Genomic DNA, 57,348 nt, shown 5'->3' with positions numbered 1-57,348 from the left:
AAAGCAGACCATGGATCGCTTCGGGCGCATCGATATCCTGGTCAATAACGCCGGCGGTTTTCCGCCCAAACCCATGCTGCAAACCAGCGCCAGGGAATTCGAGGCGGCACTGCGCTTCAACGTAACCACCGCGTTTGAACTGTCCCGGCTGTGTGCGCCGCACCTGGCAGCACACGGGGAGGGCTGTATTCTCAACATCTCGTCCGTCGCGGGCCATAAACCTACCCCCTGTTTCTCTGCCTATGGCACCGCCAAGGGGGCGCTCTCTCTGCTCACCCGGGAGTTGGCGCAAGAATTTGCACCGCGGGTGCGGGTGAACGCCATTGCAGTGGGTTCGACCCGGACCGACGCCCTGAACACTGTGTTGACCCCCGAGGTAGAGCAGACCATGGTGGACCTGACCCCCATGGGACGCCTTGGCGAGGTGGAGGATATTGCCCTGGGAGCCCTGTACCTGTGCTCCCCGGCAGCGTCCTATGTCACTGGCGATATTCTTGGCATTAATGGCGGACTGGAGCGTCTCAATATGCAAATGCCCCGGGCCTGGGGGGGCATGGGTTAGCACGCCGCGCCGGCAGGCGGCTCAGGGGTTTGAGCAGCGGGCTGTCCTGGTCACTATCGGCCCCCGTATTGGGTTAAATTGTTGACCTGCGCAGGGGTTTGGGGTTCAGTGAGAGGCACCATTGACAGCCACAGGACAGGCGCAGCCCTGCTACGATTTGACGATCATAAGCGCTGAGTTCGCGCTGGTACCGATAGCCTTTTTTACCTCTGCGCTGGCGGGGGTGATGGGCATGGGGGGCGGCGTGCTGTTAATCGCCGCCATGCCGGGGCTGGTGCCAGTGCAGGCTATTTTTCCCCTGCACGCTGCTACCCAGCTCGCCAGTAACCTCAGCCGCGCCGGCTTTGGCTGGCAACACATCCAGTGGGACATACTGCCGGCCATAGCGCTGGGCGCCTTGCTGGGTGCACTGCTGGGCGGGGAAATATACGCCAGTTTGGACCTGCAGTGGCTGCCGCTGGTGATTGGCCTGTTAATCCTGTTGTTGACCTGGCTGCCGCTACCCCAGGTCCGGGGCGGGGGGCAGCTGGCCCTGCTGGGGCTGGGCTTTTACCAGACCAGCCTGGGCATGCTGGCCGGCGCCACCGGCCCGCTGGGAGCGGCGGTGCTACTCCGGCGCAATGCCCAACGAGACTGGCTGGTGGTGAACACGGCGATGTATATGAGTCTCAGTCATGTCATGCGCCTTGCCGCTTTCGTGGTGCTCGGCTTCAGTTTCGGCCCCTGGTGGCCCCTCCTGCTGTCGATGATAGCCGCCGTGACCGCTGGCTCCTGGGCGGGAACCCGACTGCGGCGAAGAGTCCCCGAGATGGACTTCCAGCGCTGGTTCAAGTGGCTGGTAACACTGCTTGCGATGCGTATGATTGTCCTGCCTTTCTACGGAAGCTGACGATGCCATTGCTCTGGGGAGCTTCAAGCCCACAACAGCGCGGTACCCTGCTGGGCGTGACCGCCTACCTCATCTGGGGGTTTGCAGCGCTGTATTGGGTGCGAGCCGAGCCAGTGCCGCCAGAGGACGTACTAGCGCATCGGGCGTTCTGGTCACTGCCCTTTGTCTGCCTGGTGTTGCTGTTCAGCGGTCGCCTGCGCGGCGCGCTGTTGTTGCTGAAACAGCCTCGAACGGTGGCGGTTATGGCGCTGGCGGCCGGCTTCGGTGCGGTGAACTGGTTGATCTTCCTTTGGGCTATCAGCAATGACCAGGCCACTGAAGCGTCGCTGGGCTATTTTTTACTGCCGCTGGTCAATGTGCTTATCGGCCTGACGCTGTTCGGTGAAACCGTGGGCACCGCGCAAAAAATCGCGATTGGCTGCGCCCTGGTGGCGGTATTGTTACAACTGGTGTATTACGGCGGCCTGCCCTGGGTGGCCCTGGCATTACCCCTTTCTTTTGGCCTCTACGGCGCGATTCGCAAAAAGGTCACGGTGGAGTCGCTGGAGGGCCTGTTTATCGAAACCCTGCTGATGTCACCGTTTTCACTGGCCTGGTTGATCTACCGTGATGGCGCCGGTTTGGGCCAGTACGGACTGGAGGTGGACCTGGTGTTGCTGGGCGCGGGTGCTATTACCGCCATTCCCCTGATAACCTATGTGGCGGCCAGCCGCTTGCTGCCGCTCACAGCTCTCGGGCTGGTGTTCTACATCGGTCCGACGGCGCAGCTGTTGGTGGCCGTGCTGGTCTTTGCAGAGCCGTTTTCACTGGCGCAGCTGCTCGCGTTCACGCTGGTGTGGACGGGCTTGATGATTGTAACCGTTGATAACCTGAGACAGGCGCGCAAGCAGCGCCGCCTTATCGAAAGGCCGGCGTTGGAGACCCCATGAACCTGAAACCCCAGATCACGCTGATTGCTTCCCTGTTGCTGACTGCCTGCGCCGGGCAGGCTGATGAAACCAAGCGGGCGGGCGATTTCCAGCCCGATAGCAGGCCGCTGGCAAGAACCCTGGTTTACGAATGCACGGGGACCGAATTTATTACCCGGCTCGGCCCGGGGGAAATGGCAATCTGGCTGGAGGATCGCTACCTCGTGCTGTCACAGGTTCGCTCCGCGTCCGGCACCCGTTATGAGGAGGGCGATGTGATGTTCTGGTCCAGGGGGGAGGAAGCGATGCTGGAGGTCGATGGCGTGCGCTATAGCGACTGTCAGCTCAATCCCCTTCGCGTGCCCTGGGAGGATGCCAGGCGCCGGGGGGTTGAGTTTCGCGCGGTCGGCAACGAGCCCGGTTGGCATCTCGAGGTGCGACGACAGGAGAACCTGTTGTTTGTCGGTGACTACGGTGCGACGAGGCTGTTGTTCAGTGAATTTACAATCGTCGAAGAGGGCGATGAACTGCACTACCGGGCCAGGGCCAATGGCGAGGCCATTGACGTCACCGTCAGCGAAACCCTTTGCCATGACACCATGAAAGGCGAGCCTTTCCCCTACACCGTGCACGTGCAACTGAACGAGCGCAGCCTCCATGGTTGCGGTCGTGCCCTGGACTATCCGTGGGAATGATTACTTACGGTAAAAGTACCAAGGTTGTTCCCTGGACCGCCCTGTTCTCTTGATTGACATCAATGCCCGGCAGACTGCCGAGCTCTAATATGAATCCATTGTATGCGGGTCTGCGGGCCTGAATTTTTGTCCATAGATAGGAGTAAACCATGAAAAATGTAATGACCCTGGCCGTTGCTGTCGCCCTTGCCGGTGGCGCAGCGATGACACAGGCCTACGAGGCCGGAGACTGGATTTTGCGGGCGGGTGCGGCAACCGTTGCCCCTGATGCCGACAGCGATAAAGTGCCAGGCCTGGGTGTAACCGTGGATGTGGACAACGACACCCAACTGTCCATTATTCCTGCCTACATGGTGACCGAGGATTGGGGTCTGGAACTGCTTGCCGCGACGCCCTTCAAGCATAACATCGACGTCAATGAGGCGCCGCTGGATGCCGGTTCAACCAAGCACCTGCCCCCGACCCTGACTCTGCACTGGTATCCCCGCGGCGGTAGCGCAGGCTGGCAGCCCTACGTGGGCGTGGGCATTAACTACACCTATTTCTTCGATGAGAAGGCCGCACGCGACCTCGAGGGAATTGTCGGCAAGGCCGATCTTGATCTTGACGATTCTTTCGGGCTTTCCGCCTCTGCCGGTGTGGATATTCCGTTTGGTGAAAACTGGAGCTTCAATGCAGGCGTCTGGTACATCGATATCGATACCACTGCGACTGTCACCCTGCGTGAGGCCGATAACGCCAAGGTCAAGTTCGATGTGGATATCGATCCCTGGGTATACAACATCGGTATCGCCTACAAGTTCTGAGCGAACTCCCTTCAGGTCGGCTCACCTACGGCCTGAAGGCTTCTGGCCCGCCCCTTGGGGTGGGCTTTTTTATGGTTCATCGCGATTGCAGTGGCCGCTGAAGCCAGAGAGTCTAGCTAACTACCCTTCCCCGTTAATGTGCGATGAACCTTTTTTATGGGTGACCCATATGTGAGTGATCCATCTCGCCCTGTTCTGCGCCGGGGGCGGCGTGCCGCAGGTGTGCGCCGTGTGACGCCACCAGGTAGATCGTCCAGATCCCCGAGCCGATCAGCATGACGGCAATAAAAAGCTTGAGACCGCGCCTGCGCAAAAATGCCTGCAGGCGATCTGCTCCCAGGCTGACCGCCATCATGGCGGGCAAGGTACCAAGGCCAAAAACGAACATGAGTGAAGCAGAATAAACCGCGTCATGGGCGGTGGCGGACCAGGCCAGGGCAGAATAGATTAAACCGCAGGGCATCAGTCCCCAGCACAGGCCGAGCGCCAGGCCCTGCAAAGGGTTGCGAATGGGTAGCAGCCTGGACGATAGTCGCTGCACCGGCTGCCACAGCCTGGCCCCGGCTTTTTCCAGCACCAGCATGCCCCGCCACCAATCCGCCACATAGAGCCCCATACCGATCAGCAACAGCCCGGCGAGATAGCGCAGGGCGATGGTCCAGGCCACAAGATCTATGCTGCCGGCGATCACTCCCAGCAGTCCGCCGAGCAGTGTATAACTGAGAATCCGACCACTGTGATAGGCGATGGTGACCGGCAGGGAACGTTCACCTCCGAGGTTCAGGGCGGCGGCAATCCCGCCACACATGCCCAGGCAGTGACCACCGCCAGCCAGGCCCAGTGCCAGGGCGCTGAGATAACCAATGTCAGTCATCGGTTTTGCTCTCTGCTTCGCTGTCGCTGCGCTCCGGGCTCTTGTCGTCCGAGAGGATACGCCAGGCTTCCTTGTCGAGGTCCTCATACTGGCCATTGTCTATGGCCCAGAGCAGCAACTTTATGCCCAGTGCGACCAGCAGCAGTGCAACCGGAATCAACAGGTACAAACTGTCCATCAGAGCCCTTTCTCCTTTGCCGGACTACGGTTCAATCGCAGCGAGTTTGCAACCACCAGCAGGGAACTGAGAGACATGCCGATCGCCGCCGCCCAGGGCGGCACGTGACCGGTGGCCGCCAGTGGGATCGCACTGAGATTGTAGCCCAGCGCCCAGGCAAAGTTTTGCAGAATAATGCGCCGGCAATCACGCGCTTTCTGCCAGGTATCAGTGACTCGGGTTAGGACATCATCGACGATAACAAAATCTGCCTGGGTGCGGGCCAGGTCAGTGGCACCCGCCACGGCAAAAGAACTGTCAGCGAGACTGAGCACGGGGGCATCGTTAAGCCCGTCACCGACCATACAGACGACCGCGCCGGTAGCCTGTAGCGACTGTACACGCTGCATTTTCTGCTGCGGTTCCATGCCGGTGCGGACATCGTCGATACCCAGTTCCCGCGCGAGCAGCTTCCCCTGGGGCGAACTGTCACCGGTCAGTAATCCCAACTCGAGACCACCAGTGAGCGCGCTGCGAACCACCGCTTTTGCTTCCGCTCGCAATGTGTCATCGAGGCCGATCCAGGCCAGCGGGCTCTGCGCATCACACAGGGCAATCCAGTAGCGTTGCTCGTCGGGGGGCGGTGGCAGGGCGGGGCAAAACTCGCGGCAGAACGATTCACTGCCCACGCGATATTGCCGGCCATCCAGCTTGCCCTGCAGTCCGGCACCCACTTTATAATTCACATCCTGGAATACCTCACCGGGCTGAATGTGCGAAAACGCTTTGCTCACAGGATGGTTGGACCAGTGTTGCAGACCCGCGGCCAGTTGCAGAGCCCGGGCTTCGGTCAGTTCACCGAGCAGTTCCACCCGGCTGATCGCCAGCTTTCCTTCGGTCAGTGTGCCGGTCTTGTCGAATATCAGGTGGGTGGTGCGAGAGAGGGATTCCAGAGCATTTTCCCCACGCACAATCACGCCTGTGGCGCGCAGGGCGCTCGCTGCCGAGGCCAGCGCTGCGGGTGTGGCAAGGGCCAGGGCACACGGGCAGGAGATTACCAGCACGGAGAGGGCCACCCACAGGGTTTGTTCCGGCGCAATATGCCACCAGGCGATGGCTGTTGCGGAAGTAACGAGCAGTACGCCGGCGACGAACCAGGACGCGATTCGATCCGCCATTTTTGCCAGTCGCGGTTTTTCTGTCTCCGCGACTTCTACCGAGCGCTGCAGGGCGGCCAGCCTGCTCTGGGCGTAACTGCCGAGTATTTCCGCTTCCAGCGCGGCTTCGACATTCACGGTTCCAGCGTAGATGGTATCGCCGATGCTGACCGTTCGCGGCAGATGTTCGCCATTGAAGGTGTCTTCCCGCACCGCACTGTTGCCGCTGAGCACGCGCGCGTCGGCGGGAATGGTCTGCCCAGCCTGCACCAGCATGACCTCACCCTGGTCCGCCTGGGAGCGGGGAACGGTTATCCACCGGCCATCGCGTCGCAGGCTGACCGCGTCCGGCAAGGCGCTCTCTGCATCGAACCAGTTATTGGCATGGCGCTGTCTGACTCTGGCCTCCAGAAAACGGCCGAGCAGCAGGAAAAAAGTGAACATCACTACCGAGTCAAAGTAGACCTGGCCACTGCCGCTAACGGTGGCATAGGCACTTGCCAGCCAGGCGAGTCCGATGGCCAGCGCCACCGGCAGGTCCATCACCAGCGCGCCCTGTTTGAGATGGCGCCAGGCGGTGCGGAAGAACGTGCCGGCGCTGTAGTAGACAATAAAACCAGAGACCAGCAAGCTGAAACTGCGCAGTAGGCCCTGGTACTGTTCCTGGATGCCCTGGATGTCGCCGGCGTGCAGTGCCACGGCGAACATGCCAACCTGCATCATGCCAAAGCCGGCCACACCCAGCCGGCGCAGGTCGGCCCGATACTCCGCTCGCATCTGCTCGCGGCGGGCGCTGGCCTGGAAGGGCCGGGGGCGGTAACCCAGCGCATCAACCCGGGTAAAAATCTCGCTCAGGGGCAGCACAAGGGGGTCAAAACGAATGTCCAGCCGGGATTGCTGCAGATTCACGGCAGCTTCCGTGACTCCCGGCACAGAGGCAAGGCTTTGCTCTATCAGCCAGGTGCAGGCGGCGCAGGTGATGCCGCCAAGTAACAGGCGCGCGCTGACACTGCCGTCCTCTTGCGTCTGGCAGAAGGCGTCAGTCAGTTCCGGCTGGTCGTAAATCAGATATTGCTCGCGGACCGGCGTCTCGCTTGCGGCGGGCCGCTCGCTGTAGGCCGTGCGTTGCCGATAGAAGTTGTCCAGGCCACTGCCGGCAATCATGGCCGCCACCGCCTGGCACCCCGGACAGCACATGCTGCGCGCCTGTCCCCCGATTTCAGTATAAAGGCAGACGCCTTCAGGCACTGGTTCCCCGCAGTGGTAACAGGGTTCGATCAGTGCATCGGAGGCCGCCCTTGAATCAGTCACCGCTCGCTTCACGAAGGTCCGCGGCGGTAATTGAACCATCAAGACGCCAGGCCAGCTCGCCGTCGTGGATCAGTGCCCAGTGCCAGCGGGGGGCGATTGCGGTCTGCAGGCGACCGCGATATTCACCTGGAACGCTCTGTACCACCACGACTTCGAAGTCGCGGTCTGATTCCAGCGGGTGTGACAGCAGCAGTTGCAACTTCTCTGAGTCCACCGGCCCCGCAGTTTTTACCAGGATTTCACTGCCGTACACCTCCAGTGTCGCGCCAATACCGAGTGCGTCGGCGCGTTCCTTTTTCTCCAGTTTGCGATTAATGGCCAGTCCGTCCTTGTAGTACTCGTCAACCACGAGGTCATCGGCACCGCGATTGGCAATCACTACCGTGGTAATACCGGCGACCACGACCGTAGCCGGCAGCAGGATCAGGAACCAGGGCCAGAACTGGCGATACCAGGGTTCGTTGTCCTCTTGGGGGAAGCGTTTGTTCATCGACAGTCCTAGAGTGGTTTGACGAAGCGTGATTCGTGGGATACATGCAGCGCTTCGTCGTCGCTGGCCCTGGCCTGGAACTCAAATTCCGTGCTGGGCCTGTCCAGTGAGTCAGGCTCGGCCCGCAGGCGCAGGCTGATTGAGCGCACCTCGCCACCGTTCAGGCGGTGCTCGGTCTCACCGATAATCTCGGCCTGCGGCAGCCCGGAAACGCTGATGTTGAATACGTGGCTCTCAGGGTCCATGTTTACCAGCTGCAACGTATAGATGTTGTCGACCGCCCCGGTGTCGGTGGTCACATACAACTGGTTGCGATCCCGGATAATGGTCAGTTCCAGAGGGATGCGTGAGAACATGTTGTAGGCAAACACCCCGATCATGATCGTCAGCACCACAACGTAACCGATGATGCGGGGGCGAATCCAGTGGGTGGTGCCGCCGGCGAGTTCGTGTTCGCTGGTGTACCTTACCAGGCCGCGGGGATAATCCATCTTGTCCATGACCGAATTACAGGCGTCAATACACAGAGCACAGCCAATACACTCGTATTGGAGGCCATCGCGTATGTCGATGCCGGTGGGACAAACCTGCACGCAGAGCTCGCAGTCTATGCAGTCGCCCAGCCCCTCGGCCTTGTGATCGGCGCTTTTCTTGCGACTGCCGCGAGGTTCTCCGCGGGTCTTGTCATAGGAAACAATCAAGGTGTCTTGATCGAACATCACCGCCTGGAAACGGGCATAGGGGCACATGTACTTACACACCTGCTCGCGCATGTAGGCCGCATTGACGTAAGTTGCGACGGTGAAGAACAGAGTCCAGAACAGCGCCCAGCCGGCGACCTGGGCGGTGGCAAAATCTACGGCCAGTTCCCTGATCCCGTAAAAATAACCGACAAATGTCAGCCCGGTCATGAAGGCGATAAAAAGCCAGGCGGCGTGTTTCATGAACTTCTTGCTGAACTTCTGCAGCGACATGGGCGCTTTGTCCAGTTTGATACGCTGGTTACGGCTGCCCTCGGTTTTTTGCTCCACCCACATGAACATGGTGGTCCATACCGTTTGCGGGCAGGTATAGCCGCACCAGATACGACCCGCGAACGTGGTTACCGCGAACAGCAAATAGGCCGCGATGATCAGCAGGAAAGCGAGCATTGGGAAGTCCTGCGGCCACAAGGTCAACCCGAGAATGTGGAACTTGCGCTCCGGAAGGTCAAACAGCACCGACTGTTGCCCGTTCAGGTTGATCCACGGCAGCAGGAAGTACCCCAGCAATAGTGGCCAGCCGGTATACAGGCGTACTTTCTGGAAATATCCCTCGACCTTGCGGGTGTAAATACGCTCGCGGCGCTGGTACAAGTCGACTTCGCCGACTTCCGCCGGAGCGACTTCCTGAAGATCGATCAGGTCCTTTTCCGATTTAGACATAGTGCTTGCACACCTGGGGTTGCTGAGTGAAGAGGAGCCTCAGGCGAGGCTCCTCGGTACCGCTGGAAGGGAAGTCCTTACTGATTCAGGCCATAAACATAGGCAGTAAGGATATGGATCTTGTCCTCGGTTAGCGTGTCCTTGAACGCTGGCATCACTCCATTGCGGCCGGCGCGCAGCGTGTGGGCAATCTGTTCGGCACTGCCGCCGTAAAGCCAGATGCCATTGGTCAGGTTGGGCGCGCCCAGTGCCTGGTTGCCGGTGCCATCCGCCTGGTGGCAGGCGGCACAGTAAGTCTGGAAATGCTTTTCACCGGCGGAGGCCAGGGAGTCGTCCACGTCACGGCCGCTCAGGGACATCACGTAGGCGGTGGTCTCGGCAATACCCTGGTCCCCGAGTATGGAGCCCCAGGCAGGCATGGCGGCCTGGCGACCATTGACCAGGGTAGCCTTGATGGCTTCCGGCGTGCCGCCGTAAATCCAGTCATCGTCGGTCAGGTTGGGGAAGCCGTAGGCACCCTTGCCGTCGGCCCCGTGGCACTGGGCGCAGTTGTTGCTGAACATACGCATGCCCATCTTGCGCACGGCAGGGTCACTGGCAATTTCCTCGATAGGCATGGCCAGGTAACGGTCGCGCATGTCCCGGTATTTTTCATCCGCTTTTGCGACCGCGCGGTCGTGTTGCTCTATCGAACTCCAGCCCAGCAGGCCCTGGTAATTTCCCAGGCCGGGATAGATTACCAGGTAGCCAACGCCGAAAACGATCGTTAGCAAAAACATCCCAAACCACCAGGAGGGCAGGGGATTGTCGTATTCCTCGATGCCGTCGTAGACGTGACCGGTGGTATTACCCTCGGTGTTCTGGTCACGTGTGCGGTTAGCGAACAGAATCCAGGTGATGAGGATAATGGTCAGGGATGTGAGTACGATGACCCACAAACTCCAGAAACTAGCCATTCTTGATCTCCTCCTGCATGGTGCGTTGGTTCATCTCTTCATCTGCGAACGGCAAGTTGGCGGCGTCATCAAATGATTTTTTGCGTTTTTTGTCATAGGCCCAGAAACACATGCCGATGAAGGTAATCATCAGGAACACGGTGCTGAGGCCTCTGAGGTCATTGATATCCATGGTCCTAGCGCCTCGATTGCAGGAGAGTGCCCAGCTGTTGCAGGTACGCAACCAGGGCATCAATTTCTTTCTTCCCTTCCACAGCGGCCTTGGCACCGGCGATGTCGTCATCGGTGTAGGGCACTCCAACAGCGCGCAGGGAAGCCATTTTCTTGCCGGTCAGGTCGCCGCTCAGTTCCTTGTCGAACAACCAGGGGAAGGCGGGCATATTGGACTCGGGAACCACGTCACGCGGGTTGTACATGTGAGCCCGGTGCCAGTCGTCGGAATAGCGCTTGCCAACCCTGGCAAGGTCCGGCCCTGTGCGCTTGGAACCCCAGAGGAAGGGATGCTCGTAAACATGTTCGCCCGCCACCGAGTAATGGCCGTAGCGCTCGGTCTCGGCGCGCAGGGGGCGAATCATTTGTGAGTGACAGGTATTGCAGCCCTCGCGGATGTATATGTCACGGCCTTCCAGCTCCAGTGCAGGCAGGGGCTTGAGGCCGGCGATGGGCTCGTTGGTTTCCTTGAGGAACATCAGGGGAACCAGTTCGACCAGAGTACCAAAACTGATGGCGATGATGACGCCGACGATCATCAGGCCTACGTTTGTTTCTACTGCTTCATGTTTCATAGTCTTGTCGCTCCTCAGGCCACGCTGGCGGCAGCAGGTGCCGGCTGGGCTTCAACATCCTTGCGGGCAGTCATGTACACGTTGTAGGCCATCACCAGCATGCCGGCGAAGAAAATGGCACCACCCAGTACCCGCACCACATAGCCGGGGTAGCTGGCCGCTACCGACTCGACGAAACTGTAGGTCAGCGTGCCGTCCTGGTTGTAGGCGCGCCACATCAGGCCCTGCATGATGCCGTTCACCCACATTGAGGCGATATACAGAACCGTGCCGATGGTGGACATCCAGAAGTGGGTGTTGATCAGGCTGATGCTGTACATGCGCTCCTTGCCAAACAGGATGGGGAACAGGTGATACAGGCAGCCGATGGAAATCATCGCGACCCAGCCAAGGGCCCCGGAGTGCACGTGGCCAATGGTCCAGTCAGTGTAATGAGACAGGGCGTTGACCGTCTTGATCGACATCATCGGGCCTTCAAAGGTGGACATTCCGTAGAACGACAGGCTGACGACGAGGAAGCGCAGGATGGGATCGGTCCGCAGTTTGTGCCAGGCGCCCGACAGGGTCATCATGCCGTTGATCATGCCGCCCCAGGAGGGTGCCAGCAGGATCAGCGACATCACCATACCCAGGCTCTGGGCCCAGTCAGGAAGAGCGGTGTAATGGAGGTGGTGAGGTCCTGCCCAGATATAGACCGCGACCAGCGCCCAGAAGTGGACGATGGACAGGCGATAGGAATATACCGGGCGCTCGGCCTGCTTGGGGACAAAGTAGTACATCATGCCGAGGAAGCCGGCGGTCAGGAAAAAGCCCACCGCGTTGTGGCCGTACCACCACTGAACCATGGCGTCGACGGTGCCGGCATAGACCGAGTAGGACTTGGTGGCAGCAACCGGGATGGCCATGCTGTTCATGATGTGTAGCACTGCCACGGTGATGATAAACGAGCCCAGGAACCAGTTTGCCACGTAGATGTGCTTGACCTTGCGCTTGATGATGGTGCCGAAGAAGACGATGGCGTAGAGCACCCAAACCACGGTAATCAGCAGGTCGATAGGCCACTCCAACTCGGCGTATTCCTTGCCGCTGGTCCATCCCATAGGCAGCGAAATCGCCGCGCACAGAATAACCAGTTGCCAGCCCCAGAAGGTCATCGCGGCCAGCCCGTCTGAGATCAGCCGTACCTGGCAGGTCCGCTGCACGATGTAGTAAGACGTTGCAAACAGGGCGCATCCGCCGAAGGCGAAAATCACGGCGTTGGTGTGCAGGGGGCGAAGTCGGCCGAAGTGAAGCCATTCAACCCCCATATTGAGGGCAGGCCAGGCCAGCTGGGCTGCGATCAACACGCCAACCAGCATGCCGACGATGCCCCAGACCACTGTCATTACGGCAAACTGGCGCACCACCTTGTAGTTGTAGGTCGGATGTTCCAGTGCGGAATTAAGCTCGCTCATGGTTTATGTCCATTAAGATTCAAGAAAAACTCGTTGTCGATGTGTGCCGGTGCCGGGTCAGTCGGTGAAGGCCGGAGCCGCACCAAAGTCCCAGAGAATGACCGCGCCCACCATCAGGCAGATCAGGATGACCAGCGCGACCCCCATGACGGCACTGGAAAACAGGAAGCCACGCTCCTCCGGTATATCCATGACGATGGGAATGCCCAGGTACATCAGGTAGACCGCCCAGGAAACCGCGACGATACCAATCAGCAGATCCAGCCAGAGGATCGGGTAAAAGCCGACGGCGCCAAACAGGAACATGGGGGTCGCCGACAGTGACGCGATAATGATCCCCTTGGTAATGGTGGATTCTGCGCCGTAGGTATCTGACATCCAGTGGATGAAGTAACCGATTGCAGACAGGCACACCACCTGGGTGATGTAGAACAGGACGCATATGGTCATTGCACTGTCCTTGGTTAACCTGATTGACTCGCCGTCGCCGACTGTCCAGCCAACGTTGGTTGTGCCGTAATACCAGGCCACTGCGGGAATGAGTGCCAGAATCCAGGGGTACAGCAGCAGGGTCCTGAACGAACTCTCGGATAGCTCGCTGATAGTCTTCCACTGGGAACTGGGCTTCACTAGCAAGCCAAAGGTGTGCTGAATCATTAGGATATGGTCTCCCCAAAGCTACTCTGATTGTTGTGTGCTCGCATTCTAGTTCCTTCGAGCCGGATCACCTTGATGTGAATCAAGGCCGCAGAATTCAGTGCCTGGCGACACTAACTCCTGCCCAAGAGGGGCAGGATCAGTTGCCCAGGTTTGCCATCTTCCGCAGGCCCTGCGGATCAAGAATTTCTATTTCCTTGTTGTCTACCCGCAGCAATTCCAGTTTCTGCATGCGACTGAACACCCGTGACACGGTCTCAACCGTCAGGCCCAGGTAGTTGCCGATATCAACTCGGGACATGGGCAGGCGGAACTGGGTGGGGCTGAGCTTGCGCCGGGCGTTGCGGGTGGAAATACTGAGCATCAGGGCGGCAACGCGCTCATCGGCTGAATTCTTGCTGAGCAGGGTAATCAGCTGCTGGTCTTCGGTGATTTCGTGGCTCATCAACTGGAAGAAGTGCCGCTGCAGGTTGGGCATCAGCGCGCTGAGTTTTTCCAGGGAAGTGAAGGGAATTTCGCAAATGGCAGCGGTCTCCAGCGCCTTGGCGGAGGAGGCATGGGTGTTGTTGCTGATGCCGTCCATGCCGAGGATTTCTCCGGGGAAGTAAAACCCGGTGACCTGTTCACGGCCGTCGTCGGTGGTTTTGTAGGCTTTCAGGGTGCCCGAGCGTACCGCGAATACCGACTGGAATTCGTCTCCCTCGCGGTACAGGTGCTGGTTTTTCTGTAGCGGCTTGCTGCGCTGGATGATGTCGTCCAGTTGCTGTACGTCGTCACTTTCCAGGGCCAGCGGCAGGCAGATGCTGTTCAGGCGACAGTTGCCACAATTGGCCTGGTAATCATGGTTGCAGGGCTTTTGAGCCTGGCTCTCGGATTGAGAGAGATGAATTGTCACATGCTTCCCCTGGCATTGCTCTGGGGAGATTATAGTCGAAATTCCCGCCGGCCTGTAATGGAAATTTTTGGGTCTGACTCAGACCGTGGCTGAGAATTTCGGAGCCGGTTCGTCGCCCTTGTGGGCCCCCAGGTAGGCGTCAAAAGGCATACAGATATTGCGCAGGAAGGGCCGGCCGCGCCCGGTAACGGCTATCTTGTCGGCAGTGATTTCCAGCAGCCCATCCTCTGCCATGGGGGCAAGTTGCGCCAGTTCGCCGGCAAACATTCGACTAAAGTCTATATCGAACTGACGATTACAGTCGCCGATGTCCAGGTGCAGCTCCGAGATCAGGCTCATGATGATGTGCCGGCGCAGCTTATCGTCGGCATTAACCTGGCAGCCCCGGGTAATGGGAAGCTGTCCCGCGTCCAGCATCTGGTAGTAGTTGTCCAGTTCGCGCTCATTCTGCAGGTAGTAATCGCCGAGCTGGCTGATGGCGGACACCCCCAGCCCCAGCAGATCGTCGGCCATGTGCAGGGAGTAGCCCTGGAAATTTCGTTGCAGCCTGCCTTCGCGCTGGGCGAGGGCCAGTTCGTCCTCCGGCAACACGTAGTGGTCCATGCCGATGTGGATATAACCGGCTGCCTGCAGTGTGTGGCTGATGATTTCATGCAACAGCAGTTTTTCATCGGGTTCGGGAAGGGTCAGCCGATCGATGGCCCGCTGGCTCGAAAAACGCTCGGGCAGGTGGGCGTAGTTGTAGCAGGCGACGCGATCCGGCCTCAGTTCGATAACCCGGCGCAGGGTCTCCGTCATCGTATGGCGATCCTGGTGGGGCAGGCCGTAAATCAGGTCGAAACTGAGGGAACGGAAACCGTGGGCGCGAATAGATTCCACCAGTGTCGCAACCTGCCGGTAGGGCTGGACGCGATTGACCGATTTCTGCACCAGCGGATCGAAGTCCTGGATGCCCAGGCTGATTCGGTTGAAACCCACGCCCTTGAGCAGGGCGATGGTCGCGGTGTCGACGGTGCGCGGATCGATTTCGATCGAGTACTCCCGGTAACCCTTGTCCAGCAGGTTGAAGTTGCTGGCCAGTATATGCATCAATTCGGTGATTTGGGCGTGGTCCAGGTAGGTCGGTGTGCCACCGCCCCAGTGCATCTGGGTGATGGCGCGCTGCCTGCCGACCAGTTCCGCCTGCATGGAAATTTCCCGCTGCAGCCTGCCAAGGTAGTCCTGGGCGACATTTTTCTTGCGCGTCACAATCTTGTTACAGGCGCAGTAATAGCAGATGTCGTGGCAGAAGGGCAGGTGCAGGTAGAGTGACAGCGGAGCCTGCCGGTGCTCACCATCGCTCGCTTGCCAGGCGCGGTATTCCGTCAGCGGAAAGTCCCCGCGAAACTGGGGCGCCGTGGGATAGGACGTATAACGTGGGCCCTGGCACGCGTACTTCTTGGCCAGCTCCATGTCCGCCTGGTGTCGGGCGGGTATATCTGCGAGTTGTTTGTGAATGATGGTCATCGGGATACAACTATGGCGGTCAATGGGCGCAAGATAACAGCGAGTGCCCCCGTCCGTGTTGATCTGCGTCAAGCGAGGGTGAAGCCGGTCTCAGCCCAGGGAGGCCACGCTTTTGATAATCAGGCGTACCAGTTCCGCCTGGCGGGAGACGCCGGTTTTGGCAAAGATGGATTTCAGCTGGGCCCGGGCGGTGTGTTGGGAAATCGTCTGCGCGGTCGAGGCTTCGGCGAGACTGAGGCCCCGCGCCAGCAATATCGCCAGGTTGGCCTCCGCCGGTGTCAGGCCGAACAGCTCCGCCAGCGTCTGCCTGGAGGCGGACTCATGGAGATCGGGATCGGAGATGAATATGGCCGCGCTGGGGCTGGACTGGCCTTCACTCCACTCGGAGACCGGTACCGGCCTCACCACCAGGCCCAGGTCCGAGCGCCCGGAGGAACGAGGCACTCGCAGTGCTTTTACCACAGAGGTTTCGCCCTGATGCTGGGCGCGGACGATACTGGCCACCGCCTGCTGCAGTTCCTTGTTGATATCCCGCCCTTCAATGTGCAGCCGTTCGCCCCGCAGGGACAGCCCGTCCGCCTCGTCCAGCAGGGCCTGGGCTACCGGGTTGGCGCTCAGCACCCTGGCCTGCTCGTCGAGAATAATGCTGGCCATTGCCAGTTGGGCAACCGCGCCCGCATACACATCGCGCTCGGAGATGGTGCGGTTGAGGGTGGCGTAGATCTGTATCGCCCGTCGCAGGTGCGGTGTAATCAACTCCAGCAGGCGTCGCTCTTCCTGGCTGAAACTGGCCTCGGGCTTGCGCCGGGAAAAGCGCAGGCGGGCCACCATACCCCCCGGTTCCACCGTGTCCACGCCGAGAATGCGAAACAGGTCAACCGGTTGCAGGTACTGCCGATAGTACTCCGAGTCGATCAGTTCCGCGTCCGGCAGCATGTCCTCAAGAGTGACCACCTTGTCCGGTGGCAGGTTGACGAAGGGGTCGAGGGAGAAAAACTCCTCGCGGTAGGAGGCGGCCTGCCAGGCTTCAGGGTCTGCGAGGTCGTCGCCGCTGTGGCCCGCTTCGGGACGGACGCAGTTGAGGATCGCACCCCGGTCTTCAGCCGAGGGGGGGCGCAGTACCAGGGAGGCCACCTGGGCATCGAACAGAGAGCGCAGCAGTGGCAGGGCACTTTGCCAGGGAAGCTCTTCCAGGGGGCCCTGGTAAATAAGTCCCAGCAACTGATCGTAGCGGGAATCGGGGATCGGGATAGCCATTGGGTCTACTTGGCCAGAGTCGACAGGTCTTCGGTCACTTCCGCCAGCAGTTTGGGCATCCCTACGCCCCATCCCTGCAGGTAGTCGACGCCGATTTCGTGCAGCTTGTCGATGATCTGGTCGTTTTCCACGGATTCGGCAATGGTCTCCTGGCCGAGGAAGTGGGCCAGGTCGTTGATGGAGCGGGCCATGGCGAAGTCGGCCCGGTTCTTGTGAATGCCGGTGATGAAGGTGCCATCGATTTTTACATAGTCCACGGGCAATTCCCGCAGGTAGTTGTGGCTGGCCAGTCCGGTGCCGAAGTCGTCGATAGAAAATTTACAGCCGATGTTGCGGAACGCGCGGACAAAGTCCGCCGCCTTGACCAGGTTGGAAATAGTGCCGGTCTCGGTGATCTCGAAGCAGATGTGGCTGGTGCCTACCCCGAATTCTGAAATCTGCTCCAGCAGGTAGTCCAGGAAGTCGTTATCGGTCACGCTGCTGCCGGAGAGGTTGATTGCCAGGTTGGGCACTTCCTTTTCTTCATCCATGAGCTGGCTGACCCAGCTGAAGGCTTCCTTGACCACCCAGCGGTCGACCAGGTTCATAAAGCCATAGCGCTCCGCGCTCTGGATAAACTCTTCCGGCGAGCTGATCCCGCCATCATCATTCGACAGGCCCAGCAGCAACTCATAGTGACGCCCGGTGGGCTGTTTGCCGTCAACCGCAACCTGCATGATGGGCTGCGCCCGCAAAACAAAGCGGTCAGTGGCCAGCGCCTGCTCCAGGTCCTGGCGGGTGCGCGTCTTGTCGCTGTTGAAACTGTTGGCCAGGGCCTGGTCCTCCTCGTAGCGCTGGACCCGGTTGCGACCCTGTTCCTTGGCAATCTCCATGGAGGTGCGCGCTGACTCCAGTACCTGGTCCACCGAGGGGCTGTACTCGACAATAGGGGCGACGCCGATTGAAACCGTGAACGACACATTTTCGCCATCGATCTCGATACTGCCGGCCTCGATATCCCGGCGTACCTTCTCTGCCAGTTGCACGGCCTGGTCCAGGCTGCGATCCAGCAGCAGCACCGCGAACTGGTCAGCCTCGATACGGGCGGAAGACGACTTTTTGCCGTGCAACTGGGCCAGCAGGCGGCTGAATTCAAGCAGCACGGCATCCCCGCTGACTTCGTCGTAGATGTCGTTGACCAGGCTGAACTGGTCGATATCGATGTACAGCACGGCATGCTGGGAGTTCTTGAGCTGGGCGTGGCGCAGTGCCCGGCCCATCTGGTCGAGAAATGTTTCCCGGTTGATCAGTTTGGTGAGGCTGTCGTGGTTGCGGGAAAAACTGAGGGTTTTCTGCACATGTTCCAGGGTCTGGTACATGCTCTTGTCAATCACTGAAAGCTTGTCGGCCGGGGCAGGGGGTTGCACGCCTTTACTGAGCTGTCGTGCAAGCTGTACGGCGTTTAAGTCAGCGATTTTCTGGCCGCGTTCGTTGACAAAAATGTAACGGTCTTTTTCCGGGCTGATCCAGGCCAGCTGCATGCGTCTTTTCTGCCCCTGCTTATCCCGGTAGGTGAGCCAGCTGTCTCTTTCCAGCTGTTCCACCCGGCGTACCCAGCGCCGCAGGCGGGGCAGGTCTTCCACCCGGGCGCGCAGGTTTTCTGCCGCTTCGGCATCGTCGGCGCCATCGTGGCTGATCTCGGTGGAATCCACTGCCAGGTTGCCGGCGAGAATAGCGCGTATCTCGGCGAGTACGTCCTGGTGGGTGACATTGGTTGGCAGAGCTGAGGTGATCTGCTGTTCGACCATGTCGATCAGCGTCTCTGACTCCAGGCCCAGTTGCATGACCATGTCGTCATCCAGGTTGCCCGCCTGCTTGTCGTTGAGCCAGCTGGCCAGTTGATCGAGGGTCTTGATGTGGTCTTCCCAGGCGCTGCTCTCGGGGCCTTCCTTGACGTGGGTCAGGACCATCAGGTCGCGCCAGCCTGATTCCACCAGGTCCAGCAGCACCCGCGGCGCCGCCGGAGGGCGGATACGCTCGTTGATAATCCCGGCCACGGCCCGACGCGCCTGTTGCAGTTTCTCCTGCCCCTCCTGGATACGCACCACCCGTTCGATGTTGCGGGACAGGGCCCGTTCCTGCTGTTCAGTCAGCTTTTCGATCTGTTGCAGGGCCCGGTCGAACACGGAACTGTCGGATTCATACTGCTCGACAATGTCGTCAACGACCCTGTTGATGCGGTCTTCCAGTGCCCGGTTGGGAAAATTGGCGCTGGTTGCCAGGCTGGAGAGCTTGTCGACTACGGTGCGTGCGGAGTGCTCCTTGTCGAGGAAAAAACGTGAATCCAGGAGTGCCAGCCGTGCCAGTGGAATCTGCAGGTTGGCCAGGGCCGGTTTGAGCTCTTCAGTGACATCCACCTGGGACTTGATGGTGCCAAACAGGTTGTCCACCAGGTCGAGCTGGTTGAGGCTGTCCGCCGTCAGGCCACTGGTGTCGCGCAGGCTGCCAAGTTGCTCGCGGTGTTCGGCCAAATACTCCCGCAGCGAACTTGCCTCCTGGACCGCAGCGCGCACGGCGTTGTCATGCTGCAGGGTCCTGAGTGCCTGGGCAATGGTATGGGCGTCCGCCAGCGCCTGTTGGTCGATTTGCGAACTGGGTACCGTGGCGCCATCCCAGGTGCCGCTAACCGGCGTGCCGGCCTCGATGTCCGCACCGTCAGCCAGGCCTTCAATCTGGCGGCGGAAGTTAAGTGCATCGACCACCGACTGATAAAGGTTTGCCGGACCGGCGATCGCCCTGGGCATGGCGGGTGATTGTGCGGCTGAAGGAGCTCCGGGTCGGTTTTTGAGTGCTGCCGCGGCATCACTCAGGTATTGCGCGTCCTGTGCCTGCTGCCTGGCGTCGGTGTCGCCCGGCTTGCTGCGGGTGGGTCGGGGCCGACCCTTGCGTTTGAGCAGGCTGCCCTTGGACCTGATCTGCTTCTCGATGTCCGGGTGGATGTCATTGGCCGCCAGGTATTCATTGAGCGGTTGGTAATAGGTGTCCAGCGGCCGAATGACATGTTGCGAAAAATACTCGAACACCACCGGCGCCGCCTCCGGGGAAACCCCCACCGACTCCATCGCCTGCTGGAAGGCCCGGCACAACTGGCGGGCGTGTATGGGCAGGCGCACCGCCAGCGGATCCTGGTCGATGAGGGTCGCCACACGGATCACCAGAGATTCCAGGGCAACCTGGTGGAGTTCCTCCGCCAGGCCGACCATGCGGTCAAGCGCCAGGTGTCCCTCGAATTCGTCCAGGTCGACCAGGCCCAGTTCGTCCGGGTCCTCAATATCCTGTTGCCAGTACTCGTCCTCGCCTTCCTCCGGGACCAGGCGCTGGAAATAATCCTCAATCTTCTCCAGCAGCGCCGCGCAGATGTCCTCCTTGCGCCTGCGAAGCAGGATCGCCGCATCGTAGATCCGGTTGCGGCCGTGCTCGTCCGGTTTGATGCGGCTGGAGAGCGTGCGGATTTCCTCCTGCATCTCGTCCAGCCAGCCCGGTAACAGGCGCGCCAACTGATCGACCGAGTCCTGGTGAAAGTGTTCGAGGATACGGGAGTTGTCGGCGCTGGAACCGGTCAGTGAGGAGTGACCCCGCCGCGGCCTGCCTGGGCTGTGGCCGGTCAGCAGTTGCAGACAGTGCTGCGCCGCCTCGGTGTCCGGTGCAACAGGGGAAAGGCTCAGGATGCCGCCGGTGACGCCGTCAATCCGCACCACCACGGGTGCCAGTTGTTCATTCCGGGGCAGGGAGAGGGTGGCCTGCATGCCCGTTCGCAGACTGACCTTGCCGCCAGCGGCGGTACCTGCCAGCAGTTTGACCTGTGCCAGTTGCAACTTGCCCTCGGCACCGGCATTGAGTTGGCCCGACAGTCTGGCCCCGCTGTCCAGTTCCAGGTTCGCCTGGTGGCTGGAAAGCTCTGGTTGGGGGTTTGACATTACGCTCCTGGAACGAAATGGAAGGGATTTTCGACGAGGAGTATAACCGCTAAGGGGCTACCCTCAAACAGCCCGCATGGGTTAGCGGGCGGCTGGCGGTTTGCGGCGTCGCTTGCCCTTGATGGCTTTTTTCAGGGTCTGCTTGCTGTCGTAGTACCAGAAGGAGATTCGCCACAGGGGTGAGAGCGGTTTGCCGAGGTGGGCCTCGTACTGGCGGATGAACAGCTGGCGGTCCTGCCAGTTCAATTTGTAGGCAATCCGGATCAGGTCCAGCATGCGATGCCTGGTGCGCACTTTGGAGCCGGCCCCGGACCAGATTCTGGCACGACCGATATCTATGGCCATGGGTACCACCTCGCCATCGTCGCGCTGCTGCAACAGCAGATTACCCGATGACAGGTCCCGGTGAATCACCTGTTTGTTGTGCATGTGGCAGACAAAGCCGCTGAGCAGATCGAACCAGGCGACCTTGTCCAGCCCCCGATATCGGGACTCCCCGCGGTTGATGGCGGCGTAGACATCGCGGGCGGAAAAAGCCTCGGGGACAAACTGGCAGAGATACCAGGAGTCGCGAATTCCGGGCTGTTGGTGTGCCTCATAGAATGCCAGCGGCAGCGGGGTGGCCACCCCCTTGCGCAACATCTCGCAGGCGTTATTCCAGTGGCGCCGGCCTTTGCTGGGATAAAAACGGTAGGTGAATCGCTTGATGCCCTTGACCCGGTTCAGTTTCACCGTGACCTGCTCACAGAGACCCCTTGGGTCAGCCACATTCCACAGGCGATTGCGGGCATCACGCAATACCCGGGTTTCCGGCAGTGCTGCCACCGCATCAGGGTGCAGGCGTTCTGTCAGGGCGAGGTCATGCTCGCGGGCATCGGCGCGCAGCATTCTGGCCCCGTACCAGTCGTCATCGCGGTAGCCTGTCGACTGCCATCGGGGGCTGGACAGGTGGACAACGGCCCTGATGTCCTGGGGTTGCAAGTTTTTGCAAGACAGGTCAGCAAGGGGACCCTCCAGGTCGATAAACAGGGGGTGCTCGTTGATCACTACCGGGTTTTCCATGGTCTGCCCACAGGCGTCGCTGTAGTGGGCGTTGTCGAGGATCTCGCCGGGGAGCAGAGCCTCCAGCGGCCAGGTCTGGCCATCGCGGGTCCAGGCCAGCAGGAAATATCGGTCGTCCAGGCTGTGGTACTGGAATACGCTGACGCCTTCCGGATCATGATCGGCATTGATGCAGCGGGCACCCGCCAGGCGTCGCACGGTATTGCTCAGGGCCCCGAAGGCCGGTGTCGGTGCGAAACCCGCTGCCTCGCCGCGGATGCGTTCGTAAAAACTCACCTGGTCCACTACCGGGTAGTCGTCGGCACCATCGTCGATCAGACCGTCCCGGGAGCAGATCAGCGGGCCCCAGTACACCCGACTCAGGGCGCTGCTGGCGGCGGCAAGGGCAAGGTAGCGAACCAGGTAGTCAACCCGCTTCTGTTCCGGCCAGGCCGAGCGCCGTTGCAGGCGTTTGATGGTCCAGCAGGTGTAGGTGCACAGCAGCTCGCTGACCCCGGCATTGCGGCCCAGGGCCTGTAGCAGTCTGGCTTTTTTTACCAGGTTGAGCTTCAGCGGCGCGCGGGCGACCCATCCCAGGACGCGGTGGTCGTAAGCCTCCGGCTCGAGCACCCGCTCGACAAAGAGGTTGTCACTGTGCACCGCTGGAGTCGCCCCCAGCCGCCGTAACAGGCCCAGGTAGGTGGCGTTGTAGAGCGGCTCAAAATCGGACACATTGGGGCCGGCCAGGCGCACGTCGTAGTCCGACGCCACCTGGTGCGCCAGGTCATTGGCCAGCAGGAAACCGCGGGATGAAAACCCCGACCATTTACCCCGGTTGGGCGTGTTGCCTATTTCGAACAGTGCGACCTTGCCGGCATAGTTGCGCAAGGTGTCGTCGACAAAGCGGCGCCATCGTTGTTGTGCGTCGATGTCGTCTGCGAGAATCTGCGCCTGGGCCATCGGTGGCAGCAAGTCCAGCAGCACCTCGACCCCGGCGTCGAGCAGGCGCTGCAAGAGGCGGGCGGCCGGGCCTCCCGGACTGCCGTAGCTGAAGTCCATGCGCACCTGGTTGATGCCCAGCTCAGCAAGGCGCGCGAGGATATAGTCATCGCTGTCCGGCGTGGCTCCCGGGGCGACATTGACACCAAAAAAGTCCCGGGGAATCTCCAGGTTGCAATCGGGCTGGTGGTCAGTTCCCAGCAGGCTGGCGCACTGGGCGATGGCACTCATGAATTCCCGGGCGGCGGCGGGGTAGCCGTAGAGCGGGTGCAGCAGTTTGTTCACGTCAGCGGGTCCATGGTGCGCCGGTAAAGATAGGCGGCGAGTATAACAGGGGCCGGGCCCGGGTTTTTAGTCTTTGGGGTTGGCTGCGTCAAGAAAAGCCGGTTTTTCGCCGCCCCCATGCACCGCAAAGCTGGTGCCACTGACATAGGAGGCCATTGGCGAGGCCAGAAACAGGCAGGCGTCGCCGACGTCTTCTGGAACGGCCATGCGGCCCAGTGGAATGGTTGCTCCCACGGCAGCGATGCCCTCCTCGTCGCCGTAGTGCAGGTGCGCCTGCTCGGTGCGGGTGAGGCCGACAATGACCGCATTGACCCGGACTTTCGGTGCCCACTCCACCGCCAGAGAGGTGCCAAGGTTCACCAGCCCCGCCTTGGCGGCACCATAGGCGGCGGTGCCCGGGGAGGGTCGAATAGTGCTGACGCTGGCGATATTGATGATGCTGCCGCCACTGTCCTGTTGCTGCATCACCCGGTTGGCTACCTGGCTGAAGTTAAGCGGCGCGATCAGGTTGAGCTGGATAATGGACTCGGAAAAGCGCGGCGAGGCGGTGGCGGCATCGGCATGGGGGGCGCCGCCGGCATTGTTGACCAGCACGTCGAGTCGACCCAACTGCTTCACGACATACTCGACACAGGCTTCCACCTGCTCGAACTTGCGCACGTCACAGGGGGTGAACAGGGCCTGCCTGGCGCCGACGGTCGGCAGGGATTCCGGTTCGGAGCGACCGCAGATCACCACGTCAGCGCCGGCGGCCAGGAAACGTTCGCTGATGCCGCGGCCGATGCCCTTGCCACCGCCGGTGACCAGCACCACTTTGCCGTGAAAGTCCAGGGGGTTATCCGCTGCCGAATTGTCGGTGGTGTTCATATAGTTTGACTCCCTTGCTTACGCGGTCCCGGATACTTGTGATCGAAAGGTGATTTCCATAAGATGCCAGCGGCGCCGCCAATCCTATCTGAACAAAAGGGGGCTGGGAACTGAGCGGACTGCGCCTTCTCTGCGTACAACAGACTAAGCGGAGTTGGTAGTAATTGCTGTACTCCTTTCTCTAAAGCCCCCAATCAGGACATACATTATGACGACAGAGACACTTCCCACACTGGCAATTCTCGGCGGCACCGGCGATCTCGGTACCGGTTTGGCGCGGCGTTGGGCCCAGGCGGGCTATGAGGTGATTATCGGTTCCCGCACCCAGGAGAAAGCGGAGGCCGCAGTGGCCGACCTGCGCGAGGTGATGGCCGAACGTGGCGTCGCCGAAATCAGCGTGCAGGCGATGGAGAACCTGGCGGCGGCGGAAGCGGCTGACATTGTGGCCCTGACTGTGCCCTTCAGCCACCAGGCGAGTACGCTGGAACTGGTAAAACCAGCGCTGGCGGGCAAGATACTCATCGACGTTACCGTCCCTCTGGTACCACCCAAGGTCGCCAGGGTGCAGTTGCCGGAAGGCGGCAGTGCCGGCCAGATCGCCCAGGATCTGCTCGGCGAGGATGTGTCCGTGGTGTCTGCGTTTCAGAATGTTGCCGCCGCCCACCTGCAGGAAGGCAGCGGGCTGGATTGCGATGTGCTGGTCTGCGGCAACAAGAAAGCGGCCAGGGAAGAAGTGATCAAGCTGGTTGAGGCAGCTGGCATGCGCGGTTTCCACGCGGGAATGATCAACAACGCGGCCGCTGCCGAGGCGCTTACGTCAGTGCTGATCGTCATCAATAAGCAGTACAACTGTCATGCCGGTATTCGCATAACCGGTCTCGAAGCGTAGCAGGTACCCCTTGGCCGCTGCGGCCCGCATCGAACTCATCGCACTGGCAGGATTTCCCCGGGTTGAACCGGGGGACGATCTCGGCCAGCTGGTTGCAGGGTCGCTCGCCGACAATGCCCTGGCACTGCAATCGGGTGATGTGCTGGTGCTGGCCCAGAAAATCGTTTCCAAAGCCGAGGATTGTTACGTCGAGCTCGCTGATATCGAGCCTTCTCCTGAGGCCCTGGAACTGGCTGCCAGGGCCGACAAGGACCCCCGGCAGGCAGAGCTGATCCTGCGCGAGAGTCGCGAGGTCCTGCGGGTGCGCCCGGGGGTAATCATCGTCGAGCACCGCAACGGCTACGTGCATGCCAATGCCGGTATCGACAAATCCAACATTGAGATCGACCCGGATAATCCCCGGGTGCTGCTGTTGCCGGAAAATCCCGACGCCTCGGCGCAACGCCTGCGTCTGGACCTGGAGCGGCGTACCGGTGTTGCGCCCCAGGTCATCATCAATGACAGTGCCGGACGCGCCTGGCGCAACGGCACCGTCGGCATCGCCATTGGCACGGCAGGCCTGGAGCCCCTGTTTAACCAGGTCGGCGAAAAGGACATGTTCGGCAATGTGCTGGAAGTGACAGAGCCCGCCGTGGCCGATGAATTGGCCGCGGCAGCTTCGCTGGTCATGGGGCAGGCCGCTGAGGCATGCCCGGTGGTACTGGTGAGGGGAGCGACGCTGCAACCCGCCGATACCGGTTCAGGCAGCCTGTTGCGGGATCGCAGTATGGACCTGTTCCGCTAATGCCGGCAGAAAATACACGGGTATTGGCGCTGACTGGCGGGGTGGGTGGCGCCAAGCTCTGTCTGGGGCTGGACCGGCTGTTGCCGCCGGGTACGCTGCAGATCCTGGTGAACACGGGCGATGACTTTGAGCACCTGGGGCTGCATATCAGTCCCGACCTGGACACACTGCTGTACACCCTCGCCGGACGCGCCAACCCGGCGATGGGCTGGGGCCTGGAGGGGGAGACCTGGAATGCCATGGGCGCGCTGGAACAGTTGGGGGGCAGCACCTGGTTCAGGCTGGGTGACAAGGACATTGCCACCCACCTGTTTCGCACCGCTCGCTTGGCTGCGGGCGATGACCTGGCGGCGGTGACCGCCGACCTGGCGCGGCGTATGGCCATTTCGAGCGTCGTTCATCCCATGTCATGCCAGGCTGTGCGCACCACCGTGCACAGCGATGAGGGGGATTTGCCGTTCCAGCATTACTTTGTACGCCGGCGCTGTGAGCCGCGGGTCCACGGCTTCAGTTTCGAGGGCATCGAAGACGCCGCGCCCAACCCGGCGGTGATGGAACTGCTGGCGAAAAATCACTTCAGTCAGGTGGTGGTCTGCCCCTCCAATCCGTTTGTCAGTATCGACCCCATACTCAAGTTGCGCGGTCTCTGGAAGGCCCTGCGTGATTGCGATGCGCCGGTCGTCATGGTGTCGCCCATCGTCGCCGGGCTGGCGATCAAGGGACCGGCGGCCAAAATGATGGCTGAATTGCGGGTGCCGGTCACCGCGCTGGGGGTTGCCCGGCACTACGCGGAACACTATCCCGGGCTGGTAGACTATTTCCTCATAGACGAGAGTGACGCTACACTGGCCGACGATATCAATCGACTGGGACTCAAGGCGCGCGTGGCGCCCACCATCATGAACACCCTGGAACAAAAGATCGAGCTGGCCAGGCTTTGCCTGGCTCTGGAGCTGCGGTGAGCGCTACACATGCCCTGATTCCCCTGAAGTCACTGGCTCAGGCCAAAAGCCGACTGGCCGCCGTGCTGACGCCGGACCAGCGTTCAGCCCTGGTCGAGGCCATGGTCCGAGACGTGCTTGCTGTACTCAGTGAACACTCGTTGATCGACACTGTCACGCTGGTATCCGATGATCCGGATGCCCGGCGCATCGCCGCTGACTTCGGTGCATCGTTTATTGCCGAAAGCCAACTGGACGCCGGCGGACAGGTATCGAGCCGGGGTTTGAATCCGGTCATCTCGGCGGCGGTCAGCCGGCTGATTACCGGTGGAGCCAGGCGCCTGTTGGTGCTGCACGGCGATATTCCCGCGCTGCAGGCAAGTGAACTGACCGAGGCCCTGGAACTGCAGGCGACGCGAAACGGGCTGGTGATTGGTACCGACCGGCAGCGGCAGGGTACCAACCTGCTGGTGTTCGGCGCCGAGAACTGCCCGCACTTCAGCTTCGGCCCCGGAAGCCGTGCCGCCCACCAGCAGTGGGCCGAACGATCGCGACACAGCGTGCAGGTGCTGGAGCGGCCCGGCATCGCACTGGATGTCGATGACGTGGAGGACCTGCAATGCCTGCTGGCGGGCAGCCGCGGAGGGCGTCACACCGAGGCCTATCTTGCCAGTTCCGGGCTGGCCCGCGCGCTGGCCGGGAAATCGGAGGACGCCTGGGAGCGCTTGAAAAACAAGCTCCTGGCGGGGTACAGCCCCAGTGATGCGGAAGCCCTGTCGTTGTCCACCTTCACTGATACCGCGGCCCTGGCGGACGTGGCGGGCGCCCAGCGTGATTGCGGTCATGGCAATGTGTTGACCTACTCGCGCAAGGTATTCATCCCGCTGACTCACCTGTGCCGGGACGTCTGCCATTACTGCACCTTTGCCCAGACCCCGAAAAACATCGACCAACCCTATATGCCGGTGGAGCAGGTGCTGGAACTGTGTCGTCATGGCGCAGCCATGGGCTGTCAGGAAGCCCTGTTCACACTCGGTGAAAAACCCGAGCTGCGCTACAGCACCGCGCGTAAGGCTTTGGCGGAGATGGGTTATAGCTCCACCCTGGAATACCTGCGCGATGTCGCCAGTCGGGTACTGGCAGAAACCGGGCTGTTGCCCCATATCAATGCCGGTTGCATGACCGCGGAGGAAATCGCCTCGCTGAGACCGGTGAGTGCGTCCATGGGTATCATGCTGGAGTCCGCCTCCCGGCGACTCTGTGAAAAGGGCATGCCCCATTACGGTTCGCCGGACAAGGATCCGGCAGTGCGGCTCGAAACCCTGGAGCTGGCAGGGCAGGCCAGCGTACCCTTTACCTCGGGCATTCTTATCGGCATCGGGGAAACCCGCCGCGAGCGTATTGAATCCCTGCTGGCACTGCGTGCGGTGCATCAGCGCCATGGTCACCTGCAGGAGGTGATTGTGCAGAATTTCCGCGCCAAGCCGAACACGCTCATGGCCCGCGCGCCGGAACCCGACCTGCAGGAACTGCTGTGGACGATCGCCGTGGCGCGGCTGGTGTTCGGACCGCAGATGAATATCCAGGCGCCGCCAAACCTGAGCCCGGGAGTATTGCCCCAGTTGGTAGCCGCTGGCATCAACGACTGGGGTGGTGTGTCGCCGTTGACCCCAGATCACGTGAATCCTGAGGCGCCCTGGCCACACCTGGACAACCTCGCCCGGGAAACGGCTGCTGCCGGCAAATTTCTCGACCAGCGCCTGACGATATACCCGGCTTATGTGCGCCGGGCCGCTGAGTGGCTCGATCCTGCACTACTGCCGGCGGTGCTCAATCACAGCGACGCCATGGGCTATGCCCGCCGAGATGAGTGGGTTCCCGGCGAAGAGCGACCGGTGCCGGTGGTGGAAGCGGCGCTTCTCGCCAGCCCTGTTCAGAACCAGGCGGTCGATCCCGAGCTGCGCCGGATCGTCGATCGCTGCCGGGCAAAGGCTGCACTTGACCTCGCCGATGTGAGCCGGCTGTTCGAGAGCCGTGGCGCCGATTTTGCCTATCTGGTGCGTGCCGCGGACGAACTGCGGCAGGAGGTGGTGGGCGATCCCGTCAGCTACGTGGTCAACCGCAACATCAACTACACCAATGTCTGTTACTTCAAGTGCCAGTTCTGCGCCTTTTCCAAAGGCAAGGCCAGTGAGAACCTGCGCGGCAGGCCCTACGATATCAGCGGCGAGGAAATCGCCCGCCGCTGCGTCGAGGCCTGGGAGCGGGGCGCCACGGAGGTATGCATGCAGGGAGGCATACACCCCGACTATACCGGCCAGACCTACCTGGACATACTGGCCACGGTGAGGGCGGCGACCCCCGAAATGCATATTCACGCCTTTTCCCCGCTGGAAGTCTGGCAGGGAGCCCATACCCTGGGGGTGAGTGTCCGGGAGTTCCTGCTGCAGTTGCAGCAGGCCGGTCTCAACACGCTGCCCGGAACGGCGGCCGAGGTCCTCCATGATGAGGTGAGGGCCACGCTGTGCCCGGACAAGCTGAACAGCCAGCAGTGGCTGGAGGTGATGGAGGCCGCTCACGGCATCGGCCTGCGCACCACCGCCACGATCATGTATGGCCATATCGAGACCCCGGCACACTGGGCGCATCACCTGCTGGCGCTGCGTGACCTGCAACAGCGTACCGGCGGATTCACCGAGTTTGTGCCATTGCCCTTCGTGCACATGGAAGCGCCCATGTATCTGCGGGGCAGGGCCCGGCGCGGTCCCACCTTCAGGGAAGCGCTGTTAATGCACGCTGTTGCCCGGCTGGTGTTCAACGGTCTCATCGACAATATCCAGGCCTCCTGGGTCAAGATGGGCGAGCAGGGCGTGGCAGCCTGCCTCGCAGCTGGCTGTAATGACCTGGGCGGAACCCTGATGAATGAGAGCATCACCCGGGCAGCGGGGTCGGACCACGGCCAGGAATGGGCCCCGGCAAAAATGGAGGCGCAGATTCGCGCCGCCGGACGCGTGTCGCGCATGCGCAACACCCTTTATGGCGAGGTCTGTGGTTCCCGCCGGTTGGCCGCATTCAATGCGCTGCCACTCGTCGCAACTGAAAATGCCACTGCCACGAAGTCCGCAAGCAGCAAGCTAATCGCCACGCTGCAGCTTGACGGCAGGGATTCAAGTCCGCCGGCGCCGTCAGCGGCAGCGGGCGACCAGGTTTTTCTGCTGGCGGCCAGTGACTGAGCGGGCGGTCAAGCTGGAGCCGAGCTGGCTGGAGCCATTGGCACCCGAGTTCGAGCAGCCTTACATGGAGCAGCTGCGGGCGTTTCTCCGGGCTGAAAAAGCCGCAGGCAAGCAAATATTTCCCGCCGGTGGGGAAATATTCAATGCCTTCGAACACACCCCGCTGGACGCGGTGAAGGTGGTTATTCTCGGCCAGGACCCCTACCACGGCGAGGGTCAGGCGCACGGTCTCTGCTTCTCCGTGCGACCCGGCACCAGGGTGCCGCCCTCGCTGCAGAATATCTACAAGGAAATCAACGCCGAGCTGGGATTGCCCATACCGGCCCACGGTCATCTCACGTATTGGGCGGACCAGGGGGTGTTGTTGCTCAACAGCGTACTGTCGGTGGAGTGTGCGCGGGCGGCATCTCACCAGGGCAAGGGCTGGGAAATTTTTACCGACCGGGTGATTGAGGTCATCAACAGCCGGCGCGAGGGTGTGGTGTTCATGCTGTGGGGGAGTTACGCCCAGCGCAAAGGCGCAATTATTGACAGTGAGCGCCACTGCGTACTCCAGGCCCCGCACCCCTCGCCGCTCAGTGCCCACCGTGGCTTTTTCGGTTGCGGCCACTTCAAGGCAGCCAACGAATACCTGCAGGCAAGGGGGCAGACCCCCATAGACTGGTCCCTGCCCGAGCTGCCTCGAACCGACTCAGCCCGGGTGTAACCGTGCCAGTCGCTGGCGAAGTTTGCCAAGGCCGGGTTTTTCCTCCAGCACCTCGACTGCCGACAGGCCTTCCAGCTCGTGGGGGAACACCAGCCACTGGTCTGACTCGTGCAGGTAGAAATCCGGCACCAGAGGGGTCTTGTTGTTGGCAGGCTTGAAGTAGGGTGTGGCAATTTTGAACACCGGGGTATTGCGTCGGCATTTTTTTTCCAGGTCCAGGATGACCTGGTGGATACTGCGCCCCGAGTCAAACACATCATCGACGATCAGCACCTTGTCTTCCGCATTCACGTGCTCGATCAGGTAGTGCAGGCCGTGCACGATAACGGAATCGCTGGTTTGCTCAATGCCGGTGTAGTGGGACGTGCGAATGGCAATATGGTCGGTGTGCAGGCCGCCGTACTTGAGCAGTTCCTGGATGGCGATGCCCACCGGGGCGCCGCCGCGCCAGACGCCGACAATGTAGTCCGGCTTGAAGCCGCTTTCCAGGACCATCAGCCCCAGCTCGTAGGAATCCAGCAACAGCTGGTTGGCGTCGATATAGGTTTTCTGGACACTCATGACAGACCCGACCCGGTGCGAAGGTGACGATTGTATTACACAGCGGGCGTCACGGGCACTGTCGATTCAAGGCAGCGTGCAGCGCCCCCGGGGCAGGCCCATATCAGCCATGAGCATACCCGGGAGTGGAACCGGCTAGCGAATAACGGGTACCGGTGTGATGCTTGTAGCTACCTTGTCGCTGCCCAGGTCCAGGTCGTCTGCCCGAACGTCGTTGGGAATCCAGCAGTTGATGAACTGCGCGTTGTCGTGGTCGGAGCGTGCGGCCAGAGTCACCCGCGTGCCTTCGGCGACCCGGCGCTTGTTAACAACCGACAGCACCTTGTCTTCGCCATAGTACTGTTGTATCTCCCCGCGGCAGGCGTCGATATAGCCCTGGTTACGGTCCGCTGCAAAGCCCGGGGAACTGCCCAGTGTGAGCACCATGAGGCTGGTAGTCAGTGCGAAAGTCTTGCCGTTTGTCATTGTCGTAATCCCTGTGAGTCGTTGTCCCTGCAAGGTCGGGACGCTCTGCCCCGGACCTTGAAAACAGAGTCTAGCGATCCGGCCATGAGAAGGTGTGGGCTTTTATGAAAAAGTATGAATATCAAGGCCGCCAGCCAGTAGGATGTGGCCGCGGTCTGTAATACCATCAAACAGGGGAGGGGAAGCAATCCGTCCGGGGGAGACCTGTGAAGCGAACCATTGCCTACGTCGAGGATGAGGACCAGACTCGCGAATCCTATGCCGGACAGCTGCGCCGGGAGGGTTTCGAGGTGGTGGCTTATGCCAACAAGGACGAAGCGATTGCCGGCTTCCGCCGGGCGCTCCCCGACCTTGCACTGCTGGACGTGGCCCACGAGGGTGACCGCGATGCCGGCTACCAGGTTTGCACTGAACTGCGACGGATATCCAGCGAGGTGCCCATCATATTCCTGACCAACCGCCACGGCGAAATCGATCGGATATCGGGTTTGCGGCTGGGTGCTGATGATTACATCAGCAAGGACGCATCACTGGAGTACATCGTGATCAGGATAGAAACTCTGATCAGGCGCCTTGAGACGGTTCGCCATGCCGGTGCCGGCGAGGGGCCGGCCAGCCCTGCCGATGATGGCCTCCTGCTGGACGACACTTACTCTACCGTCTTCTGGAAGGGAGAGCGGGTCGACCTGCCATTAACCCATTTCTGGATTTTGCGGGAGCTGTACCGGCACCCCGGTGAGGTCCGCAGCCACCGTGAACTGATGAAGGCGGCCAGTATCGTGGTGGAGTCCAATACCATCGCTGCCCACGTCAAGGCGATCCGGGGGACGTTTTCCCGCCTGGACCCCGACTTCCAGTGTATTCGCACCGAACGGGGTCGCGGTTACCGCTGGGTACCGCGCTAGGTGCCCCGCTGGCGGACATTCCCGCCGCTGCTATACTCAGTGTGGTACCGGGCCAGTCGTGCCTGTAGCGCACCCGGTATGACTGGCTCCTCTGCTGGCAGCTGATCGGCGGGTCACCCGTCTGGCCGCCCAGCTATGCTTCCGGGAGGCAGTGTTATGAAACGTCACTATTTTATCAACGACCATCTCGATGAACTCAAGCACGTCCAGCGGGACCTTCTTGCCGCCGGCCTGACCCCGCCGCAGTTCCACGTGTTGAGCGAGGACGAGGCAGCGCTCGAGCGGCTGCGGCTCAATCCGGTGGAGGCGGTACTGCAAAAGGATGTGGTCCGCGGCACCGAACGGGGCGCGGCTATCGGCCTGGGACTGGCTGCCGCGGTATTGCTGCTGGCCTGGGCGACTGGACTCGCTGCCAGTCTGGGCTGGATGCCGCCGGTTTTCCTGGCCGTCGTGATACTGGGCTTTTGCACCTGGGAGGGGGGGCTGATCGGTATTGGCGAGGAGCACGCCGATTTCCGGCGTTTCCACAATGACCTGGCAGCGGGAAGGCACGTCCTGCTGGTCGATTGTGACCAGGACCAGGCGCCGGCCCTGCAGCGTATTGTGGCCAACTATCCGGGCCTGGAGGATGCCGGCAGTGGCAGTGCGACACCGGCGCCGGTGATTCGATTCCGCGACAAATGGAGCCGGTTCCTGGAACTGGCTCCCTGAATCAGCGACCGCAGCGTGCCCTGGCGAGAAAGGCCAGGCCGCTGGCGATAAGCGTATAGGCAGTGCCGCCCAGGGCCATTGCGCCCATGCTGATTCCCGCATCGATCAGCCAGCCCATAAGCACCGGTGCTATGGCGGTGGCAAACACCATGGCCGCCGTGGTCAGCGACTTGATGGCGCCCAGGTGCAGGGTGCCGTACATCTCCGAGAAGAAGGGCGAGGACAGGGTCGAATAAATGCCCACCGAAACCGCCAGCAAGCCCATGTAGATGACCGCGATGTAAAAGCCGTCACCCGCCGCCAGAACCAGCAGGCCGGCCCCCATGGGCAGGCAGACCAGGGGGGCCAGCCGGATGGCGCCAAAACGATCTACCAGCAACCCGGCGAGTAGTTTGCAAGCCGTGTTCACCAGCGCGTAGAACAGAAACAGGCCGCCCCAGGCCGCCAGGGACCAGCCTTTTTCCTCCACCAGTTGTACCTGGTGAAACATGAAACCGGTAAACAGCAGGGGCTGGGCCAGCAACACCGGCAGGAACAGGTAGAAGTAGGGATCCCGCAGCACTTCGGCGCGGGTCCATTGTTTGCGGGCGCTGGCTGTCCGTTCACCGGCCTGCCGAGTCAGGCCTTCGAGGTAGTGCTGGTGGCGCAACTCGTGATTGGCGAGCAGCCAGTGGGTCAACAGCGGCAGCAGCACGGCCAGACTGGCCCCCCACAGCAACCAGGACTGGCGCCAGCCCAGCAGGGCAATGGAGGCGATTACCAGTGATGGCAGCAATGCCTCGGACACGGAGTAACCCATCCCGCCGAGGGCATTGGCCTTGCCTTTCTGGTGATCCAGGTAGCGTACCATGGTCGTGCCGCCGGCCATGCTCATCAGCCCCTGTCCCATGTGGCGCAGGGCCAGCAGGGCGCAAAAGAGTGTTAGCGGCCCCTTGCTGACAGCCGCCAGCACACAGCCCAGCGCCAGCCCCCCGGTGACCAGGTAGGCGAAATGGCGCAGAGGCATGCGATCGATCAGGGAACCGGTCCACAGCAGCATTGCCGCGCTGGCCAGGGTGGCGGCGGAGTAGAGGCCGCCAAAGTCGCCGTGGCTGAGATCCAGGTCGGCGCGGATCTCGCCACTGAACAGGCCGATGAAGTAGGTCTGGCCCAGGCTGGAGCCAAAAGTCATCACAAAGCCGAACAGCAACAGGCGCCATTCTTCGCGAATCAGGGGGAGGAAGGATTTCATCCGGCCATTATCGCAGCCTCCCAGGATGGCGTGTAGCCGTGGTTCGACTAAAATCGACTAGGAGATTTCGCTGTTTGGGTTTATGGTCGCGCTTTTTTGGACGATGGGGAGTTCTGGAGTGGGTGAGAAGATACGAGTCGGCAAGCCGCTGGTCATCCTGCACGGCGATGAAATGGCGCAGATTGCGTTTGAGCGCATACTCGAGCAATTTGTGACCTCGCGGCTGGAGGTGGACCTGGTCGAGGTGGACCTGTCGGCGGAGAAACGGCTGACCAGTAATGGCCAGGTGGTGCTGGAGGCGATCGAGGCTCTCAAGGAACACGGTATCGGCATCAAGAACGCCGGTATGACCGTCAACCGATCCCAACTGGACGAGCTGCTGGCGAAGCATCCGGGGATCGTGGAGGCGGAGCTGGATAAGCTCGCCACCAAGTCACCCAATGGTGCTATTCGCAAGGGTATAGGCGGCAATATCACCCGCGAGGACATCGAGTTCCACAATCTCAAGAGCGTGCGCCCCGACTGGGTGGACCGTGATATCGAGGTGGACACCATGGACAGCGGCGGCCTGGATTTCAGTTACAGCGAGCTGTCCGATGCCACCGGTGTGGCCAAAGTCATGTTTGTCGGTAGCAGCGGCGACCCGGTGGAGCTGCACCGCCGCACCCTGAAGAAGGGCGATCCCTGGATGTTGGCGACCAATTGCCTGGAGGAGGTCAAGGCCTGGGCCCACCGCTTCTTCCAGCGCGCGCTGGATGAAAAGCGCGACATCTACCTCGGGCTCAAGGACACGGTGGTGGCGGGTTACGATGGCGTAATGCGGGCGGCCATCGAGGAAATCTACGAGCGGGACTACAAGGACAAGGTGGCGGCTGCTGGCCTCAGCTACCATTACGAGCTGATTGATGCCCAGGCGGCGCGTATCGTCTCCAACCCGCCGGAGCGGGCCCTGTGGGGGGTGCCGGACAACGTCAGTGGCAACAAGCTGTTCAAACTGGTTCAGCAGCTCAAGCGTTACGGACTGCCGGAACGCAAGGCCCACGTCTCCATCTCCCGGATGAGTGCCGGTGGCGGTGACCAGTACGGCAGTTACAACGCCCCGGCACCTGAAGACGGCATCATCAAGGTCATCATGGATGGTGAGGAAAAACACGCGCGGGAAGTCAAGACCAACGATCCGATCCTGTTCATGTCCAATGACCGGGAAGCCATCAAGGATTGGGTCAAGCAGGTTTTCCGTGATGCCTCGCTCAACAAAAAGGAAGTTTACTTTGGCCTGAAGCGCGAGTTTGTGCCTTACGACGAGGTCTACAGCTCGATTATCCTGGAGATCCGCAAGGAACTGGCTGCCCTGGATACGCCGCCGCCATCCTTTATGATCATGCGTCCCTCCCGCCAGCTGTCGAAAATGATCAGTGACCCGCCGCGCTGGGGTCTGTACCCGGCGCAGAACCTGGATGGGGACATCTTTTCCGACATCTCAGCCGCTCTCGGCGGAAGCCTGGCAACCGCCAGTTCAGTGATTGAAAGCAAGGACGGCACCATGCTGTACGAGGCGCCGCACGGTACCGCTCACGATCTGTACCTGCGCTACCTGGACACCGACGGCAAGGAGGCGAACTTCAATTCATCGGCGCTGATATTCGCGGTCGCCAATGCGCTGGAGGAAGTCGCCCGGCGGGAGGACAACGAAGCGCTGGGTGACTACGCCAGCCGCCTCAAGCGGGCGCTGATCGCAACCGTCGACCAGGGGATTATCACCGGTGACCTCAAGGGCAAGACCACCGATCCGGAGTCGGAGCGGATCGTCGATATGTACGGCTTCCTTGACGCGGTGGAGGCCAACCTCTAGTCGCCAGCGGCCGCGCGAGGCCTGGCGCTGACCCCCATCGGCATTGCCCCAATAGTTCGGCAGTCCCTGGGCCCCGGGCTTCCCTTTGGCAGGCGGTCAATCCGTGTGCGGTTTTGCCGGATCAGCCGCGTCAACCGGGTAGGGCAGTGCCAGCAGGTCGATGGTTGAGCCTTCAGAGGAGGCTAGCCGCAGACCCTGTGCAACCCCTTTTTCGGTGGCAGACACCAGGCATAAGCCCCGACCATCCTGTTCGGCTGCGTTGACCACGATGCCCACGCTCTGCTCGGAACCCTTATTGAACAGGGAGGCACCCGCCTGAATACCCGTCCCGACGGCCAGTTCGCCCAGGTACATGCGCCGCTTCGCCTTGCCGCGGTAGTGCAGTCGGGCGACGATTTCCTGGCCGGTGTAGCAGCCCTTGTTGAAACTGACGTGGCCGGTAAGGTCGTAGTTGAGCATTTGCGGCAGCAATTCCTCGACATTGGGTCCTTCCACCCGGCCGATACCGGCGCGCATTTGCAGTATCTGCCACTGTGCCTCGGAACCCTCTGCCAGGGCAGTGCCGAGCGCGTCCTGGCGTGCGGGATGTTCACGTTGGTTGATATAGACTTCAAACTGCTGCCCCGCGTCGTCCATTTGCACTACCATCCAGCCGTCGCCTGAAGTCGCCTGGTAGCGTTCAGCTGGCAGGGTCAGGTCCAGCGCGCGCAATGCATCCGCGACCGACTCGCCCCAACACCCGAACAGCGCCCAGTCGTGGTTGTCGCTGTCCAGCTCTGCCTTGGAAAAAACAATGTACTTGCCGAAGGTGGCCGCGGCTTTTTCCAGGGTATCGGCTTTCAGGCGCAGGGCGTAGTGCTCTTCCTCCAGTTGCAGCAGCAGAAAGTCGCAAACCACGCGACCCTGGATATTGCAGTAGGCGCCGGGCAAAGCCCCGGACGCACTGAGCTTGCGGGTATCGCAGGTGGTCTGCCCCTGGAGAAAGGTCAGGGTGTCAGGACCGCTGATATGCAGCAGGGCCTCCGATTGCAGTGGGGCGTAAAGGGCGCTCAAGACAGACTCCTTTGGGGCTGAGGGGGTGGACAATGATAGGGCCTGGAGCCGACGCTGTCAGCAATCCCCCGGTGAGCGAATATGACGGTATAATGCCGACCCCTGATATGTATCCCTGACTAAGAGACTGGCATGGTACCGGACGAAGAACTCAATCGCATGCGCTGGGCTGCCCGTCGCGGCATGCTCGAACTGGACCTGGTGCTGGAACCCTTCGTGCAGGCCTGCTATCGCGACCTGGACGAGACCGACCGGGCGCGATTCCAGTCCTTGATGCTGTGCGAGGACCAGGACCTGTTCGCCTGGTTTTTGCGCCGCGAGCAGCCGGCTGATGAGGAGCTGGCCGTTATTGTCCGTAAAATACTCGACTTCGCCCACACTGCACCTGGCAATCGCTGATTCGCCAAGGTACCGCCACTGCCAGTGGCTTTTCCACCTGTTGCTGGGCCTCGCCGCCCTCGACCTGGCCTTCGGGGGTTATCCCTTCTGCGGGCTTCTACTCCCCCTGTTACCCGTCTCCTGCTACCTCCACCGTCGCCAGCCGCTGGTGGGTGCGATCCTGGTGTGGCATCTGGGCCAGTGGTCCCTGCGCCAGGCCGGCAGCGAATGCCCGATCGAGGTCCGGCGTGGCCATTGCCTGCCCTGGTTGACCTGTGTTCGATGGCACTGCCCGTCCGGGAAATCTGGCGTTCTGTTGCTGTTCAGTGACAGCGCCAGCCGCAATGAGCTGCGCCGCTTACGGGTCCGTCTGCGGCTGCAGCACGGTGTTTGCGGGCGTTAACACCGTGTCCCGGGCCTCGGCAAGTTGCCCGGGATAGTCCAGTGTATAGTGCAGGCCCCGACTTTCCTTGCGCTCGATCGCGCAGCGAATCATCAGCTCCGCCACCATAGCCAGGTTGCGCAGCTCCAGCAGGTCATTGCTGACCTTGTAGTTACCGTAATATTCGGCGATCTCCGACTGCAGCAGGTTGACCCGGTGCAGTGCCCGCTCCAGCCGTTTGTTGGTGCGCACAATCCCCACGTAGTCCCACATGAAGCGGCGCAGTTCGTCCCAGTTGTGGGAGATGACCACATCCTCGTCTGAGTCGGTGACCTGGCTCTCGTCCCAGGGATGGGCAGCACACGGCAGGGGAAGCCGGGATAGCTGGCTGGCAATATCTGCGGCCGCCGACTCGGCATACACAATGCACTCCAGTAGCGAGTTCGAGGCCATACGGTTGGCACCGTGCAGGCCCGTGCAGGACGCCTCGCCAATCGCGTAGAGGCCAGCCAGGTCGGTGCGCCCGGCCGTATCGACCACAATCCCGCCGCAGGTATAGTGCGCCGCCGGGACCACGGGTATGGGTTCCGCCGCCATGTCCATACCCAGTTCCCGGCAGCGTTGCATCACCGTCGGGAAATGGCTGTCGAGAAACTCCCGGGGCTGGTGGGAGATGTCCAGGTAAAGGCAGTCGGCGCCCAGGCGCTTCATCTCGTGGTCTATGGCCCGGGCAACCACATCCCTGGGGGCGAGTTCGCCCCGCTGGTCAAAACGGTCCATGAAACGGGAGCCGTCCGGCAGCAACAGTTTTCCCCCTTCACCGCGAACCGCTTCGGTAACCAGGAACGACTTGGCCTTGGGGTGGTAGAGACAAGTGGGGTGGAACTGGTTGAACTCAAGGTTTGCCACCCGGCAGCCGGCGCGCCAGGCCATGGCGATACCGTCGCCGCTGGCCCCGTCCGGGTTGCTGGTGTAAAGATAGGCCTTGCTGGCGCCGCCGGTGGCGAGCACCACCGCGCGTGCCTGGAACAGGTCGACATGCTCGCTGTTCTGGTCGAGTATGTAGGCGCCCTGACAGCGGCCGTTGTCGTGTATCAGGTCAACCGCGACCCGGTGGGTGAATACCTCGATGTTGTTGGCGGCCAGCGCCTTCTCGGTCAGTACCTCGGAGATGGCCCGTCCGGTGCGATCGGCGGAGTGAATAATCCGCCGATGGCTGTGGCCACCTTCCATCGTGAGGTGAAACTCGCGGTTTTCCGACTGGTCCTCGCGCAGGTCGAAATCAACCCCCTGGGAGACCAGCCACTCGACACAGCGTCGGCTGTTGCTGACGGTAAACTCCACGGCCTCCCGTTTACACAAGCCGGCGCCTGCGGCCAGGGTGTCTTCCACGTGGGCATCCACGGTGTCGCGGTCGTGCAGCACCGCGGCCATACCCCCCTGGGCCCAGTAAGTGGAGCCCTGGTTGAGGCCGGCCTTGGACAGCAGGGCAACCCGGCAATCTGCAGGCAGGTGCAGGGCCAGGCTGAGGCCTGCGGCTCCGCTGCCAATGATGAGCACGTCGTGTTGGTAAGTTCTGGGCACCTGGTTGTTCGCTTGCCGCGCCTGGGAGTGAAATATATGATGAGCCTCAACAACTTAGCGCTCAGGCACCACCTCGGGGCGAGTATATACGACCTCCGCCAATATAAGGAAATCCGCTGGTGGGATCAGCTATCAGGCAATTTTTCGCATTTTTGAACCGTGAACCCCCAGGGAGTGAACTACGGCCGAGTTGTGCGGTCTATCTGGGCAGAACAGAGACTAGAGTCAGGACTGTACCGCGCCTGGCCACGGAGGGGTTAGGGGCGTGACGGCTGCCGAGACGGACCAGCAGCTCGTTGCCAGAGTGCAAAAGGGCGATTCGAGGGCGTTTGATCTGCTTGTATTGAAGTACCAGCACAAGATCTTCAGCCTGATCGGGCGCTACGTGCACGATGCTGACGAGGTGCAGGATGTGGCCCAGGAGGCCTTTGTCAAAGCCTACCGGGCACTGCCAAAGTTTCGCGGCGACAGTCAGTTTTATACCTGGCTGTACCGGATCGCTGTGAACACCGCCAAAAACTACCTGGTATCCCGCTCGCGCAGGCCCCCGGGGTCGGACGTGGAAGTCGAGGATGCTGAGTATTACGAGGGTGGCGGCGCTTTGCGGGATATCGAGACCCCGGAAAACGCGCTGTTCGGTGCAGAGTTGAAGCAGGTGGTGGAGACAGCGATCAGTGATTTGCCCGATGATTTGCGAACAGCGGTAACTTTGCGCGAATTTGATGGTCTCAGTTACGAGGACATCGCCGACATCATGGATTGTCCGGTGGGCACGGTACGCTCGCGGATTTTCCGGGCGCGGGAAGCCATCGATATCAAGGTAAGAGAGCAGGTTGACGGTTAGTTCGGGTCAACCACTCGCGGGGGTTGGGAACGACCCTTTCAGAACGAAGAATCGCACCTGGTGCGGAGGAATAGCTGATGAGTGAGCAACTGCGGGAATCATTATCCGCGCTGATGGATGACGAAGCCGATGAGCTGGAATTGCAGCGCCTGTTAAAGCAGGTGGGCGATGACGGCGAGCTGCGGGCGACCTGGGTTCGCTACAACGCAGCGCGCTCGGTGATTGCCGGGCAGGGTGTCAGTCATCTGCAGCTGGATATTTCCGCCAGGGTGAGGGAAGCCATTGCTAGCTCACCGGCGCCAGCGGAAGAGAGAGAATCCCTGCGTCAGCGACTGTTTAGGCCGGTGGCCAGTTTTGCGGTTGCCGCTTCTGTGGCAGCCACGGTGGTTATCGGTGGTCAGCAGTTAGCCCAGGTCAGCGGCAACGATCCCTACGGCGCCGGCGCCATTGCCTCCGGTGCTTCGCCGGTGGGCCTGCTGAACAGCCTGGGCGCAACCACGGTGCGGGCCAGTTATGGCACTGAGGCTGTGCCTGTATTGCAGCCCGCCGCGCGCACGGCCTACAAGGAGCTCGCTCGCCAGCGCATGGAAATGTATATGCAGGAGCACGTCGAACACGCGGCCCTCAACTCGCCCCACGGACTGATTCCCTTCGCCCGGGTGCCGGAAATTCGCGAGTAACACAGGTGCTGTCACTGCGCTCCATCAAGAGAATCAGTTTCGGCGGACTGGCGGTCGCGCTGTTTGCCACCACGCCCGTCGTTGCCGCGGACTGCCCGGGGGCGGATGCGGAAGCGATCAACTGGCTGGATAAAATGGCGCGCAGCGTCCACGAGGTAAGTTATCACGGCGTGGTCACGTTCCAGCGCGGAGGTGAAGACATGCAGGTCATGCAGGTCTCGCACTCGGTAGAGGATGGCACCACGTCGGAGAGCCTGATCCAGCTCACTGGTCAGGGCGCCAAGGTCGTGCGTTCCGATCATCCACTGGAATGCCTGCACCCGGGGCACAAGTTGTTGCGGGTGGGTGAGGAAATCAAGTCGGGTGAGTGCGGCGTCGCAGAGCACTATCGCTTCAGCGTCAGTGATGGCGAGCGGGTCGCCGGGCGCAAAGCAGTGCGGATCGTGGTCGCCCCGGCCGATATGTATCGCTATGGTTATGTACTGGAGCTGGACAAGCGGACCGGCCTGCTGTTAAAGACCGCGACGATCGGGCGGGGCAACAAGGTACTGGAGCGATTCCAGTTCGCAGACCTTTCCTACCGGGGGCGCAACCCCGACGGTGCCGAGGTGAACCTGGTTCATGAGGCCAGCCATCCGATGCCCGAAAAGCTCTCATTGGGGGAGCCACCCCGGGCGAGTCATGAGCCCGCCATCGGCCCCGGTACCCGAGTTCTACAACAGGGCTGGGTCGTCAACTGGTTGCCGCGGGGATTTACCGCTACCGATTCCCAGCCACACAACACCGGGCGCAAGACCTTTACTGACGGCCTGGCCGTTTTTTCCGTATTCCTCGAGCAGCTGGATCGCGAAATTCGGCCCGGTGAGGGAGTGGTCAATGAAGGCAGCACGACAGCCTACAGCCGGGGTATGTCGTTGTCGGGGAATCCGGTGCTGGTGACCGTGGTTGGCGAGGTCCCGGTGAACACCGCCAGAATGGTGGCTGACTCTGTCAGCTGGGTGCGCTGACAGATGTTAACCGAGACCGGGCGTGTGGTGGCAGTGGATGCCGATGGCGTGTGGGTTGAAACCATTCGCCGGTCAACCTGCGGTAGCTGTGCCGCGCAAAAAGGGTGTGGCCATGGGCTGATGAATCGGCTATCCGACGGTCACCGCTCACTGATCCGCGCCCTGTCCGGTGAACTGGACGCGGTCGACTGCCAGGTCGACGATGAGGTCCGCATCTCCATTCCCGAAGAAGTGATCTTGCGGGGCTCGCTGGTGGTATACATGTTGCCTTTGCTGGTGATGCTGGCCGGGGCCGCGGCAGGCAGCTCCCTTTACCCGGCAGCCGGCGATATCGCGGCGGCGCTGGGTGCGGTGCTGGGTTTTGTCGCCGGTTTTGCCCTGGTCCGCCTGCATGCATTCCGCCACCGGGACGACAAGAACCTGCAACCGACCCTGGTGGAAGTACTGCACCGTCGCTCATTGCCGGTGCACCCTGGCTGACTCCGAACCGGGACGATTGTTCTCCATTATCCTGAAACCTGACCTTATGTGGACCAAGCGAATGACTGTAATGACCCGACTTGCCTCCTTCCTCTTTCTGACTGCGTTGCTGCTGGCAGGGCGCTCCGCTGTCGCAGCGCAATTGCCGGAATTCCGTGACATCGTGAAGCAAAGCTCGCCGGCGGTGGTGAAGATTATTGTCGAGGCCAGTGGGCCCCGGCCGGGCCAGGGTCAGCCGGGCCCGCAGGAAATACCGGAATATCTGCGTCGCTTTTTCGAATTTCGTGGAGCCCCTCCCCAGACTCCCCACCAGCGTATGGGCATGGGATCCGGATTTATCATTTCCGACGAAGGCCTGATCGTCACCAATAATCACGTGGTGGAGGGCGCCGACAGTGTGCTGGTGCGCATGAGCGATCGCCGGGAGTTTGAGGCCGAAATAATCGGCACGGACCCGCGCAGCGACCTGGCGCTGTTGCGCATTGACGGCCGCAACCTGCCGGTACTCAAACTCGACGCCAGCGACGAACTGGACGTCGGCGAGTGGGTGCTGGCCATTGGCTCGCCGTTTGGTCTCGACTACTCGGTTACTGCCGGTATCGTCAGCGCCAAGGGGCGCAGCCTGCCGACTGAAAACGGGGAGAACTATGTGCCGTTCATCCAGACTGATGTGGCCATCAACCCCGGTAATTCCGGCGGCCCCCTGTTTAATCTCGACGGCGAGGTTGTGGGGGTGAACTCGCAGATATTCACCCGCAGCGGCGGCTCCATCGGCCTGTCTTTCGCGATTCCGGTGAGCGTGGTTCGCAACGTGGTGGCGCAGCTCGAGGAGAATGGCCGGGTAACCCGCGGCTGGCTTGGCGTTACCATCCAGGACGTGGACAAGAACCTGGCGGAGTCTTTTGGCCTGGATCGTCCCCAGGGTGCACTGGTGGTGCAACTGGCACCGGGTGGTCCGGCGGATGAAGCCGGTTTGCGCGAAGGGGATGTGATTATCTCCTTTGATGGCAGGGACATTCCCACCTCCTCACACCTGCCCCACGTGGTAGGACTCATCGCCCCCGGTTCGAAAGTGCCGGTGGTGGTGATGCGCGACAAGAAGCGCAAGACCATCAAGGTGGAAGTCGGGGGCCTCGACGCCGACGACAGTTACACCCTCACCTCGGGCAGTGCCAGCGATGAGCAGGGCGGCCGTCTGGGGCTGATCGTCGAAGAAGCGCCGGCCGGCGCCCTGGAGCGCTTCGGTCTGTCCGGCGGTGTGCTGGTCAGGGAGGTGATCCCAGAGGGAGCAGCGGCTGAAGCCGGTGTGCTGGCCGGTGACATTATTACCCTGATTGGCAACAAGCCGGTGAAATCCGTGGAGGCGTTTGAACAGGCGGTGGACGGTCTCGGCAGCGGCAGTTCGGTCCCCCTGAGGCTGATGCGTCGCGGTGCTCCGATGTTTATCGGTCTCAAGCTGAACGACTGATAACTCTCGCAGTGCGGCGATAGCGGGGGAACCCCGATTCGGGTACAATCGCGCGTTTTTCTGTGGCGGCCCATGAGGGCCGCCACCCTACCTTTTTGGGCCCGAACGAGTGAGCGATCTCCAACATATCCGCAATTTTTCCATCATTGCCCATATCGATCACGGCAAGTCGACCCTTGCTGATCGTTTTATCCAGCACTGCGGAGGGCTGAGTGACCGGGAAATGGATACCCAGGTGCTCGATTCCATGGATATCGAGCGCGAGCGCGGCATCACCATCAAGGCCCAGAGTGTTACCCTGGACTACAAGGCCCGCGACGGCCAGGTCTACCAGCTGAATTTCATCGACACCCCGGGGCATGTCGACTTTTCCTATGAAGTCTCCCGTTCGTTGGCGGCCTGCGAGGGCGCGCTGCTGGTGGTTGATGCCGGGCAGGGTGTGGAAGCCCAGTCCGTGGCCAATTGTTACACCGCTATCGAGCAGGGCCTGGAGGTGCTGCCCATCCTCAACAAGATGGACCTGCCCCAGGCCGACCCGGATCGGGTGAAGCAGGAGATCGAGGAAATCATCGGTATCGACGCCAGCAACGCCTGTCCGGTAAGTGCCAAATCGGGCATGGGCATCGAGGACGCCCTGGAGTACCTGGTGGAGGAAATTCCACCGCCGGAAGGTGACCGGGACGCACCGCTGCAGGCGCTGATCATCGACTCCTGGTTTGACAACTACCTGGGGGTGGTGTCTCTGGTGCGGGTCAAGCAGGGCGTGCTTCACAAGCGAGACAAAATTGTCGCCAAGTCCATCGGCAAGGCTCACCAGGTGGACAGCGTGGGCATATTCACCCCCAAGCGTCGTGAAACCAGCTGTCTGCAGGCGGGCGAGGTGGGTTTTGTGGTCGCTGGCATCAAGGATATTCACGGTGCTCCGGTGGGCGATACCCTGGTCCATGACAAGCACCCGGACGTGCCGGCCCTGCCGGGCTTCCAGACGGTGAAACCCCAGGTCTACGCCGGGATTTTCACCATTTCTTCCGATGACTATGAAGATTTTCGCGACGCCCTGGGCAAACTGACCCTGAACGACGCGTCCCTGTTCTATGAACCCGAAAGCTCCGATGCCCTTGGCTTCGGTTTCCGCTGTGGCTTTCTGGGCATGTTGCACATGGAGATTATCCAGGAGCGCCTTGAGCGGGAGTACGACCTGGACCTGATTACCACTGCGCCGACGGTCATTTATGAGGTCGTGACCAAGGCGGGCGACACCATCCAGGTAGATAACCCCTCGGCATTACCCGATGTGGGTGATATCGAGGAAATGCGCGAGCCCATTGCCCGCTGCAACATACTGGTGCCGCAGGACTATCTCGGCAATGTCATTACCCTGTGCGTGGAAAAGCGCGGGATGCAGAAAGACATGCAGTTCCTCGGCACCCAGGTGTCCGTGGTATATGACATTCCCATGGCTGAGGTGGTGTTGGATTTCTTTGACCGGTTGAAGTCGGTGAGCCGTGGCTACGCCTCTCTTGACTACAGCTTTGAGCGCTTTGAGCCTGCAAAACTGGCTCGCCTGGACGTATTGATCAATGGCGACCGGGTGGACGCACTGGCGGTGATTGTCCACCAGGACCAGGTCCAGTACCGTGGCAGGGCATTGACCGAAAAAATGAAAGAGCTCATTCCCCGGCAGATGTTTGACGTGGCGATACAGGCTGCGGTCGGCGGCAAGATCGTCGCCAGGCAGACCGTAAAGGCCCTGCGCAAGAACGTGACGGCCAAATGTTATGGCGGTGACGCCACTCGTAAGAAGAAACTGCTGGAAAAGCAGAAAGCAGGTAAAAAGCGTATGAAGCAGGTAGGTAGTGTTGAGATTCCCCAGTCAGCATTCCTGGCGGTATTGAAGGTGGACGGCTGATGGGCGGAGTGAGTATCGATTTCCCCCTGATCCTGGTAATCCTGGTCGCTGGTTCGGGCCTGATCTGGTTGCTGGATGCGTTGTTCCTGGCACCAGGTCGGAAAAAGGTCATCGCCGGCTTGCAGAAGCAGTACCCGAACTGGGACAAGACGGACAATCCGCAACACCAGCAGTTCCAGGCGCGGGTGGCAGACCAGGCGGCAGAGCCGGTCCTGGTGGAGTATGCCCGTTCATTCTTCCCGGTCCTGTTTATCGTTTTTGTGCTGCGCTCGTTTCTGGTCGAGCCCTTCCAGATTCCGTCTTCGTCGATGGTGCCGACACTGCAGGTAGGTGACTATATCCTGGTTAACAAGTTTACCTATGGCATTCGCCTGCCGGTGACCAGGACCAAGGTGCTGGATCTGAATGAGCCGCAGCGTGGCGATGTGATGGTGTTTTTCCCTCCCCATATGAACGAGACCTATTACATCAAGCGCGTGGTCGGTCTGCCGGGCGATACCGTGAGCTACCGCAACAAGCGCCTGTTCGTGAATGGCGAGCAGGTCAGTCGCGAGGATGTTGCCATTGCCCCCGGGGTCAATGCCCGTTACCGGCTGGGCCTGGAGCAACTCGGTGATGTGTCGCACCTGATGCAGGTCGATGAAGCCCGCATGCCGCGCAATTTTTCCGTCAAGGTGAAGCCTGGCCACTACTTCATGATGGGCGACAACCGTGATAACAGTTCCGATTCAAGGGTTTGGGGTCAGGTGCCAGAAAAGGATATAGTAGGCAAGGCTTTCGCGGTATGGATGCATTGGGATTCCTTCCTGAGTATTCCCAGCTTCGATCGGGTCGGCCTGATAGAATGACGATAAAAATCTTGAGGGGGGATAAGGGAATGCGTACGCTCAAGCGACAGCAAGGGATGTCCATACCCGGCATGTTGATCATCGCGATTATGGCCGGCTTTTATATCATGTGTATCGTCAAGATAGTGCCTCACTATTTTGAATACCTGTCCGTCAAGGACATCATTACCCAGGTTGCCAACGAGCACGAGCCGGGGACGACCACCGTCGGCCAGGTGCGGCGGCGCATAGACAACCTGTTTAATACCAACCAGATCTATGCCCTTAAAATCGGTGATGTGGAGATCTACCGGGAAAAAGGCAATACCTATATCGATGCCAGCTACGAAGCCCGGGTGCCGATTGCCGGTCGCCTGGACGCAGTGCTCAAATTTGATGACCTGCTGTTCGTGGCGGGAAAACCTAACATCAAGTGACGGATCAGCAGGCACACTTGGCCCGCCTGCAACGGGCGCTGGGCTACCAGTTTGTCGATACTAGCCTGCTGGAACTCGCCCTGACCCACCGCAGTGTGGGCGGGCGCAACAATGAACGCCTGGAATTCCTCGGCGACTCCATTCTCAACCATATTATTGCCGAAGCGATCTTTCGCAAGTTTCCCGATGCCCGCGAGGGCGAAATGAGCCGCATGCGCGCGTCACTGGTCAAGGGGGAGACCCTGGCCAGGGTGGCCCGTGACCTGGACCTTGGTGACTACCTGGTGCTGGGCTCCGGCGAGCGCAAGAGCGGTGGCAAACGGCGCGGCTCCATTCTGGCTGATGCGCTGGAGGCGGTGATCGGGGCCATCCTGCTCGATTCCGATGTGGAGACCTGCCGAACTCGTGTGCTCGACTGGTACGATCCACGGTTGCAGGCCTTGTCACTTGACGAGGTCAGCAAGGATGCAAAAACCCGGTTGCAGGAATATTTGCAGGGACGCCAGCGACCCCTGCCGGAGTACGCCCTGTTGGCGGTGCAGGGTGAGGATCACAACCAGCAGTTTGAAGTCGCCTGTCGACTGGCTAAACCCTCACTGGTGGTGGAGGGCTCCGGCAGCAGCCGGCGCAAGGCAGAGCAGGCGGCAGCCCGGGTTGCCCTCGAGAGGTTGCAAGTCCGTGGCAAGTGAACCCAAACGCTGCGGATACGTGGCCATTGTCGGGCGCCCGAACGTGGGCAAGTCGACACTGCTCAATCATATCCTGGGGCAAAAGATCAGCATCACCTCGCGCAAGCCGCAGACCACCCGACACCAGGTTCTGGGCATCAAGACCGAGGGTGATCACCAGATTATTTTTGTCGACACGCCGGGATTGCACCGGGGTGAAGACAAGGCCATTAACCGGTATATGAACAAGGCTGCCAGTTCAGCGATTCGCGACGTCGACCTGGTACTCTTCCTGGTCGACCGTACCGCCTGGACGGATGAAGACCAGATGGTGCTGGAACAGGTCCAGCGGGCAGGGTTACCCACGGTACTGGTGGTTAACAAGGTCGATCTGCTGGAGGACAAGAATGTATTGCTGCCTCATCTTCAGGTCCTGGCCGATCGTGGCGAATTCGAGGCAATAGTGCCGGTATCAGCCTTGCGCCAGCGCAACGTTGACGTCCTCGAGCAGGAAATTATCAAGCACCTGCCCGAATCCGCTCATTTTTACCCGGAGGAGCAGATAACTGATCGCAGCCAGCGTTTCCTGGCGGCAGAAATCGTGCGTGAAAAAATTATGCGCCAGCTGGGTGACGAACTGCCCTACGCGGTCACTGTGGAAATCGAGGAGTTTGCCCTGGAGGGGGAAGTCGCGCATATTTCCGCCCTGATCCTGGTCGAACGCAAGGGCCAGAAGAAAATCATCATCGGAGAAAAGGGCACCCGCCTGCGTTCTATCGGTACCGATGCCCGCAAGGATATGGAGCGCCTGTTTGATTGCAAGGTCATGCTCCGTCTCTGGGTCAAGGTGAAAAGCGGCTGGTCTGACGACGAGCGCGCCCTGCGCAGCCTGGGCTACGACGACGTCTGAGCGTTAACGCCAGTATGCGTGTCCATCTACAGCCGGCCTATATCCTTCACAGTCGCCCCTACCGGGACAGCAGCCTTATCCTGGACGTGTTCTGTGCCGAACACGGCCGCCTCAGCCTGGTGAGCAAAGGTGCCCGCAGGCGCAGCAAGGGCGGCAGTAAGCTCGCCCTGTTACAGGCATTCGCGCCGCTTTTGCTATCCTTCAGCGGGCGCAGCGAAATGAAAACCCTGACTCAGGTCGAGCCTGCGGGATCGCGGCTCGCCCTGCGCGGCGACTGGTTGTTCAGCGCCATGTATCTCAATGAACTGCTGGTGCGCCTGCTGCACAGGCACGACCCCCATCCCCGGCTTTTTGCGGCGTACAGCAACGCCCTCACCGAACTGGCAGCAGAGGGTGCGGTGGAGGCACCGCTGCGTCGCTTTGAACTGGTTCTGCTGGATGAACTGGGCTACAGCTTCTCCCTGGCAGAGGACGGGCTAAGCGGTGAGGGACTGGAGGCGGAGGGCTGGTATCATTACCATCCCGATCACGGGTTGGTAACGGGTTTGCCGGGTAGTGACCCGGCCCGCCCCGCGTATGCCGGTGCTGATCTGCTGGCCCTCGCCCGCGGCGAATTTGAGGGGCCTGCCAGTACGGCCGCACGGCGCTTGCTGCGCCAGGTGTTGACCCAGCACCTGGGCGATGCACCACTTAAGAGCAGGGATTTGTTCCGCAGGCGCCATCCGGGCGCAGGGGAAGACAGATGATCGCGATCGGTACCGACATTTTGAAGTTTGAGCGCCTCGACGAGGTGGTCAATCGTCTTGGAGAGCGCTTTGTAAAACGCATTCTGACGCCGGAAGAGTGCGAGGAATATGCGGCCAGTGCCCGACCGCAGAACCTGCTGGCCAAGCGGTTTGCCGCCAAGGAGGCCGTTGCCAAAGCCCTGGGTACGGGGATTGGCCGGGGGGTGAGTTGGCAGGATATTCGCATAAGCCATGATGAACATGGCGCGCCGGTGGTCAGTTTGACCGGTGGTGCCCTCAACGTGGCCAGGGGAAAAGGCGGCAGCCGGGTGGAACTCAGTCTGGCGGACGAGGTTGATTGTGTTATCGCGTTTGCGGTTCTGGCCTGATCCCTGGACCATGGTTTGACAACATTTTTCGCTTCCCGCGCTGCACCGCGACGGATGACAAGGTACACTGCCGGTCGGCGTAAGGATGCTGAGACACTATGCACGAATACCCCACTATCGAAGCCTGTGTAGGCAATACCCCGCTGGTCCGGTTGCAGCGCCTGCAGGGTGAGACCAGTAATACCCTATTGCTCAAACTCGAGGGCACCAACCCCGCCGGCTCGGTGAAGGACCGGCCCGCGCTGAGTATGATCGCCGAGGCGGAGGCTCGCGGGGACATTAAGCCCGGTGACACCCTGATAGAGGCGACCAGTGGCAATACCGGTATAGCCCTGGCCATGGCGGCGGCGATTCGCGGTTATCGCCTGCTGTTGATCATGCCATCGCACATGAGCGATGAACGCAAGCAGGCCATGTCCGCTTACGGTGCCACGCTGATAGAAGTGAGCCAGGAGGAGGGCATGGAAGGTGCCCGTGACCTGGCGATGGCAATGCAGGCCCGGGGAGAGGGGCGGGTGCTGGACCAGTTCGGCAACCCCGACAATCCGCTGGCGCACCTGAAAGGTACCGGACCGGAGATATGGCAGCAGACCGGGGGCACAATCACCCACTTTGTCAGCTCCATGGGGACCACTGGCACGATCATGGGGTGTTCCGCGTACCTCAAGCAACAGAATCCGGATATCCAGATTGTCGGTCTGCAGCCCGAGGATGGCTCCAGTATTCCCGGTATACGCCGCTGGCCGGAAGCCTACCTGCCGGCAATTTTCGATGCCGCCCGGGTTGATCGGGTGATGGATATATCCCAGTCCGACTCCGAAACCATGATGCGCCGACTGGCAGCGGAAGAGGGTATTTTCTGCGGGGTATCCTCAGGTGGCGCCGTCGCTGCCGCGCTGACACTGTCGCGGGAGGTGGAGAACGCCGTAATTGTCGCCATCGTCTGCGACCGCGGTGATCGTTACCTGTCAACCGGCGTGTTCGCCGAGGGCTGACGTGGTCCAGGTTCGCCATCAATCCCACCACGACGCAGAACGCCATGAAGTGGACCTGTCCGCGTGGCTGGATACGCTGCCGCTGACGCTTGGGCTGCCGGAGCGGGAGCGCCTGCTGGCTGCGGCCGAGCTGGTGCGCGAGTTGGCCGAAGGCCCCGGTGAAGACCAACTCGACTGGGCCGTAGAAAGTGATTGTTTCAAGGCCGGGCTGGATGTTGCGCTGATACTGGCTGAATTGCACGTTGGCAACGATTGTTTGCTGGCGGGGATGTTGTACCGGGTAGTACGCGAAAAACGCATCACCGTGGAAGCGGTGGAGGAGCGCTTTGGCCCCGCGGTTTCCCGCCTGCTGCAGGGTGTCCTGAAGATGGCCGCTATCGGTGACCTGCGGCTGCAGCAGGAACGGCCGGTGCTGGGCCAGGCCAATGCCCAGAAAGACAACGTGCGCAAAATGCTGATCGCTCTGGTGGACGACGTGCGGGTCGCCCTGATCAAGCTGGCCGAACGCACCTGTGCTATTCGCGCGGTCAAGGATGACGAGGGCAGGCGGGAAGCCGTCGCCCGGGAAGTCTTCGACGTCTATGCACCGCTGGCCCATCGCCTGGGCATCGGTCATCTCAAGTGGGAGCTGGAAGACTTGTCCTTCCGCTACATCTATGCGGATGCCTATCGCAAGATTGCCCGCCTGCTGGATGGCAAGCGTCTGGAACGGGACCAGTTCATCGCCGAGGTCAAGGAGCTGTTGTCCGAGGTGCTGAAAAGGGCGGGCCTGGAGTTCGAGATTGAGGGCAGGGCCAAGCACATCTACAGCATATGGCGCAAAATGCAGCGCAAGGGCATTGGCTTTTCCCAGGTCTATGACATTCGCGCCGTGCGCATTCTGGTCCCTGAAATCAAGGACTGCTATGCCACCCTCGGGCTTGTCCATGGCCTTTGGCGCAATATCCCCAACGAATTCGACGACTATATCGCCAATCCCAAGGAGAACGGGTATCGCTCGCTGCATACGGCGGTTATTGGCCCGGAGGGCAAGATCCTCGAGGTACAGATCCGCACCCGGCAGATGCACGAGGAGGCGGAACTTGGTGTCTGCGCTCACTGGCGTTACAAGGGATCTGGCGCCACAGAGAGTATGGCCAGCAGTTACGAGGAAAAGATTGCCTGGCTGCGTCAGGTGCTGGATTGGCATGAAGAGACCGGTGATACCGGCGATGTAGCCGAGCAATTCAGTTTTGACGTGGCCCAGGACCGGGTCTATGTATTCACCCCGCAGGGAGACGTGGTCAACCTGGCCCAGGGAGCAACGCCTCTGGATTTTGCCTATCACGTCCACACCGAAGTCGGCCACCGCTGCCGCGGAGCCAAGGTCAACGGTTCTATCGTGCCTTTGACCTACGCCCTGAACACCGGGGAAAGGGTGGAGATTCTCACCAGTAAGGAAGGCACACCCAAGCGCGACTGGTTGCAGCCCGGGCTGGGCTATCTGCGTACCTCCCGGGCGCGGGCAAAAGTCCAGCACTGGTTCAAGGCCCAGGCAAGGGAGGAAAATGTAGACGCCGGCCGCCACCTGCTGGAACGTGAGTTCAGGCGTCTCGCCCTGACCAGTGTCGATTACCAGCGCATCGCCCGGAAAGTACAGGTGAAAACCGTCGAGGATATGTACGCTGCAGTGGGCTCGGGAGACTTATCCTCCGCCCAGGTGCTCAATGCAGCCCAGGGGTTGGTAGAACAGCGCCGGGAACCGCAGCTCAAGCTGGCCCGCCCGGGCGCGACCCGCTACCGGGGTGAAGTACAGGTGCAGGGCGTCGGTAATCTGCTCAATCACATGGCCGGCTGCTGCAAGCCGCTGCCGGGTGACGCAATTACCGGCTTTATTACTCAGGGGCGCGGAGTGAGCATTCATCGCACCGATTGTGCCCGTCTGGTCAAACTGGCCGACAGCCACCCGGAGCGGATTATCGACGTTGAATGGGGCCGTTCGCCAACCGACAATTACGAAGTGGATGTGTCGATAGAGGCCTATGATCGCCAGGGCCTGCTGCGGGATATTACCGGCCTCTTTGCCCATGCCAGGATAAACGTGCTCACCATTAACACCCAGACCAACAAGAAAAGCCACACGGCGACCATGCGACTGCGGGTGGAGGTGCCTAACCTGGCCTCGCTATCCAGGCTGCTGGAGCGGATTAACCAGCTGCACAATGTTATATCCGCGGTTCGGCTGAGCGAATGAGCGGGAGCGATATGTACACCATCGAGGACCTGCTGCGGGTAATGGAGCGGCTGCGTGATCCCGAATACGGTTGTCCCTGGGACCTCAAGCAGAGCTTCAGGTCCATTGTCCCTTCCACCCTGGAAGAGTGTTATGAACTGGCTCACGCCATCGAACAGGATGACTTTCATCACGTCGGGGAGGAACTCGGAGACGTGCTGTTCCAGGTGATTTTCTATGCCCAACTGGGGCGGGAACAGGGCCTGTTCACTTTCGCCGAAATCGTTAATACCCTGGTGGAGAAACTGGTGCGCCGGCATCCCCATGTATTCGCGGGCGGTGAAATCGAAGGCATTGTCGACGCTGACACCAGTGTCGAAGAGGTCAACGCCACCTGGGAAGCAATCAAGGCCCGCGAGCGCGGCGAGCGGGAGCAGCATGGTGTGCTGGACGATGTTCCGCTTGCGCTGCCGGCGCTGCCACGGGCCCAGAAATTGCAGAAACGGGCTGCCGGTGTGGGTTTCGACTGGCCTGATCCGGCGCCGGTGCTGGCGAAACTGGAAGAAGAAATCGAGGAGCTCCGCCAGGCACTGGCAGGAGGACAGCGGGAAGCGGTTTGTGAGGAAGTAGGCGACCTGTTGTTTACCTGTGTGAACCTGAGCCGTCACCTGAAGCTTGACTCGGAAACTGCGCTCCGGGAATCGTCGAGCAAATTTGAGCGTCGTTTCCGGCAGATGGAGCGTCTCGCCGATGCTGCAGGTACTTCCCTCGACAGCCTCGATGACGCCGCTCTGGACGCCCTCTGGAATCGTGCCAAGGGGCATTGATACTCGCCAAAGGTAGGGGTTGTAACATAATTGCCCGCTGTGTATGGTTACTGGCCTCCGAAAAACCCGTTTTTACCCATCGCGAAGCGGCCTCGCCGCATCCACCTGATAACGAGGAAACTCGCCAATGCGATTGATTTTGTTGGGCGCTCCCGGCGCTGGAAAGGGCACTCAGGCCCAGTTTATTACTGAGAAATTCGGCATCCCACAAATCTCCACTGGCGACATGTTGCGTGCGGCGGTAAAAGCCCAGACAGAACTTGGCCTGAAGGCCAAGGAAGTCATGGACGCCGGTGGTCTGGTTTCGGACGACATTATCATCGGCCTGGTGAAAGAACGTATAACCGACCCCGACTGTGCCAACGGATTCCTGTTTGATGGATTCCCTCGTACGATTCCCCAGGCGCAGGCCATGGTGGAAGCTGGAGTAAGGATTGATCACGTGGTTGAGATAGCTGTTGAAGACGAAGAAATCGTATCGCGCCTCAGCGGCCGTCGCGTGCACCCCGGATCAGGTCGTGTCTATCACGTGCAGCACAATCCTCCCCGGCAGGAAGGGCTGGACGATGAGACAGGCGAACCATTGGTACAACGAGACGACGATAAGGAAGAAACCGTGCGCAAGCGTCTGGAGGTTTATCATTCCCAGACCAGCCCGCTGGTCGATTTTTACCAGGACATGGTTGGGGATGACGCACCTGACTACCACTGTGTTCCCGGTGTAGGAACGGTTGAAGAAATTCGCGATGCAGTTTTTTCTGAACTAAAGGTATAGTCGACAGAGCCGATGTACAGAGGGAGCGTTGCTCCCTTTTTTGTGCCTGGAGATTCGTTAAACACTGTATAGATAGTGTTTTAATGCGTTTGCCAATAATGGGTTAATGGAAAATATTTTCCAGTGAGCGTTTTTTTTGCTGCCAGGGCATTGATTTAGTCCTGTATTTTGTGCTTCGCGACTGTTGTAAGCCTCGGTTTTTGTTGCTATTTTTAAACCGCGTTACCTGACTAACAACTCTGGAGATGAGCGTAATGGCAACGGCAAAGAAGAAAGCAACTGCAAAGAAAGCGCCAGCTTCCCGCAAAAAGGCGCCAGCAAAGAAGCGCCCCGCGGCGAAGAAAAAGCCCGCGCGTAAAGCACCGGCAAAAAAGGCTGCAGCTTCACCTGCAGTAGCACGCGCCAATGAGGCCCTGGCAAAAGTGCAAAAAGCGATAGACGCTGAGAAGCAGTCGCTGGAAAATTCTCGAAAGAAACTGAATGCAGCGCGCAAGGAGGCCAGCAAGAAAGCAACGGCCGCCAACAAGCGCGCCGTCAAGGCAGCGCAAAATGCCGCCAAGAAAAGTTCCGACAAACTCAAGTCCATGCGTGAAAAGCTGGCTGCGGCGAAACACCGCGTCGTGGATGCGGCTGAATCAGCGCGCGTTGCTGCGGTCAAGGCCGCTGCCAAGGAAAAGGCATTGGCTAAAAAAGCCGAACTGGCTGCCAAGGCGGAAATGGACAAGGCCAGAGAGCTAGCCAGGCACGCAGAGAAGTGGATGAAGGCTCGCGCCAAGTCCGATGGCAAGAAACTTTCCGCCCTCGAAAAGCGCCTGGAAAAGCAGATCGCGGCGGCCGAGAAGAAAGCCGTAGCCAAGGCCAAGGCAGCGGAGAAGAAGCTTGAGGCTGCCCTGGGCAGGAAAAAGCCCGCGGCCAAGAAGAAAAAAGCAGCAGCCAAAAAGAAGGCTGCACCCAAGAAAAAGGCCGCAGGCAAAGCAGCACCTAAAAAGAAAGCAGCGGCCAAGAAGAAGTAACGACTCGCTTGTCATCATTAAAACCCGCATCGGTAACGATGCGGGTTTTTTATTTCCGTTAGTCGAATTCCTCAGCCTCGTTGAGATTCATAAACGCTTCTTGTTGACCCGGAAACTCAACCGGCACCGCGTTCAGTTGGGCGTACCAGTGGCGAACTGCGCGCTGCCCACTATTCAGGTAGGCGCTCAAGCCCGCAAGGCTTTCTTGCCGCAACAGGGCGCAGAGGTAATGATCCCTGCTATCTACCCTGACATGGGCCACCTGCGCGTGCGGCGCCTCCCGCAGACCCAAGGCGAGTCTCGCTACCAGGTTTTCGGGTAGCCGGGGCGTGTCGCAGGCCGCTACCAGAATAAACTCCTGATTGATCGCGCTCAGGGCCGCCTCAATACCGGCGAGAGGGCCCTGGTAGTCTTCTCGCAGGTCGGGCGGGGCAAGCGGGGCGATTTGGGCATAGCGCTCGCGATTGCGATTGCAACTGATGAAAATGTCGTTCACCTGGGGCGCCAGCGCCCCATGGACATGTTCAACCAGGGCCCGCCCGCGCCAGCACAGAAGACCCTTGTCCCTTCCGCCCACGCGACGACCGGCGCCTCCCGCCAGAATCAGTGCGCAGATGCGCGTGGGATCGTGAGTGAAATTGTCCAATGCAGGTTCTTACCGGCTTCCGGCTGTGTGATAATTGAGTTTAACATCTACCCCCGGATCGAAGCACAATCCCGATGAAATGCATTCTGGCCATTGAAGCAGCGACCGAGGCCTGTTCAGTGGCCCTCTGGCGCGACCCAGACATTCAGCAGCGGCATGAACTAACACCGCGGCAACACAGCCAGCGCCTGTTCGGCATGCTGCGCGAGTTGCTGTCTGACGGCCAATTGCGGGCGCAGGGCATCGAGGCAGTGGCGTACGGATCCGGCCCTGGTTCGTTTACCGGCCTGCGAATTGCCGCCAGTGCTGTACAGGGCCTGACCTTCGCCACCGGCTTGCCCGCTATTCCCGTTTCCACCCTTGCCTGCCAGGTACAGACCGCCCTGAGGGAAGGACTGGTCGGGGAGGGTGACCTGGTACTCAGCACCCTGGACGCCCGCATTAATGAAATATACGCTCAGTGCTACCGGATCGAACAGGGACTGCCGGAGGCAATTGCGGCTCCCCGGGCAGTAGCCCCGGGACAGTTAAGTCTACCCGGGGAGGAAAGCAATGTATTCGGGCTGGGCAGTGGTTTGCAGTTTGTTGACCAGTTTCCCAGGCCGGTGCAGGCACAGTTGGGTGGGATTGATGCGACCCTGCTGCCCCAGGCGCAGGACCTGATTCCACTGGCGATTGCGACTGCCTCCCGCGGAGGGCTGCAGGAGCCGCAGCAGGTGCAGCCGATTTACGTCCGCGAAGAGATCAGCTGGAAGAAGCTGTCCGAGCAGGGTAAGCGCAAGTGATAGATCTGTTCCAGGCGCTGGTATTGGCCTTCCTGCAGGGACTGACGGAATTTCTGCCCATATCCAGTTCCGCCCATCTGGTGTTTCCGTCGCTGTTGCTGAACTGGCCCGACCAGGGTTTGGCATTCGATGTCGCCGTTCACCT

At 60.7% G+C, this 57,348-nt stretch carries 56 protein-coding genes (2 of these 56 cut by a window edge); 34 read left to right on the top strand and 22 right to left on the bottom strand.

Annotated features, from left to right (window positions below; all coding sequences use genetic code 11):
• The 5 genes from E2F43_RS16935 to E2F43_RS16915 all read left to right on the top strand — a co-directional run.
• A protein-coding gene (locus E2F43_RS16935) for a glucose 1-dehydrogenase (RefSeq protein ID WP_133214879.1) crosses the window boundary here: on the top strand, window positions 1-562 show its 3' portion. Its footprint begins 236 nt before the window's first position; only the last 562 of its 798 coding nucleotides appear in the window; the start codon falls outside the window, past its left edge; the stop codon is at window positions 560-562.
• 121 nt (window positions 563-683) lie between these two features.
• Window positions 684-1,451 (top strand): sulfite exporter TauE/SafE family protein, encoded by a 768-nt coding sequence (locus tag E2F43_RS16930; protein WP_133214877.1) that lies wholly within the window; start codon window positions 684-686, stop codon window positions 1,449-1,451.
• Between the two features lie 2 nt (window positions 1,452-1,453).
• Window positions 1,454-2,380, top strand: a complete 927-nt coding sequence (gene rarD / locus E2F43_RS16925; protein ID WP_133214875.1) for an EamA family transporter RarD — start codon at window positions 1,454-1,456, stop codon at window positions 2,378-2,380.
• On the top strand, window positions 2,377-3,054 hold the full coding sequence (locus E2F43_RS16920; protein WP_133214873.1) for an MliC family protein: 678 nt from the start codon (window positions 2,377-2,379) through the stop codon (window positions 3,052-3,054). The genes rarD and E2F43_RS16920 overlap by 4 nt, the downstream gene beginning before the upstream one ends.
• Before the next feature lie 149 nt (window positions 3,055-3,203).
• Window positions 3,204-3,860, top strand: coding sequence for an OmpW/AlkL family protein (locus tag E2F43_RS16915; RefSeq protein ID WP_133214871.1), 657 nt, complete (start codon window positions 3,204-3,206; stop codon window positions 3,858-3,860).
• 154 nt (window positions 3,861-4,014) lie between these two features.
• Here E2F43_RS16915 and E2F43_RS16910 read toward each other — a convergent pair whose 3' ends face one another.
• The 16 genes from E2F43_RS16910 to E2F43_RS16835 all read right to left on the bottom strand — a co-directional run bounded on the left by E2F43_RS16910 (window position 4,015) and on the right by E2F43_RS16835 (window position 23,931).
• A complete protein-coding gene (locus E2F43_RS16910; protein WP_133214869.1) occupies window positions 4,015-4,734 on the bottom strand; it encodes a sulfite exporter TauE/SafE family protein in 720 nt (239 codons plus the stop codon).
• Window positions 4,727-4,912 carry a cbb3-type cytochrome oxidase assembly protein CcoS gene (ccoS, locus tag E2F43_RS16905; RefSeq protein WP_133214867.1) on the bottom strand — a complete coding sequence of 62 codons (186 nt, stop codon included), beginning with the start codon at window positions 4,910-4,912 and terminating at the stop codon, window positions 4,727-4,729. Before ccoS ends, E2F43_RS16910 begins: the two co-directional genes overlap by 8 nt.
• Window positions 4,912-7,359, bottom strand: a complete 2,448-nt coding sequence (locus E2F43_RS16900) for a heavy metal translocating P-type ATPase (RefSeq protein ID WP_238946989.1) — start codon at window positions 7,357-7,359, stop codon at window positions 4,912-4,914. Before E2F43_RS16900 ends, ccoS begins: the two co-directional genes overlap by 1 nt.
• Window positions 7,352-7,849, bottom strand: a complete 498-nt coding sequence (locus E2F43_RS16895) for a FixH family protein (protein ID WP_133214863.1) — start codon at window positions 7,847-7,849, stop codon at window positions 7,352-7,354. Before E2F43_RS16895 ends, E2F43_RS16900 begins: the two co-directional genes overlap by 8 nt.
• Before the next feature lie 8 nt (window positions 7,850-7,857).
• Complete coding sequence (gene ccoG / locus E2F43_RS16890) at window positions 7,858-9,273, bottom strand: cytochrome c oxidase accessory protein CcoG (RefSeq protein WP_133214861.1); 1,416 nt, start codon at window positions 9,271-9,273, stop codon at window positions 7,858-7,860.
• Between the two features lie 77 nt (window positions 9,274-9,350).
• Window positions 9,351-10,229, bottom strand: a complete 879-nt coding sequence (gene ccoP, locus E2F43_RS16885; RefSeq protein WP_133214859.1) for a cytochrome-c oxidase, cbb3-type subunit III — start codon at window positions 10,227-10,229, stop codon at window positions 9,351-9,353.
• Window positions 10,222-10,401 carry a cbb3-type cytochrome oxidase subunit 3 gene (locus tag E2F43_RS16880; RefSeq protein WP_133214857.1) on the bottom strand — a complete coding sequence of 60 codons (180 nt, stop codon included), beginning with the start codon at window positions 10,399-10,401 and terminating at the stop codon, window positions 10,222-10,224. Before E2F43_RS16880 ends, ccoP begins: the two co-directional genes overlap by 8 nt.
• Before the next feature lie 4 nt (window positions 10,402-10,405).
• Window positions 10,406-11,014 carry a cytochrome-c oxidase, cbb3-type subunit II gene (ccoO, locus tag E2F43_RS16875; RefSeq protein ID WP_133214855.1) on the bottom strand — a complete coding sequence of 203 codons (609 nt, stop codon included), beginning with the start codon at window positions 11,012-11,014 and terminating at the stop codon, window positions 10,406-10,408.
• Window positions 11,015-11,028: 14 nt separating this feature from the next.
• On the bottom strand, window positions 11,029-12,468 hold the full coding sequence (gene ccoN, locus E2F43_RS16870; RefSeq protein ID WP_133214853.1) for a cytochrome-c oxidase, cbb3-type subunit I: 1,440 nt from the start codon (window positions 12,466-12,468) through the stop codon (window positions 11,029-11,031).
• Window positions 12,469-12,525: 57 nt separating this feature from the next.
• A complete protein-coding gene (locus E2F43_RS16865; RefSeq protein WP_133214851.1) occupies window positions 12,526-13,125 on the bottom strand; it encodes a Yip1 family protein in 600 nt (199 codons plus the stop codon).
• A gap of 139 nt (window positions 13,126-13,264) precedes the next feature.
• Window positions 13,265-14,020 carry a fumarate/nitrate reduction transcriptional regulator Fnr gene (fnr, locus tag E2F43_RS16860; protein ID WP_133214849.1) on the bottom strand — a complete coding sequence of 252 codons (756 nt, stop codon included), beginning with the start codon at window positions 14,018-14,020 and terminating at the stop codon, window positions 13,265-13,267.
• Between the two features lie 78 nt (window positions 14,021-14,098).
• Window positions 14,099-15,526 (bottom strand): oxygen-independent coproporphyrinogen III oxidase, encoded by a 1,428-nt coding sequence (gene hemN / locus E2F43_RS16855; RefSeq protein WP_133214847.1) that lies wholly within the window; start codon window positions 15,524-15,526, stop codon window positions 14,099-14,101.
• Between the two features lie 90 nt (window positions 15,527-15,616).
• Window positions 15,617-16,783: a helix-turn-helix transcriptional regulator gene (locus E2F43_RS16850; protein ID WP_133214845.1), complete on the bottom strand. Its 1,167-nt coding sequence runs from the start codon at window positions 16,781-16,783 to the stop codon at window positions 15,617-15,619.
• Between the two features lie 5 nt (window positions 16,784-16,788).
• On the bottom strand, window positions 16,789-20,739 hold the full coding sequence (locus E2F43_RS16845) for a DUF1631 family protein (RefSeq protein WP_133214843.1): 3,951 nt from the start codon (window positions 20,737-20,739) through the stop codon (window positions 16,789-16,791).
• Between the two features lie 81 nt (window positions 20,740-20,820).
• Entirely contained in the window at window positions 20,821-23,064 is a 2,244-nt protein-coding gene (locus E2F43_RS16840) for a lipopolysaccharide kinase InaA family protein (protein WP_133214841.1), read from the bottom strand.
• 66 nt (window positions 23,065-23,130) lie between these two features.
• Window positions 23,131-23,931, bottom strand: a complete 801-nt coding sequence (locus E2F43_RS16835; protein WP_133214839.1) for an SDR family oxidoreductase — start codon at window positions 23,929-23,931, stop codon at window positions 23,131-23,133.
• A 208-nt stretch (window positions 23,932-24,139) separates the two neighbouring features.
• Between E2F43_RS16835 and npdG the strand changes: the two genes are divergently transcribed.
• The 5 genes from npdG to ung are packed head-to-tail and all read left to right on the top strand — an operon-like array spanning window position 24,140 to window position 30,484.
• Window positions 24,140-24,820 carry an NADPH-dependent F420 reductase gene (gene npdG / locus E2F43_RS16830; RefSeq protein WP_133214837.1) on the top strand — a complete coding sequence of 227 codons (681 nt, stop codon included), beginning with the start codon at window positions 24,140-24,142 and terminating at the stop codon, window positions 24,818-24,820.
• Window positions 24,821-24,830: 10 nt separating this feature from the next.
• The gene (cofE, locus tag E2F43_RS16825; protein ID WP_133214835.1) at window positions 24,831-25,604 is read left to right on the top strand and encodes a coenzyme F420-0:L-glutamate ligase; all 774 of its coding nucleotides are present in this window, start codon (window positions 24,831-24,833) and stop codon (window positions 25,602-25,604) included.
• Window positions 25,604-26,566, top strand: coding sequence for a 2-phospho-L-lactate transferase (gene cofD / locus E2F43_RS16820; protein ID WP_133214833.1), 963 nt, complete (start codon window positions 25,604-25,606; stop codon window positions 26,564-26,566). The genes cofE and cofD overlap by 1 nt, the downstream gene beginning before the upstream one ends.
• Window positions 26,563-29,778, top strand: coding sequence for a 5-amino-6-(D-ribitylamino)uracil--L-tyrosine 4-hydroxyphenyl transferase CofH (cofH, locus tag E2F43_RS16815; protein ID WP_238946988.1), 3,216 nt, complete (start codon window positions 26,563-26,565; stop codon window positions 29,776-29,778). Before cofD ends, cofH begins: the two co-directional genes overlap by 4 nt.
• Window positions 29,771-30,484 (top strand): uracil-DNA glycosylase, encoded by a 714-nt coding sequence (gene ung / locus E2F43_RS16810; RefSeq protein ID WP_133214831.1) that lies wholly within the window; start codon window positions 29,771-29,773, stop codon window positions 30,482-30,484. Before cofH ends, ung begins: the two co-directional genes overlap by 8 nt.
• Here ung and E2F43_RS16805 read toward each other — a convergent pair.
• Window positions 30,470-31,045, bottom strand: coding sequence for a phosphoribosyltransferase (locus E2F43_RS16805; protein WP_133214829.1), 576 nt, complete (start codon window positions 31,043-31,045; stop codon window positions 30,470-30,472). The genes ung and E2F43_RS16805 overlap by 15 nt on opposite strands.
• A 135-nt stretch (window positions 31,046-31,180) precedes the next feature.
• Entirely contained in the window at window positions 31,181-31,510 is a 330-nt protein-coding gene (locus E2F43_RS16800) for a hypothetical protein (RefSeq protein ID WP_133214827.1), read from the bottom strand.
• 206 nt (window positions 31,511-31,716) lie between these two features.
• Between E2F43_RS16800 and E2F43_RS16795 the strand changes: the two genes are divergently transcribed.
• Window positions 31,717-32,415 (top strand): response regulator, encoded by a 699-nt coding sequence (locus E2F43_RS16795; protein ID WP_133214825.1) that lies wholly within the window; start codon window positions 31,717-31,719, stop codon window positions 32,413-32,415.
• Window positions 32,416-32,571: 156 nt separating this feature from the next.
• Window positions 32,572-33,126 carry an NAD/FAD-utilizing enzyme gene (locus E2F43_RS16790; RefSeq protein WP_133214823.1) on the top strand — a complete coding sequence of 185 codons (555 nt, stop codon included), beginning with the start codon at window positions 32,572-32,574 and terminating at the stop codon, window positions 33,124-33,126.
• A gap of 1 nt (window position 33,127) precedes the next feature.
• Here the strand turns inward: E2F43_RS16790 and E2F43_RS16785 are convergent, their stop codons facing one another.
• Window positions 33,128-34,357: an MFS transporter gene (locus E2F43_RS16785; RefSeq protein WP_133214821.1), complete on the bottom strand. Its 1,230-nt coding sequence runs from the start codon at window positions 34,355-34,357 to the stop codon at window positions 33,128-33,130.
• A gap of 118 nt (window positions 34,358-34,475) precedes the next feature.
• Between E2F43_RS16785 and E2F43_RS16780 the strand changes: the two genes are divergently transcribed.
• Entirely contained in the window at window positions 34,476-36,209 is a 1,734-nt protein-coding gene (locus E2F43_RS16780) for an isocitrate/isopropylmalate family dehydrogenase (RefSeq protein WP_133214819.1), read from the top strand.
• A 96-nt stretch (window positions 36,210-36,305) separates the two neighbouring features.
• Here the strand turns inward: E2F43_RS16780 and ygfZ are convergent, their stop codons facing one another.
• A complete protein-coding gene (gene ygfZ / locus E2F43_RS16775) occupies window positions 36,306-37,262 on the bottom strand; it encodes a CAF17-like 4Fe-4S cluster assembly/insertion protein YgfZ (protein WP_165954371.1) in 957 nt (318 codons plus the stop codon).
• 132 nt (window positions 37,263-37,394) lie between these two features.
• Between ygfZ and E2F43_RS16770 the strand changes: the two genes are divergently transcribed.
• Together E2F43_RS16770 and E2F43_RS16765 are read left to right on the top strand one after the other, a co-directional pair.
• Window positions 37,395-37,661, top strand: a complete 267-nt coding sequence (locus tag E2F43_RS16770) for an FAD assembly factor SdhE (RefSeq protein WP_133214814.1) — start codon at window positions 37,395-37,397, stop codon at window positions 37,659-37,661.
• On the top strand, window positions 37,612-38,043 hold the full coding sequence (locus E2F43_RS16765) for a hypothetical protein (RefSeq protein ID WP_133214812.1): 432 nt from the start codon (window positions 37,612-37,614) through the stop codon (window positions 38,041-38,043). Before E2F43_RS16770 ends, E2F43_RS16765 begins: the two co-directional genes overlap by 50 nt.
• On the opposite strand, the gene nadB is transcribed toward E2F43_RS16765, so the two are convergent.
• Complete coding sequence (gene nadB, locus E2F43_RS16760) at window positions 37,999-39,606, bottom strand: L-aspartate oxidase (RefSeq protein WP_133214810.1); 1,608 nt, start codon at window positions 39,604-39,606, stop codon at window positions 37,999-38,001. The genes E2F43_RS16765 and nadB overlap by 45 nt on opposite strands.
• Window positions 39,607-39,871: 265 nt before the next feature.
• Between nadB and rpoE the strand changes: the two genes are divergently transcribed.
• The 17 genes from rpoE (at window position 39,872) to E2F43_RS16675 (ending at window position 55,772) form a co-directional block, all read left to right on the top strand.
• Window positions 39,872-40,450, top strand: a complete 579-nt coding sequence (gene rpoE, locus E2F43_RS16755) for an RNA polymerase sigma factor RpoE (protein WP_133214808.1) — start codon at window positions 39,872-39,874, stop codon at window positions 40,448-40,450.
• A 77-nt stretch (window positions 40,451-40,527) separates the two neighbouring features.
• Window positions 40,528-41,130 (top strand): sigma-E factor negative regulatory protein, encoded by a 603-nt coding sequence (locus tag E2F43_RS16750; protein ID WP_133214806.1) that lies wholly within the window; start codon window positions 40,528-40,530, stop codon window positions 41,128-41,130.
• Between the two features lie 5 nt (window positions 41,131-41,135).
• Window positions 41,136-42,137: a MucB/RseB C-terminal domain-containing protein gene (locus tag E2F43_RS16745; RefSeq protein WP_133214804.1), complete on the top strand. Its 1,002-nt coding sequence runs from the start codon at window positions 41,136-41,138 to the stop codon at window positions 42,135-42,137.
• A 3-nt stretch (window positions 42,138-42,140) separates the two neighbouring features.
• Window positions 42,141-42,617 (top strand): SoxR reducing system RseC family protein, encoded by a 477-nt coding sequence (locus E2F43_RS16740; RefSeq protein WP_133214802.1) that lies wholly within the window; start codon window positions 42,141-42,143, stop codon window positions 42,615-42,617.
• 70 nt (window positions 42,618-42,687) lie between these two features.
• On the top strand, window positions 42,688-44,085 hold the full coding sequence (locus E2F43_RS16735; RefSeq protein WP_420820783.1) for a DegQ family serine endoprotease: 1,398 nt from the start codon (window positions 42,688-42,690) through the stop codon (window positions 44,083-44,085).
• A gap of 109 nt (window positions 44,086-44,194) precedes the next feature.
• Window positions 44,195-45,994: a translation elongation factor 4 gene (lepA, locus tag E2F43_RS16730; protein WP_133214798.1), complete on the top strand. Its 1,800-nt coding sequence runs from the start codon at window positions 44,195-44,197 to the stop codon at window positions 45,992-45,994.
• An 8-nt stretch (window positions 45,995-46,002) separates the two neighbouring features.
• Window positions 46,003-46,842, top strand: coding sequence for a signal peptidase I (gene lepB, locus E2F43_RS16725; RefSeq protein ID WP_133215196.1), 840 nt, complete (start codon window positions 46,003-46,005; stop codon window positions 46,840-46,842).
• A gap of 29 nt (window positions 46,843-46,871) precedes the next feature.
• Entirely contained in the window at window positions 46,872-47,258 is a 387-nt protein-coding gene (locus E2F43_RS16720; protein WP_165954370.1) for a DUF4845 domain-containing protein, read from the top strand.
• A gap of 17 nt (window positions 47,259-47,275) precedes the next feature.
• Window positions 47,276-47,947, top strand: coding sequence for a ribonuclease III (rnc, locus tag E2F43_RS16715; protein ID WP_238946987.1), 672 nt, complete (start codon window positions 47,276-47,278; stop codon window positions 47,945-47,947).
• Window positions 47,937-48,836 carry a GTPase Era gene (gene era, locus E2F43_RS16710; protein WP_133214792.1) on the top strand — a complete coding sequence of 300 codons (900 nt, stop codon included), beginning with the start codon at window positions 47,937-47,939 and terminating at the stop codon, window positions 48,834-48,836. Before rnc ends, era begins: the two co-directional genes overlap by 11 nt.
• Window positions 48,837-48,850: 14 nt before the next feature.
• Window positions 48,851-49,582 carry a DNA repair protein RecO gene (gene recO / locus E2F43_RS16705; RefSeq protein ID WP_133214790.1) on the top strand — a complete coding sequence of 244 codons (732 nt, stop codon included), beginning with the start codon at window positions 48,851-48,853 and terminating at the stop codon, window positions 49,580-49,582.
• Window positions 49,579-49,950 (top strand): holo-ACP synthase, encoded by a 372-nt coding sequence (gene acpS, locus E2F43_RS16700; RefSeq protein WP_133214788.1) that lies wholly within the window; start codon window positions 49,579-49,581, stop codon window positions 49,948-49,950. The genes recO and acpS overlap by 4 nt, the downstream gene beginning before the upstream one ends.
• A gap of 98 nt (window positions 49,951-50,048) precedes the next feature.
• Window positions 50,049-50,945 (top strand): cysteine synthase CysM, encoded by an 897-nt coding sequence (cysM, locus tag E2F43_RS16695; protein ID WP_133214786.1) that lies wholly within the window; start codon window positions 50,049-50,051, stop codon window positions 50,943-50,945.
• 1 nt (window position 50,946) lies between these two features.
• Window positions 50,947-53,178 (top strand): GTP diphosphokinase, encoded by a 2,232-nt coding sequence (relA, locus tag E2F43_RS16690; protein WP_133214784.1) that lies wholly within the window; start codon window positions 50,947-50,949, stop codon window positions 53,176-53,178.
• Window positions 53,175-53,984 (top strand): nucleoside triphosphate pyrophosphohydrolase, encoded by an 810-nt coding sequence (gene mazG / locus E2F43_RS16685; protein ID WP_133214782.1) that lies wholly within the window; start codon window positions 53,175-53,177, stop codon window positions 53,982-53,984. Before relA ends, mazG begins: the two co-directional genes overlap by 4 nt.
• Window positions 53,985-54,111: 127 nt before the next feature.
• Window positions 54,112-54,759, top strand: coding sequence for an adenylate kinase (gene adk, locus E2F43_RS16680; RefSeq protein ID WP_133214780.1), 648 nt, complete (start codon window positions 54,112-54,114; stop codon window positions 54,757-54,759).
• A 254-nt stretch (window positions 54,760-55,013) separates the two neighbouring features.
• Window positions 55,014-55,772: a histone H1 gene (locus tag E2F43_RS16675; protein ID WP_133214778.1), complete on the top strand. Its 759-nt coding sequence runs from the start codon at window positions 55,014-55,016 to the stop codon at window positions 55,770-55,772.
• A 58-nt stretch (window positions 55,773-55,830) separates the two neighbouring features.
• On the opposite strand, the gene mobA is transcribed toward E2F43_RS16675, so the two are convergent.
• A complete protein-coding gene (gene mobA, locus E2F43_RS16670) occupies window positions 55,831-56,418 on the bottom strand; it encodes a molybdenum cofactor guanylyltransferase MobA (protein WP_133214776.1) in 588 nt (195 codons plus the stop codon).
• 74 nt (window positions 56,419-56,492) lie between these two features.
• On the opposite strand from mobA, the gene tsaB reads away from it, so the two are divergent.
• A complete protein-coding gene (tsaB, locus tag E2F43_RS16665; RefSeq protein ID WP_133214774.1) occupies window positions 56,493-57,203 on the top strand; it encodes a tRNA (adenosine(37)-N6)-threonylcarbamoyltransferase complex dimerization subunit type 1 TsaB in 711 nt (236 codons plus the stop codon).
• Window positions 57,203-57,348, top strand: partial view of an undecaprenyl-diphosphate phosphatase gene (locus E2F43_RS16660; RefSeq protein WP_133215194.1) — the start only. 655 nt of this gene lie beyond the right edge of the window; the window shows 146 of its 801 coding nt (coding positions 1-146); the start codon lies at window positions 57,203-57,205; its stop codon lies beyond the right edge, outside the window. Before tsaB ends, E2F43_RS16660 begins: the two co-directional genes overlap by 1 nt.

The sequence above is a fragment of the Seongchinamella unica genome, from assembly GCF_004354085.1.
Classification (GTDB): Bacteria; Pseudomonadota; Gammaproteobacteria; order Pseudomonadales; family Halieaceae; genus Halioglobus; species Halioglobus unicus.
This window is presented reverse-complemented; position numbering and strand designations above follow the sequence as displayed.

What these genes read in the sequence shown, in the direction of transcription:
- E2F43_RS16740 (WP_133214802.1), top strand. Translation starts at nt 42,141, where the DNA reads ATGTTAACCGAGACCGGGCGTGTGGTGGCAGTGGATGCCGATGGCGTG.
- npdG (WP_133214837.1), top strand. Translation starts at nt 24,140, where the DNA reads ATGACGACAGAGACACTTCCCACACTGGCAATTCTCGGCGGCACCGGC.
- hemN (WP_133214847.1), bottom strand. Translation starts at nt 15,526, where the DNA reads ATGACCATCATTCACAAACAACTCGCAGATATACCCGCCCGACACCAG.
- E2F43_RS16675 (WP_133214778.1), top strand. Translation starts at nt 55,014, where the DNA reads ATGGCAACGGCAAAGAAGAAAGCAACTGCAAAGAAAGCGCCAGCTTCC.
- tsaB (WP_133214774.1), top strand. Translation starts at nt 56,493, where the DNA reads ATGAAATGCATTCTGGCCATTGAAGCAGCGACCGAGGCCTGTTCAGTG.
- E2F43_RS16800 (WP_133214827.1), bottom strand. Translation starts at nt 31,510, where the DNA reads ATGACAAACGGCAAGACTTTCGCACTGACTACCAGCCTCATGGTGCTC.
- E2F43_RS16895 (WP_133214863.1), bottom strand. Translation starts at nt 7,849, where the DNA reads ATGAACAAACGCTTCCCCCAAGAGGACAACGAACCCTGGTATCGCCAG.
- E2F43_RS16790 (WP_133214823.1), top strand. Translation starts at nt 32,572, where the DNA reads ATGAAACGTCACTATTTTATCAACGACCATCTCGATGAACTCAAGCAC.
- E2F43_RS16920 (WP_133214873.1), top strand. Translation starts at nt 2,377, where the DNA reads ATGAACCTGAAACCCCAGATCACGCTGATTGCTTCCCTGTTGCTGACT.
- E2F43_RS16845 (WP_133214843.1), bottom strand. Translation starts at nt 20,739, where the DNA reads ATGTCAAACCCCCAACCAGAGCTTTCCAGCCACCAGGCGAACCTGGAA.
- E2F43_RS16835 (WP_133214839.1), bottom strand. Translation starts at nt 23,931, where the DNA reads ATGAACACCACCGACAATTCGGCAGCGGATAACCCCCTGGACTTTCAC.
- E2F43_RS16850 (WP_133214845.1), bottom strand. Translation starts at nt 16,783, where the DNA reads ATGGCTATCCCGATCCCCGATTCCCGCTACGATCAGTTGCTGGGACTT.
- E2F43_RS16720 (WP_165954370.1), top strand. Translation starts at nt 46,872, where the DNA reads ATGCGTACGCTCAAGCGACAGCAAGGGATGTCCATACCCGGCATGTTG.
- cysM (WP_133214786.1), top strand. Translation starts at nt 50,049, where the DNA reads ATGCACGAATACCCCACTATCGAAGCCTGTGTAGGCAATACCCCGCTG.
- E2F43_RS16770 (WP_133214814.1), top strand. Translation starts at nt 37,395, where the DNA reads ATGGTACCGGACGAAGAACTCAATCGCATGCGCTGGGCTGCCCGTCGC.
- ccoO (WP_133214855.1), bottom strand. Translation starts at nt 11,014, where the DNA reads ATGAAACATGAAGCAGTAGAAACAAACGTAGGCCTGATGATCGTCGGC.
- E2F43_RS16805 (WP_133214829.1), bottom strand. Translation starts at nt 31,045, where the DNA reads ATGAGTGTCCAGAAAACCTATATCGACGCCAACCAGCTGTTGCTGGAT.
- acpS (WP_133214788.1), top strand. Translation starts at nt 49,579, where the DNA reads ATGATCGCGATCGGTACCGACATTTTGAAGTTTGAGCGCCTCGACGAG.
- E2F43_RS16915 (WP_133214871.1), top strand. Translation starts at nt 3,204, where the DNA reads ATGAAAAATGTAATGACCCTGGCCGTTGCTGTCGCCCTTGCCGGTGGC.
- E2F43_RS16750 (WP_133214806.1), top strand. Translation starts at nt 40,528, where the DNA reads ATGAGTGAGCAACTGCGGGAATCATTATCCGCGCTGATGGATGACGAA.
- E2F43_RS16880 (WP_133214857.1), bottom strand. Translation starts at nt 10,401, where the DNA reads ATGGATATCAATGACCTCAGAGGCCTCAGCACCGTGTTCCTGATGATT.
- ccoP (WP_133214859.1), bottom strand. Translation starts at nt 10,229, where the DNA reads ATGGCTAGTTTCTGGAGTTTGTGGGTCATCGTACTCACATCCCTGACC.
- E2F43_RS16910 (WP_133214869.1), bottom strand. Translation starts at nt 4,734, where the DNA reads ATGACTGACATTGGTTATCTCAGCGCCCTGGCACTGGGCCTGGCTGGC.
- E2F43_RS16865 (WP_133214851.1), bottom strand. Translation starts at nt 13,125, where the DNA reads ATGATTCAGCACACCTTTGGCTTGCTAGTGAAGCCCAGTTCCCAGTGG.
- recO (WP_133214790.1), top strand. Translation starts at nt 48,851, where the DNA reads ATGCGTGTCCATCTACAGCCGGCCTATATCCTTCACAGTCGCCCCTAC.
- E2F43_RS16785 (WP_133214821.1), bottom strand. Translation starts at nt 34,357, where the DNA reads ATGAAATCCTTCCTCCCCCTGATTCGCGAAGAATGGCGCCTGTTGCTG.
- rarD (WP_133214875.1), top strand. Translation starts at nt 1,454, where the DNA reads ATGCCATTGCTCTGGGGAGCTTCAAGCCCACAACAGCGCGGTACCCTG.
- E2F43_RS16735 (WP_420820783.1), top strand. Translation starts at nt 42,688, where the DNA reads ATGACCCGACTTGCCTCCTTCCTCTTTCTGACTGCGTTGCTGCTGGCA.
- cofD (WP_133214833.1), top strand. Translation starts at nt 25,604, where the DNA reads ATGCCGGCAGAAAATACACGGGTATTGGCGCTGACTGGCGGGGTGGGT.
- ccoG (WP_133214861.1), bottom strand. Translation starts at nt 9,273, where the DNA reads ATGTCTAAATCGGAAAAGGACCTGATCGATCTTCAGGAAGTCGCTCCG.
- mazG (WP_133214782.1), top strand. Translation starts at nt 53,175, where the DNA reads ATGAGCGGGAGCGATATGTACACCATCGAGGACCTGCTGCGGGTAATG.
- ccoS (WP_133214867.1), bottom strand. Translation starts at nt 4,912, where the DNA reads ATGGACAGTTTGTACCTGTTGATTCCGGTTGCACTGCTGCTGGTCGCA.
- adk (WP_133214780.1), top strand. Translation starts at nt 54,112, where the DNA reads ATGCGATTGATTTTGTTGGGCGCTCCCGGCGCTGGAAAGGGCACTCAG.
- ccoN (WP_133214853.1), bottom strand. Translation starts at nt 12,468, where the DNA reads ATGAGCGAGCTTAATTCCGCACTGGAACATCCGACCTACAACTACAAG.